The following is a 56117-nucleotide window of genomic DNA, read 5'->3' on the forward strand; positions in this document are numbered from 1 at the left end:
TGGACATTACCGATCTCGATCATGCTCGCCGTCCCTTATGGGATCATGGGGGCGTATGCCATCGTATGGTTGATTCCGTGGCTAAATAACAACGTTTTCTTCCAAATCGGTCTACTCACCCTTATCGCCCTCTCGGCTAAAAATGCTATCTTGGTGGTAGAGTTTGCCGAAGAGCAGCGTCAAATGGGTAAAAGCGTCTATGATTCGGCGATGGAAGCGGCACGGTTGCGTTATCGCCCTATGATGATGACCTCGTTTGCTTTCCTAGCAGGGATGCTACCACTTATCTTCAGTTCAGGGGCAGGAGCGGCAGGACGTTTCTCGATCGGGGTAGCGATGTTCGGTGGGATGCTTGCGGCAACCTTTATCGAGCGTTACTTTATACCGTATCTATATTATTGGGTTGCTACCGCCCAAGAAAAATTCTCACCTGCCAAAGGAGCCGATCATGAATAACACCCCGCTCTCTCTGACTATTCTAAGCGCTCTTCTTTTAGGAGGGTGTGCTATCGGACCCGATTACGTTCGCCCCGATGTTACCGTCCCTGAAAACTTTCTCCAAAAAGATGTTAACCAAACAGCTCAACAACGTCTCAATACTCAATGGTGGAAAAGTTTCCAAGACGAACCGCTTAACCGTGCTATTGAAGAGGCTTTGAAAACCAACTTCGACATACAATCATCCCAAGCTTCCGTTGATGCACTTTTAGGAAAATTTGATCAGGCTAAATCGTACCTCTATCCGCAAATCAATGCTTCCAGCTCACTCAATCGCAAGAGTGTCGATAATGCTTCTAACGGAGGTTTTCAGCTGCGAGAGGGAATTACCTCTACCTACGCAGGATCGTTATCATTAGCGAGTTATGAGATCGATCTCTTTGGAAAAGTGCGCCGTGCCAACGAATCAGCCCGCGCGGCACTCCTCTCAAGTGAGTATGCTTCCCAAACACTCAAACTCTCCATTGCATCGAGTGTCGCGGCTTCTTATATCAAACTCTCATCCCTGCAAGGGCAGATTAATTTGGCAAAAGAGAACCTCACGCTAACCGATGAAATCGTCAAATTTAACGAACTCAAATACAAACACGGCGTTATAGCTGAGAGTGTTTTACTGCAATCGTTATCCGAACACGAAAGTGCTAAAGCAACCCTCTCTTCGCTGGAAGCCTCTAAAATTGCCGAGGAAGCAACCTATAACCTCATCTTGGGACGTAATCCAAAAACGGTCAGCACGTCACCGTTAGATTCTATACATACTCCAAAGATACCCTCAGAGCTAAGTTCAGATCTTTTAAACAAACGTCCTGATATCGCATCAGCAGAACAAAACTTGATAGCGGCGAATGCCATGATCGGTGTCGCTCGTGCCGCCTACTTTCCGAGTATCAAACTAACAGGGATGTTAGGGGTCCAAAGTTTAGAACTAAGCAGTTTTGTCTCTAATCCGGCTCGAATATGGGAAATAGCTCCCTCGATCAGTGTACCGATCTTTTCAGCTGGACGAATTGCGGGTGAGATCAAAACCGCCGAAGCGGATCGAAACCAACGTTTAGCTGCCTATAAAAAGAGTATCGTAAGTGCGTTTAACGACACCGACAATGCACTAGGACAAACCGCCAAAGCAAAAGAACAACTCACCTATCAAACTGCACGTTCACAATCGATTCAAAAAGCCCTTATGCAAAGCAAGCTACGTTACCAGGTAGGAACGATAAACTACAGCGATATGCTCCTCGTACAGCAGCAGTGGTTACAAGCATCTCAACAACTATTGATAGCAAAACAAAATCTCCTCATCTCTACCGTTTCACTTTATAAAGCATTAGGGGGAGGATGGAGTGAAGAACAAACTCCACCTTTACCTGATCTGCTTCCGGCAGGCAGATAAAATAATCACCCTTTTGCACACAAGAAAGAGAAAAAAAGCTCTCTTTCTCCCTCTTTAAATGCCCCTAAATAGACAATCAAAAGTAAACAGATACAAAAAAAGCGAAAAAATTGAAAAAAAAATCCATCTCTAATACCCAATTTTACTAGATTTTAGAAAATTTGAAAAAAAATAAATCTCTAGTAAACCCCTATAATAGGCGTTTTAAAAAAATATTTCAAAATTATTCAAAAAATACTTGACAAGTATGGGGGAACTAGTGGTATACTTCCGCCATATTTTTTTAAGGAGCCTTACCATGATGAAAATCATTTCTGCGTTGCTTTTGGCTGCAATGTTTATCGGATGCAGCGAGACTGCAACAACTGAAGCACCTGCTGCTACTGAAGAAGCTGCACCAGTAGCTGAAGAAGCTGCTGCACCTGTTGCTGAAGAAGCTGCTGTTACTACTGAAGAAGCTGCACCTGCTGCTGATGCTGCTGTTGAAGCTGCTCCTGCTGCTGAAGCTGCTACTACTGAAGCTAAATAAGTTTAACTTAGTTAGTTCATTTCACACCTCGGTGTGAAATACTTTTTCCTTTCTTCTCTTCTTTAATCTTAAACCATCAAAACTTTGTTAAAATATCCTAAATTACTTAGGAGAATTCTCTATGAAATCATTTATCAGTGTCGTTTGTGCCCTTTTACTCTTAGGATGCAGTAATGACTCCACTCCAACCGAAACATCAATCCCTACCCCTGAAGTCACATCTGCAGCTGTATCCACAGAAGCACCTATAGCTACTACCACCCCAGCTCCTGAACAAGAACCCGCTACGGTTGCCACACCTGTAATTGAAGCACCTAAGACTCCCGTAGTTGCCAGTATCGACGGTGGAGCTCTCTATGGCCAAAAGTGTGCTTCATGTCATGGAGCAAAAGGTGAAAAAGCAGCATTGAATAAATCACAGATCATTGCCCAGTTTAGTGAAACTCAGGTAAAAGAGGCGCTCAAAGGGTATCAAGCAGGTACCTATGGTAAAGAGATGAAAGCACTTATGCAAGGGCAAGCTAAAGCACTTGACGACGCGCAAATCAACGCACTCGCCAAACATATATCGGCACTATAATTTTGAACGATCAAGGAATAAAATCCCTTGATCTACGCTAGCCGCTATGGCACTAAAGTTTGACTCTTCGAGTCAGAATTTAATCTTCTGATTTTGGTAGCGCAAACTTTTGCGTTACCAATTCCCCCTCTTCATTAAAAAACAAATAGTAAAGTTTATCTTTTTTCACACTAAGCCCCGCAAGATAGCGTAATGCTAAATTAGCTTGTAGTGAAGCAATATGCATAACGATAGGCGCTGCTATCCCTGCTGGAGTCTTTTGAGTAATTTTAAACAGTTCTGTAAAAGAAGCCTCTTCAAAGAAGCATACTTGTCCGTTAAATGCTTCAACAGATCCATATACCCAAGGTAAAGCCTTACTTTTAGCATAGCTATTAATAGCTCCACGTGAGGGGAGATTATCAGTCGCATCGATAATGAGGTCTACATCGATACTCATCTGTGCAAACTCTTCAAAACTGCAAACATGCGCCTGAACTTTGACATAGGGGCAACGTGCTTCGATCAACTCAGCGCACACTCTGGATTTATATTTCCCCTCATCACCGCTCTTAAAAGCGATTTGACGATGGATGTTATGGAGACTTACCGTATCAAAGTCTACCATATGAATCTCGCCAATCCCAGATGCACCCAAAGCAAACGCTAATGATGATCCAAGCCCTCCACTCCCGATAACTGCGATCTTCTTTGATTGCAGTGAACGTTGCGTCTCTTCTCCCCACAACTGCACTTGACGGTGGAAATAATGCATCATATTCTCTCTCCTGTGGATGTTTCAGTTAGCATATCATCGTTTTGGTAAAATTGATCTCTATTCAGACTTACTCACTAAGGTTTTTGGATTCTCGCCTGGCAAAAGGATAATAAAACGGGCCCCACCATTAATATTTTCCACCCATATTTTCCCCCCGAAACTCTCTTCGATGATAAATTTAGACATGTGTAACCCAAGTCCGGTTCCATATTCCGGATCTTTCGTTGTAAAATAAATATCAAATACTTTTTCTAACACACTCGGAGCAATCCCCCCAGCATTATCCTCAACACAAACCATGATTCCGGTATCGTTATCTTCAACACTAACAATGATTTTACCATCACAGATGCGTTGTTCTATAATTGCGTCATGTGCATTTTTGATTAAATTCATTAATACTTGAATCATCTCATTTTTAGCAATATTCACTTTTCGTGTTGTCGAAACCTCAAGATAGGTCTTTATCTTGGCATATTTTAAGAATACATCACTGAGTCTCAGTGCATCTGCAGCTAATTCTCCAACATCTTCTAGCGAAATTGACTTATCGGTTTTATAAAAATTCCTAAAATCGTCAATGGTTTTAGAAAGGTATTGGAGATGTTCATCAATCCGTTCATGACTTTGATCAAAATACTCTTCATCACAGGTTCCGAGTTTTTGCTTGACATACATATCTTGATTGATTAATGCAAGTGTATGGAGTGGTTGTCGCCATTGATGAGCAATCTGCTCTATCATCTCTCCCATGGCTGCAAGTCTCGATTGCTGTACAAATAACCGGTCTTTCATGCGTGCTTCATCCAGCGCTATTTTTACTTTATCACTCAAAGAATCATTCAAATGGTTCAGCTTTCCAATATACTCACGTTGTAGTAGATAAACTCTGTGGGCAAGTGCCAGCGAGAGAAAAATCATCTCAACCGCTGATCCAATTTGTTGAACATGATTGACACCGTAAAAACTTGGTATCAAATCAAATTTATTGAAAGCAAATATAATCGTTGCAATCAACAACGAACTCCACCCGGCTACATAAAATCGAGCTGCCCTATATTCATGCCGCATCACCAATAAACCTGCACTCAACAATACGATTGGCATAATCGATGCTAAAAGCGCATTGATCGGAATGACCCTGCCATAGGGTAGAATCGATGATACAATCACCATAACGATGCTAAAAATCATCATCCCAACAATAATTTTATCCATACGTGGAGTAAAGCGTGGTGTATTGAGAAAATGGCGGCTAAAATAAAGGGCACAAAAAGAGGTGAAAGCTATTAGAGCACTCGATCCATGTTCAATCAACCAACGTGCGTCTCCCCATACGTATTTGATCCCTAAACCGTCAAATGAAAGCTGCCACAAAATAAAAGAGATTAAAAAGAGGATGTAGCGCAGATAGTTTAGATCACTTGTATAGATGAAAAGGACAATATTATAAAGTAAGATAATAATAAAAAGACCGTAATAAATCCCAACAAAAAAATTATTCTGCTCCATATCCGCCAACAGCGCTTCAGATGAGAGGATTGAGAGGGGAAGTTGCATAGAGCTTTGCGTTTCTACCCGTAGCAACAACGTCGAATCTGCAATATTTTTAAGGGGAAGCTCGGAGATAAAATGGTGCGATGCCACCTCTCTTGTATGAAAAGGTTGAGAGGTCCCCATCCGTTGATATTTGAGTACTTCTCCACCATTTTTTATCAAGTATAGGTCGATAGATTCCAATAACGGATAATCTATTTTAACCCACCACTTTTTATTTTGGTTCGGACTAAAATTATTCAGATCTATTTTAAACCAATAGACCGATTGTGTAAAACCAAAATTTACACTTCGTTCTTTCGTATAGGGAGCAAACGTACTTTTTTGTATCTCTTTAAGAGAAATATTTCCATCGTGATCTTCTAAGTACTCGATTGATGTTTCGATGGAAGATGAAGAATCATGATGGAGTTGTAAAACAGCCGCTTGAAGCGAAAAAAAGAGGGTAAAAAAAAGAAAAAAGAGTTTTATCACTTTATTTACGTTTTCGTAACGCCTCTTTAAATCCCCACCCTTTTCGTGATTCACTAAGGCTTTTTCGGTCCAGATCAACAATCAAAAGCTCTTCAGTATTCCCAAGATCTGCTTCGATCTCACCATCAGGAGATACCACCATAGAATCACCGTAAAACTTCCAGGCATGTTTTTCATCACAATACTCTCCGACACGATTAGCGCGCAAAATATAGCAATTATGGGTAAAAGCTCGCGTTTTCAAAAGTTCACGCCAACGGTTATGCGATTCAAATGTCGAAGCACTCGGGACTAAAACCGCATCCACTACTTTCGAACTCACTGCTTCCCACAACGGATCAAAATGGGTCTCAAAACCTCCCATTACGGCAAATTTAAACCCTTCGCACGCAAAAATCATGGGAGATTTAACCGGTTCTATAGGATTATTAAAAAATTTCTCTTCATTCCAATGGGGGTAATTAATCAAAAACTGTTGAGGGTAATAGGTGACACTACGGGCGTTTACCTTGGCAATCATCTTAGTACACTCTTTTTTCTTTACGGTAACGATAGTAGCAACGAAAGTAAGATCATATTTCAGAGCCAATGCTTTAAGTGTCTCGATTTGATGCGTACTTTGTTCAGCAATCATACTCACCGGAGTTTGAATTAACTCTTTAAAAAATGGGTTCAAGAGATATTCTCCCATCAAAACGAGTTTTACCCCTTTTTGATTGGCTATACGAGCATAACTTTCAAGCTTGTTACTCCCCATACCGATGGAGGGGAGTTGGAGTATCGCAACACGCATTATTGCTCCTGATTTTTAATAATTTGAATCTGTAGCTGAGCATTTTGAAGCATCGTTTCGGCGGCTTTAAGCTCTTTCATCCCCTCTTCATACGCTTTCACGCTCTCATTCATCGCCAATGCAGGATCCATTAGCTTTTCTAAAATTACTTTGGCATTTGTTATCTTCGTTTCAAAACTCTCTTCGTTACTCATAGTGCCTCCCGAACGTAATTCTCTATTTTATCAATTTCTACTAAAAAAGCATCATGTCCGTAATCACTTGGTACTTCAAGATAATCACTGTTTGTTTTCCCTAATGCCCTCATCGCGGTATGAATACTCTCCATCTCGCTTGGGAGGAAAAGGATGTCTTTTTCAAATCCGACCAGATAGAGTTCCGCATTGATTTTACCTAAAGCCTCTTCAAGTGAATCAAAACCTCGTGAGAGATCGTAAATATTAATTGCTTTGGTGATATACAAATACGATAGTGGATCAAACCACTTCGTAAAATTATAGCCGTTGTACTCCAAATACGATTCAACTTGAAATTTACCGAAGAGTTCAAACAATCCATCTGTCCGTTTGTATTCACGCCCAAACTTCTTGGTCATCGATTGATGCGATAAAAAGCTGATATGCCCTGCCATACGGCCGATTGCCATACCGCTGAGTCCATTTTCACGGATTGCTTCGGAGTCATAATAGCCGTTTTTAAACTCAGGATCTTTTAGAATCGCTTCCTGAGCTACTTTGTTAAACGCGATAGCCCACGGTTGTGTTGCCGCTGTTGTTGCCATAGCTATGATTTTTTTAGCAAAATTAGGGAAAAATACACCAAAGGCTAACGCTTGCATCCCCCCCATTGATCCGCCGATGATGGCATGGACTTGATGAATACCCAAACGATCAAACAATATCCGCTGTGCTTTCACCATATCGAGGATCGTAATGACGGGAAATTTATAACGGTAGGGTTCCTGATAGGGATAGCGCATCGACATCGGTCCGGTCGAACCGAAACAGCTCCCCAAAACGTTTGTACAGATCACGAAAAATCGGTCGGTATCAACCGCTTTTCCCTGCCCTATAAGTCCATCCCACCATCCACTCTTGTTATCCCCATCATACGTCCCTGCCGCATGATGAGAACCCGTGAGGGCATGACAAATCACGATTACATTATCTTTTGCTTCGTTTAGCTCCCCATACGTTTCATAGACAATATCGTACGGTTCTAAGATACGCCCACTCTCCAAATAGAGAGGGTTAGTAAAATGCTCGCTCTTGATTTGCAGATTTAACATAATGCCCTTTACGCGTCAAGCGCCGCTTTCAAATCAGCAATCAAATCATCACCATCTTCCAATCCGACACTTAAACGGATCAAACCTGCACTCACGCCCGCTTTTTTCAATTCCTCTGGGCTAAGTTGTTGATGCGTTGTCGAAGCGGAGTGGTTTATGATCGATTTACTATCTCCGATATTAGCCACGATTGAGAATATCTCAACATTATCCAATACTTTTTTTGCCGTTTCAAAATCTTCTACCTCGAAACTGAGCAATCCGCTCGCACCCTTAGTGAGATATTTTTGTGCATTGGAATAGCTTTTATCATTCTCTAGCAATGGATAGTTTACTTTTTTAACACGAGGATGATTTTCTAGCCACTGTGCAATTTGCAATGCACTTTGAGAGTGTTGTTTCATCCGCAGTGATAACGTTTCAACCCCTTGAATAAACAACCACGCGTTAAATGGACTTAATACCGCTCCCGTATCACGCATAAGAATCATTCGAGTTCTAAAGGTAAATAAAATACCACTGACGACCGAATCGGCAAACACCAATCCGTGATAACTCACTTCAGGGGTATTAAAATCGGGATAACGGAGGTTTCCTTTGATTTTCTCGGCTAAATTTTTTCGCTCAACGATTAATCCGCCGATTGCAAGCCCTTGACCCGTAGTATATTTACTCGCACTGTGAACGACAACATCCACCCCTAGCAACAACGGCTGACATAACATAGGGGTAGCAACCGTATTATCAACAATCGTGAGTATATTGTGTTTATTTGCAATAGCGATCAGTGCATCAAAATTAGGAACATCGATACTCGGGTTGGTGATACTCTCAAAAAATAGACATCGGGTATGCTCATCCACTAAAGCTTCAATAGCATCAGGTGAGTGAATATCAAAAAACCTTGCTTCAATTCCCAATCGTTTGAGTGTTTGAGAAAAAAGAGTCACCGTTCCGCCGTAGAGTTGATTGGCAACGATAATATTATCTCCCGCTTGCGCAACATTAAGGATGCTGTAAAATATAGCACTCATCCCACTGCTTACCGCCAATGCACCGCTACCACCTTCTAGAACAGCAAATCGTTTTTCCAAAACAGCTGTTGTAGGATTACCTACTCGGGTATAGACATTATCTGTCCCTTGCTGTAGATTAAAACTGCTTGCCGCAAAATCGGTACTCCCAAAATCAAAAGCGGTACTCATATACATTGGTACTGCCATCGTCCGTTGGGTATCTTTATCGTATCCTGCGTGTAGTGCTTCAGTTTGAAGTTGCATGTTCATCCTTTGTAATTGTTTGGTGCAATTGTATCGCCATCCCACAGTATTTCCCAAGTTTCCTTAATGGAATAATGTCCATTAGTTTAATAAGGATTATTTATACGTGGTAGTTCGGTGCCTCTTGGGTGATAATAACATCATGAACATGCGACTCTTTAAGCCCTGCACTGGTGATCTCTACGAATTCCGCTTTATCCCAGAACGCTTCGATACTCTCAGATCCGCAATATCCCATAGAAGAGCGTAGACCGCCCATCATTTGATGCACTACCGCCGCGATGCTTCCACGAAACGGTACACGTCCTTCGATCCCTTCAGGAACGAGTTTATCCGCTGCAGTCCCCTCTTGGAAATAACGATCGGTTGAGCCTTTGGTCATCGCTCCGATAGAGCCCATACCGCGGTATGATTTGTATTGACGCCCTTGATACATGATGGTATCACCTGGGGATTCTTCGGTTCCCGCGAGGAGTGATCCCGCCATAATAACGCTTGCACCCACAGCTAACGCTTTCGCGATGTCACCAGAATAACGGATACCGCCATCAGCAATGATCGGCACTCCGTGTTTGCGTCCTACTGCCGCACACTCATCTATAGCCGAAATTTGAGGAACACCCACACCTGCCACAATACGAGTTGTACAGATCGATCCCGGTCCAATACCGACTTTTACCCCATCGGCACCCGCTTCGATGAGTGCCAACGTCGCTTCACCCGTCGCAACATTTCCTGCGATGATGTCAACGACCAACTCTTTTTTGATCGCTTTTACGGTGTCTAAAATTCCTTTTGAATGACCATGAGCTGAGTCCAAAACCAAGACATCAACACCCGCATCCACAAGAGCGCGTGCACGATCCATCTGACCCACACCGATAGCCGCACCGACACGGAGACGACCGAAATCATCTTTATTCGCATGAGGGTACTCGATCCGTTTTTTAATATCTTTGATCGTAACCAACCCTTTGAGTAAACCGTTATCATCGATGATCGGAAGTTTTTCGATCTTGTTAACGTGCATCATTTGCTCTGCATCCGCCAACGTGATCCCTGCTTTTGCGGTGATAAGCGGCATAGGGGTCATTGCATCGATTGCCAATTTAGACAAATCTTTTTCAAAACGCATATCACGATTGGTCAAAATACCGAGCAGTTTATTATGCTCATCGACAACAGGGACACCAGAGATTTTGAACTCATTCATCAAGGCTTCAGCATCTTCGAGCGTCGCGTCAGGATGAACAAAGATCGGATCGATGATGATACCACTCTCGGATTTTTTAACTTTTTTGATTTGTTTGACTTGGGTTTCAATATCCATGTTTTTATGGATAATCCCAATCCCGCCCAAATGAGCCATAGCAATCGCCGCACGGTATTCAGTAACCGTATCCATCGCTGCTGAAACCATCGGAATATTGAGGGGGATATTGCGGGTCAACATCGTTTTTAAACTCACCTCTTTCGGAAGAACCTCAGAGTATTTAGGGATGAGCAATACATCTTCAAAAGTGAGGGCGCGTTTACGAATATTCATGAGTTTATCCTTGTAGTTGAGTTTCGAGGCTAAGCGCCCCGTTAAAGAGTGTTTGCTCCGCATACGGAGCGGCAATGAGTTGAAGACCGACAGGCATACCGTTTGTCGCGTTATCAACGGGAATCGAAATCGCCGGAAGACCTGCGAGATTGACCGAAATAGTGTAAATATCGCTCAAATACATCTCAAGCGGATCACTCAAGGCACCGAATTCATACGCGGTACGAGGAGCGACAGGCGTTAAAATAAGATCAACTTCTTCGAAAATCTTATTATACTCCTCTTGGATCAATGAGCGTACTTTTTGGGCTTTGACATAATAGGCATCATAGTAACCCGATGATAGAACGAAGTTTCCGAGCATAATACGGCGTTGTACTTCGGCTCCGAAACCTTGCGAGCGAGTTTGAAGGAATGTATCTTTGAGATTTTCCCCTTCGACTCGGTTACCGTAGCGGATACCGTCATAACGGGCAAGGTTCGTCGTCGCTTCCGCCGTCGCCGTAATGTAATACGCTGAGATATCGTATTTCGGATCCATCAGACTTTTTTCGACGATGGTGTGTCCCCCGTTTTTCAGCGCTTCGACCGCTTTGTCATACGCTTTGCGAACATCTTCGGAGGCATCTTTGACATAATCGGGAACAATTGCAATTTTTAATTTAACGTTTGCGTCAAGTTTATCACTTACGGTGCCGTCATGTCGATCCGCAGAGGTCGAATCTTTTGGGTCATACCCTTGGATAATGTCGTACAAAATCGCCGCATCTTCGACGTTTTGGGTCATCGGTCCGATCTGATCGAGGGAACTCGCATACGCACCCAATCCGTAACGGCTGACACGACCATACGTCGGTTTCATCCCTACGATTCCGCAAAATGCTGCCGGTTGACGGATCGATCCGCCGGTATCACTTCCAAGTGCCGCAACCGCTAACCCTGCCGCCACTGCCGCTGCCGAACCGCCAGAACTTCCTCCCGGAACGCAGTTATGGTTGAGCGGGTTCAATGTTTTACCGTAACAACTACTCTCCGTCGTTGAACCCATCGCAAATTCATCCATATTGGTGCGACCAAACGGTGACATATTCGCCACTAAAAGTTTTTCGATTACGGTCGCATTGTAGGGAGCAATGTACCCTTTTAGGATATTCGACCCCGAAGTCACCGACCATCCGGTGACTTGAATGTTATCTTTGATCGCGATGGGAATCCCCTCACCGACGTTGAGAACATCGATATAGGCATTGAGCTCACTATTGGCAGCAATCTTGGCTTTCAATTCCTCTTTGAGTGAGCTGAGTTCTTCTTTTGAGAGCTTTAACGCCTCTTTGAGTGTGATCATACACTTTCCTTTCTACGTTTTGCATTTTTCACCATCATAATCCCCAAAGCTATTACGATGAAAATAACCCCGACCGTTTCGGCGACGAAGCTCAGAGGGACGGGTTGTGTGACATCGATCATTAAGCGACTACCTGCGCACAACGAGGGCAAAGTGTCTCTTCGTCTTCACTGTGGTATTTCCAACAACGCGGACATTTGGCTTTGGAAGCGAGGGCAATATTAAATTTCCATCCATCAAGTTCGAATGTTCCTAAAATATCTTTGAGTTCACATGCGCACCATTTGGAAATGACGAGATACTCTTCGATATCTTTTTTGTCGAACGTATGTGGCATATTTGTTGAAATAACAAGTTCGAGCGTATTTTTGATCACTTTCTCTTTTTTCAATCCATCAACAATTTCGTTAAATGCTAAACGAATCGCTTTAGCACGTTCTTCAGCCCAAAGACTCTCTACTGGTGCGATCGAAGCATAGGTTACATCGAAAATATCGTTAGCCTCTCCCTTTAAAATAGAGGGGGCATTCTCGAAAATCTCATCGGCGGTATAGGTTAAAATCGGAGCGATCAATCCAAGCATCGATTTAGCGATGATTGCCATTGCGCTTTGCGTCGAACGACGTTCTGCAGAATTAGCGCCGTCACAGTACATACGGTCTTTGGTAATATCGATATAAACTCCGCTGAGTTCATTAACGATGAAATAGTTCAGTCCGCTCATCCCGTGAACGAAATTGTACTCTCCGAACAAACGATGGGTTTCATCAAACACCTCTTTGGCTTTGGCGACAATCCATTTATCGATCTCACCCATTTCACTGTAGGGAACGATAGCGTCCAATCCATCGAGATTAGCGAGCATAATACGGAAGGTATTACGCAATTTTCGGTATTGATCCGCTGTTTGTTTGAGAATATTGCCGGAGATTTTCAGATCCCCTTGATAGTCGCTCATCGCTACCCACAGACGCAAGATTTCACTTCCGTACTCTTTGAGAACTGTTTCAGGAGCGACGACGTTCCCCTTGGATTTAGACATTTTCTCACCCTTCTCATCAACGGTGAAACCGTGAGTCAAAAGAGCTTTGTACGGAGCGATATGTTCCACTGCCGTACTTAAAAAGAGTGAACTTTGGAACCATCCACGATGCTGATCACTTCCTTCGATGTACAAATCGGCAGGATACTCTCCCGCATCGTAGTTACGTGATTTAAGAACCGCATTCCACGTCGAACCGCTATCGAACCATACGTCGAGAATATCGGAAACTTTTTCGAGTTCGTCCGCTTTATACGGGCATCCCGGATAAAGGAGTTCTTCGATGCTCATTGAGTACCACGCATCGGTGCTGTGCATCTCGAAAATCATCGCGATAAAGTTGAGGACTTTCTCATCGAGGATGACTTCGCCCGTTGCCTTAACGCGGAAAAATGCGATTGGAACTCCCCAGTCGCGCTGACGTGAGATACACCAGTCAGGGCGGTTTTCAACCATAGAACCCAAACGGTTACGTCCACTCTCAGGATAAAACGCCGTTTTGGCTACTTCAGCCTGTGCAATTTCACGAAGCGTTTTTGTCTCACCCTCAGGGATTCCATCGACGCTGATAAACCACTGCTTCGTCGCACGGTAAATAAGCGGTGTATGACTTCTCCAGCAGTGTGGGTAGGAGTGGCGAAACTTCGATACTTTAAGTGCTTTATCCCCTAACAATTCGATGATCGGTTCATTGCATTTAAAGATATGTTTACCGACGAACTCTTCAGGATTCGGAAGAAGTTTTTCACGGACGACGGTGTTATCATAACATCCCGTCTCATCAACCGGCATCACCACTTCGAGGTTATAGCGAAGTCCGATACGGTAGTCATCTTCCCCGTGTCCCGGAGCGGTATGAACACATCCCGAACCGTTCTCCATCAAAACGTGCTCACCCAACACCAAGTGTGAACCGCGACCGTTTAAAGGATTGATTGCATAAAGATTTTCGAACTTTTTCGCTTCGATCTTTTGAACGACCGTCCCGCTGAAAACACCCTCTTCGATCATCGATTCATACCGTTTTTCAGCAACGATGTAACCATCGGATGTTCGAACATAAACCTCATCAGGGTTGAGAGAGATCCCCGTATTGGCAGGCAATGTCCACGGTGTCGTTGTCCAAATCACGATGGCGGCGTTCCCCTCGATCCCTGCACGTACTTTTGCCTCATCACTGAGTTCAAACGCGACATAGATCGAGTAGTCCTCTTTGTCTTCGTATTCGACTTCGGCTTCGGCAAGCGCAGTGCGCTCCGCCCAACTCCAATAGACCGGTTTTGAACGCTCAATCAATAACCCTTTTTTCGCCACGGCGCAAAGGGTACGATAGATATTCGCTTCAAATTTGGAATCCATTGTCAAATACGGATTATCCCAATCAGCGATAACACCCAGTTTTTTAAATTCTTCGCGTTGGATGTCGACAAACTCACTCGCATGATCACGACACATTTGGCGCACTTCTGCGGTACTAAGAAGCTCTTTCTTCTGTTTTCCGCCCAGTTTTTTCTCAACCTGTTGCTCGATAGGTAGCCCATGACAATCCCATCCCGGAGTGAAACGAACCGATTTACCGTTGAAATAGTGATATTTGACAATAATATCTTTAAGCACTTTATTGAGGGCGTGACCGATATGGGTGTGACCATTGGCATACGGAGGTCCATCATGCAGCGTAAAGCTTTCGGCACCTTTACGATTGGCTTTCATACGGCCGTAAACGTCATTAGCAATCCACGCACTATAGCGTGTAGGCTCATTTTGAACCAAATTTCCGCGCATCGGAAACTCGGTCTGAGGTAGAAGGAGGGTCTCTTTATAATCCATCTGTTACCTTATAGAAAAAGTGGTGCATTATATCTCTTAGGTGATTAAAATTTGCTGTCACTGTGCTATACTATCCCAATTTTATACTCAGGAAAACCATGAAACGTGATGTTATTTTCGTAGGGAATCGGCTGATTTTAAATGAAGCGTATGAGCGTTATATCCTTCGAAGTATTAAAATTCATCTTGCTTCCATTGATTCAATCAATTATTTTGAAGAATCCGACAAAGGGTTATTTCTCCATCTTGAAGGGCTTTTGAAAAACGAATCTAAGCTCATCATCATCACTACTAAAAACACTTTTACCATCGTCGGTAAACTACTCAGTACCGTCACCGCTGACAATCAAGTGTTAAAAGAGCAAATGCTTATCCCATCACGTGCCAGTATCTTAGAAAACGGTAGCTATTTGCTGAGTCATAACAACTCTGAGATCAACGTTATTTTAGCAACAGAGGGAAAAATGCTTCCTCCGATTCTTATTGATGATGAGTCACGATTTGCAACCATACACCTCTTTAACGAAGAACTTCTCAGCGCCCAAACCCTTCTTGAACCGCTAGCTCAAAATTTTGATGTCAAACTCGAATTTAGTGAACTGGTGGAGGGGTGGCTGAAAATTCGTATCCATACTCGCCGACATGGTAATCTCTCACAATTTATCGCTTCAGCACGTGGTTTAATGCATCATAAAGTGATTGCTGCAAGTAATATTGCGGCATTCATTATTGAACGGCTTACCCATCAGCATAAAAAACTCTCCTTTGCCGAAAGTTGTAGCGGAGGATCATTAGCCCACTTCTTTACGTCTCAAAGTGGTGCTTCAACTATTTATGAGGGTTCTTTAATCACCTATTCCAATACCCTTAAAGCCAATTGGTTGGCCGTTGATGATACGGCTCTCGAACACCACGGTGCCGTCAGTGCCGAAGTTGTTTTAGAGATGTCCGAAGGGGCTATGAATGTCAGTTTTGCTGATTTTGCCTTAGCGATTAGCGGTGTTGCAGGACCTACTGGTGGTAGTGAAGCAAAACCAGTTGGAACTGTCTATATCAGTGCACGTTCCAAAACCTCTGTTCATACAGAACGCTACTATTTCGAAGGTGATCGTAACTACATTCAAGAACAAAGCGTTCTAATGGCTGTAAAAATGCTCCTAAATATAGACCGAGAGCTATTTTTTACCGCTTAAACAAAATTAGCTTGACAAAACAACATCTTTCCCCTATAATTTCGCCCTCACAATCGTCCTTCTTTCGATGGTTGAAGAGGTCCCGTTAGCTCAGCTGGTAGAGCATTTCACTTTTAATGAAGGGGTCGATGGTTCGAATCCATCACGGGACACCATATTGTTGATTTCAGTGACCCTTTCGTCTAGTGGCCAAGGACACTATCACTTCATGGTAGGAACAGAGGTTCAAATCCTTTAGGGGTCGCCACTTGTTTCAAAATGTTATTTGATTTACAAATGAGATGATTTTTCATCTTAATTTGGGAGTTTAGCTCAGTTGGTAGAGCGCTACCCTTACAAGGTAGATGTCACAAGTTCGAGTCTTGTAATTCCCACCATTATTTGGCGCTGCAGCGGTAGTTCAGTTGGTTAGAATACCTGCCTGTCACGCAGGGGGTCGCGGGTTCGAGTCCCGTCCGCTGCGCCATATGTTATTTGATTTTCGTTTTAAAACTCTCGGGAGTTTAGCTCAGTTGGTAGAGCGCTACCCTTACAAGGTAGATGTCACAAGTTCGAGTCTTGTAATTCCCACCATTATTTGGCGCTGCAGCGGTAGTTCAGTTGGTTAGAATACCTGCCTGTCACGCAGGGGGTCGCGGGTTCGAGTCCCGTCCGCTGCGCCACTTTTACTTTCTTCATTGACTCATAATCACATTTCATACTTTTAACTCAAATAATATTTATTTTAATGCGTCGCTATCGTTCCTCTTGGATATGATTTAATTTTTGTTTGTTCTTTTTTTTCCTTCAATACTTTTTGCTTTACCCCTTGTTGATTCTGATATTGAAGTGTCTTATCTTTTCCCAAGAATGGTAAGTGCTCTTGTTTTGATCCACTTACCGATTCATTTGCATGGATCAACAAGGCAGCAACTAAAAAAATTAAACCAATCACTTTTTTCATCTTGCTAATTCCACATTGTAAATTTGACCGTTACGTTTAATAATTTTTACACGTTGTCCAACCGTGAAATCTGTCCCTTTTGAAACAACAATAACCTCTTGTTTTGTATCCAATGAAACAGAAAGCTCTTGTGCATTGGATTTACCGATTTCACTTCCGGCATACAAGCCAACCAATCCTCCAGCCAGCATTGTTAATACAGAACCTCTTCCACCGCCCATTGTAGAACCTATAACTGCCCCGCTAATGCCTCCAATTGCTCCACCGCCACCAGAGTCTTTCAGGACAACAGCTTTAACATCAGTAATTAATCCAGATTCCGCTGTCAGTACATATTTTGAAGCATCTGCTTCCAAAACCGGAACACCTGATGTCGCACATCCACCCAATATCAACATTGCCCCAACAGAAATGATTGCTAAATAGTTTTTCATAAGAACTCCTTTTAGACTATTTTATCACTCTTTTTACAAAATTAGATACAATAATTGTATTTAAAACCAAGAGGATCAATCAATGCAAATCTTTCTCATAATTCTAGGAGTTGTAGCCCTCATCGCTATCTTGATCTACAACTCCTTGATCGGTAAAAAAAATCAGGTTGAAAACATCTTTGCCGGTGTTGATGCCGTCCTCAAAAAACGCTACGACCTCATCCCCAATCTAGTCGCTTCGGTTTCACAATACATGGAGCATGAAAAATCAACACTAGAAAAAGTGACCGAATACCGTGCACAGGCGATGAAACCGGGAATCAGCAATGATCAAAAAATCGCTCTCGATGCCAAACTCACCTCTGCTTTGGGTGCGATCAACATTGCAATGGAAGCCTATCCCGATCTAAAAGCCAACGAAAATGTTATGCACTTGCAACGCTCACTCAACGAAATCGAAGAGCAAATCTCCGCCGCACGCCGTGCCTACAACCAAGCGGTCACCGATCTTAATAATGCTATCGAAATGTTCCCAACCAACATTGTGGCAGGATGGATGAATCTACAACGTAGAGCTGTATTTGAAATCACCGTTACTGAGCGACAAAACGTTGATGTAAATGCCCTTTTTAATCGATGAAATCGACCTCTGAGCTTACCGATTTTTACTATAAAGAGCTATACCCCTCTATCAATGAGCTAGAAGAGACCCGAAAACAGATCATTTCTCAACTCAAATTCTACGGTGGGATGGGCATTGTTGCTTTTGCACTTGCAGTACTCTGGATGGGGAAAAATTTCGGACTGCTTCACCCTCTGATGATCGGCATTGTCATCGGGTTTATAGCCATCGCATCAATCACCTACCGATTTATGACCAACGGATACGCCAAAGATTTTAAAGCCAAAATCATTACCCCCCTGATCCATGCCATCGATCCCCATCTCCTCTACAATCCTGACTTTATGATTTCACAGCATCTTTTTGAGAGAAGCGATCTTTTTAAACACTCCATTGACCGCTATAGCGGAAACGATTATGTCAAAGGTTCCATTGACGGTGTTCCTTTGGAATTTTCCGATGTCCATGCCGAATATCAGACTAAAAATTCAAAAGGCAATAGTGAATGGCATACCCTCTTCCGAGGACTTTTTCTCGTCGCTGAGTTTAACAAACACTTCAAAGCAAAAACGGTGATCCTCCCTGATCTTGCTGAAAAAACATTTGGCAATCTCATTGGAGGATGGCTTCAGTCCATGAATATGTCGCGTGGTAAAGTAATACAGCTGGATGATCCGTTATTTGAGAAACATTTTGTCGTCTATGGAAATGACCCGATAGAAGCTCGCTATATCCTCTCCCACTCTATGATGAAGCGTATCGTGGATTTTCAGAAAAAAATCTCTCATCCTCTTTTCATCTCATTCGTCCATAACCATATCCACGTCGGAATCGGTACGGGAAAAGATTTGTTTGAACCGGCTGTCTTTACCTCATTACTCGATTATAAACAGGCGATGGAATACGTCAATACATTGCAAAATACAATAGGGTTGGTGGAAGAGTTAAAACTAAATGAGAAGTTGTGGAGTAAAGTGTAATTAGAGTTTTTGAATAGAACGTCCCAAAACGGTGAAAAAAGCTTCACTATTTTCCCCCGTCCCCTCAATCTCAAAAATCGCCCCCTTCTCTCCGAACTCTTTTGAGAGGATTCGAATATTCTTTTGAGTACTTTCATATTCGACCATGGAGACATTCGAGTAGTTACATTCGATTTTTTCGATTATGAGTTTTTCATAGGGCAATAACTCCGCTTGCGCATACGCCGCATTCGCCGCTTCGGCATAGGCACGCACCAATCCTCCGGGTCCCAGCTTTGTCCCGCCGAAATAACGCACCGTGATGATCGCGGCATTGATCAGGTCATGCCCTTGCAACACGCTCAAAGTCGGTTTTCCTGATGTCCCTTTTGGTTCACCATCATCACCGCTGTGTTCGACGATCTGATCGAACTCATTGAGATAGCGATATGCACTCACCCAATGAACCGCTTTGGGATGGAGCGCACGAAGCAATGTCATTTGTTCGTTATACATTGACATCGGCATTAAAAAGGCGATAAATTTCGACCCTTTAATTTCGATTGTATCTGAACTTATTACATTGACCGTTACCATAAAACCCCTTCTTAATAGTGCCATTATATAATATCGCCATGAAACTTACCCCTCAACAATCATTATTGCATTGGTATGAAACCCATGGTCGCCATGATCTTCCTTGGCGCACTACTAACGATCCCTATCACATCTACCTCAGCGAAATTATGCTTCAACAAACGCAAGTCAAAACAGTATTGGAGCGTTTCTATTTCCCCTTCTTAGAACGATTCCCGACACTGCAAGATGTAGCCGATGCCGAGCTTGACGATGTTCTAAAAATGTGGGAAGGACTTGGATACTACACAAGAGCTAAAAATCTCCATAATGCCGCTAAAACGTGCAACGGTACACTTCCTACCAATGCTTATGAGTTGATGCAACTTAGTGGTATAGGACGCTCTACCGCCCATGCTATCGCCGCATTTGCTTTTGACGAATCATTGCCGATTCTCGATGCCAATGTGAAGCGTATATTGCACCGCTATTATGCATTTAAAGCACGTGATGAAAAAAAGCTGTGGGAATATGCCTATACTCTTTTTGACCCTTCTCATCCCTTTAAATTCAATCAAGCAATGATGGATTTAGGGGCGACACTGTGCCTGAGCAAAAAACCGCAATGTAATCTCTGTCCTCTTAATAAAACATGTCAAGGTAAAACCGATCCCCTCACCTACCCCGAACCAAAAATCAAAGCGATCAAACCTATCCGACATCGTGCTATCATCCTTTACACCCAAGACAACCATTACGCTCTCCAACAGCGAAAAGAAAAGTTTCTACATGGGCTATGGGGATTTATGCAAATCGAAGATCATCCAACAAAAGAATCCCATCATCTTGGTACTATTACGCAACACTATTCACACTTTACCCTCTTAGCGGAAGTATATCTTTGCGAGCAACCGTTTCATTCTGAAGAGTATGAGTGGTTTGATATTGAAGAAATTACTAACCTAGCGCTGAGTCGAGCCGACCATAAAGCTATGGCATTATTAGGGTATAATTCCAAAAAATAGGGGGAGACTTAAATGTTACGAAGAATTAAAAACTATTTTTTTAGTGCATTTAGGGAGATATTTGTTTATCATCACTCTTCATTAGAATTTCGTGCTAAAACCTATGCTGTTTTAATCTCAGGATCATCTGAGCCGCTTGCTCATTACCAAAAAACACTCGAAGAGATCGCTGCAGAAATCTATAACGATAGAGATAGAGCAAATGCTTTAGTGATCACGGTTAACGAGTACCTCAACAGAATTAATACCAAAAAGCATTTAGGAGAAGAAGCATTTCTCATCGAGGTTATCAAAGAGCTTCGACTTGTTCCGCGATACGCTCTTAAAATCGAACCGGATCATCTGGAACGATTACGAGAATGCACCCACGATAATGACTCCAAAATTTACCAAGAACGACTAATTAGATTCTTGCAACAAAAGCGTTTCGATTACGAAGAAGTTAAATATTAAATCGTTCAGGGTCAAAAAAAGAGTCATCGCTAATGTGACCGAATGCCGAATTGATCGAAACAAACAGATCTGGATATTTTTGCTCCATTTCTCCTAACATCACTTTCATACTAGCTCGTGCATGAGGCATCTTGACATCAAACCGCATCGATGGGCACGCTTCATCTCCGATGGTTGGCATCTCATTCTCTAGCGCACACGCGGCAAGCTGACGTTCTCGTAGCTGTATAAGGGGACGAATCACGATTAGACCATTTCCGGCTTTATATTTGGGTGTTAACGCTCTTAAATGACCGTTATAGATTAGATTCATAAAAAAACTCTCTGCGGCATCATCGAGGTGATGTCCGAGGGCTACTTTATTGCATCCGAATTTCTCTGCGGCAGAGTACAATGCACCTCTTCGCATACGAGAGAAAAAACTGCAAAACGAAGAGTTTTGACGAATTTTCTCTCCCGCAATCTCATACGTATTCGTCTCATGAATCTCATGAGGAATCCCATGTTCGGCACAATGAGCTATGAGCGCTGAGAGATCTTCCCCCATCCCATACGTCACCGTCACAGCTAATATCTCAAATTTAAACGGAGCCCGACGTTGTTGTTCACGCATCGCGTGAACCATCGTGAGAGAATCTTTACCGCCGCTCAATCCGACGAGGATTTTATCCCCCTCTTCTATAAGTCCGAACGTCCCGTTAGTGCGACCGATCTGGCGCATAATCTTTTTGCTGAGTTTAATCGCCAATGCGTTTTACCATCTCTAAAATAAATTTGGCACTCACTTGTGCAGAGCTTTTGAGGAACGTATCAAAATCCATTCCTGCATCCCCGTCCGCGCTGTCACTGATAGAGCGAAGGACGAAAAACGGAACGCCGAAGTTATGACATACACACGCCACACTCGCCCCCTCCATCTCTAACGCATCCGCATTAAAGGTCTTTTCAATCCACCCTTTGCGCTCAGCGGATGCGACGAACTGATCACCAGTAGCAATAATCCCCTCATAGAGATCAACACCCATATCAATCGCAATTTCCGATGCAAGAGAGCGTAAATCATCATCCGATTCGATCATGACACTGCTCTCAGGGATGAACCCATCAGGATGACCAAATGCAGTAATATCAACATCATGCTGACACAATGCACTCGCCATAATCAAATCACCGATTTTGAGCTCTTTACTGATTCCTCCCGCAACACCGCTAAAGAGAAGTGCTTTCGCGTCGTAACGCTCTAACATCACCGAAGCAGTAATTGCTGAGAACACTTTCCCGATTTTTGAATAAGCGATAACCAAGTCATGCCCTGCATAATGTGCCGAATAAAAGATATTTCCGGCATGCTCTTCACTCTTATATTCGCCCAAAGCACTCAAAATCGGATCAATTTCTTCACGCATCGCACCCATAATGGCTATTTTCATTTTTTTCCTTATTGCTGTTTAACTAAATATCGACCCAATTTTTTTAAACGTCCATCGAGTGAACATACTTTTTCTTCACATTCAAAAAGTCCGAGTAAATATTCTGTGTTTCCCATCGGAGTAATGACCCGACTTCCTCCCCAAAACCCAAGACCGTCTTCAAACCCTACTCGATTAACAAAAACAACATAATTGTGACTCAACAATGCCGTTGCTTTTAAAAGGGCATCCCATTGCGATTCAATCTCCAAGGAATCCTCTTCGAATCCCCGTGCAGGTGAAGCGGAGAGAACATAGACAATTTCAGCATCACTTGCTGCAATCGCACTTATCGTTTCGGCACGCCATAAATCCTCACAAATAACCATAATGGCATTTCCATAGGGGGTTGCAAACGATTCTATCGATTCTCCGGCAACAAAATAACGCCCCTCTTCAAACATACCGTACGTAGGAAGGTGATTTTTGTGATGAATATGGTGTAATTTTCCTTGAGAAAAATACAACGCACTGTTATACACCTTTCCCTCATCCCACAATGCAGCACCAATAGCGATATCGCACGTGACACTTGCCTCGGCAAGAGGAAATAACTCCTCAATCTTCCAAGCATCTTCATAAAGTTTATCTTGAAGAAGATACCCGCTGAGTGCCAGTTCAGGGAAAATGACAACATCAGCGTGAGCATTCGCCTCAACTAAAGCCAATACGTCACCCAAATTAGAGCGGTTAAGCTTCGGCGAGGATTGGATCAGAGCAACCTTCATGAGAGAGCTTCACATACCTTAGCAAGTGATTCCATATCTGATATCCCTAAGGTTTCAACATCAGGGGCATTACGTTTATTCAACCCTTTGAGAACCGCACCGTTTCCAAATTCAATCATCATATCGATCTCGCTTCGGATCGCTTCAATCGATTGTTTGTATTTAACCGGCTGAATCAACTGCACTTTTAACCATTTAATCGCTTCTTCTTTAGTAGCATACCGCTGTAATGAAGCGTTGGATACGATAGGTGCATTAAAACTACCACTTACCACCGCTTCCATCGCTTCACCCAATGGGTCCATCGCTGTGCTCAGGAGTGGGCAGTGACTTGCAATCGACATATTTAAAAGCAATGCCCGCTTTGCACCTGCTTCTTTAAATACACTCTCCATCTCTTGAAGGTCTTCTTTGATTCCAGCAACTACCAACTGACCTGCTTGGTTATAGTTAGCCGGCCAAACACGTTTTCCCTCCGTATTCGCCTTAGTACAAAGATCTTCAACAACCGAATCATCTAATCCTAAAATCGCCATCATTCCCGCATTAATGCTCTCACACGCCTCGCTCATAAGTTTCCCGCGTTTATGAACGAGTTCAACTGCATCCACATAATCAATAGCACCCGATGCACACAAAGCGCTGAATTCACCTAACGAATGCCCCAAGAACATCACAGCCGTTGTCGGACAAGCCTCTTGAAAGAGCTTATACGCAATCATCGATATCAATAAAATGGCCGGTTGTGTATATTCAGTTTTATCAAGTTGATCATTTTCTTCAAACAAAAGTTTTGTAAAATCAACCCCAATACGTTCCCCTGCTTTCTCAAACATCTCACGTGCCAAAGGAGAATTATCATAAAATGATTTCCCCATACCGATAGTTTGTGATCCTTGCCCTGGGAAAATCATTGCAATTTTTTTGGACATTAAGACTCCTTGATTTCTAAATTGTATTCTGCATGATCTGCTATTTTTTTACGTAAAGTATTACGGTTTAACCCCAAGCGCTCTGAGAGTTGTAACTGTGATTTAAAACGTTTCATACCTGCTCGAATAAGGGGTACTTCATACAGATGCAAAAAGACTCTGTAATCATTATTACTACCCATTTTATTTTCCAGATAATGTTCCATAATTTCCATCAAATCATGCTCATTGATACTGTCTAAGAGATAATGTAAATAAACCTGACGACGCAATGAAATAGCATTTTCACTTAAATCAGGGACAAACCCGTTCAAATCAAATGGCTCAGATTTCCCTAAAGTATGACTCGCTTCTTTGACAAAAGCATCAACAAGTACCGCAACGTCCTCATGACGTTCATTCAATGAGGGTAATGCAAGACGAATGGTAAAAATCTCATCCAATTGATCTGGTGAATAACGAAAACCGCCTGTCGCAATTACACGTGTGCGTGTTTTTTGAATAGTCTCAATAAGACGCTTAAGATTGGCTACATTATCGAGTCTGTGAATAATAACTTCATTATGAGATTCAAGCGCATCTAAAAGTTCATCGAAATGACTAGCATCAATGATAGGTGCGTGAGGAAGGATATAGCGAGCGAGGGTAAGTTTACCTGTTCCACGCTCCCCAAATATAATAGCATTTACCCCTAAACCTTTGAGTAAATTAGCGGTTTTAAACGCTTCAACCGAAGAGGATGAAGCTGTTAAAAAATTAGTGACATCCACAGCCGTGATTACCGCCACTTCCACAACATCCACTATCATCCACTTTATTCTCAGCAGCAATTCCAGTCATCGCTTCCTCAGCAGATGCATCACGTACATTACTAATAGTAACCGTAAACATCAAATCTTTTCCAGCAAGTGGATGATTAAAATCAATAATTACCAAATCGTCTTGAATCTCTTTGACCATAACTTGAACGGTTCCGCCATCTTCACCTTGGCCATACAATGTCATACCGACATTCAAATCAATTCCAGCAAATTGTTCACGTGGAAGTTCTTGCTGAGCGCCTTCATTGTAATCACCATACGCATCCGCCGCTTTTACAAGAACGTCCCCTTTATCTCCCATATTCATGTGAGCAATCCCTGCTTCAAGACCAGGAATAATTTGACCTTTTCCAAACATAAACGTTAACGGATGTCCGCCTACATTGCTATCTACGACGTTTCCGCCATCACGTACTTCGTATTCAATGGATACGATTTGATTGTTTTCGATTGCCATTTTTAGTGCCTTAACTTTAGATGGTGCGATTTTAGCACATTTACCTATAGTGATGCTGAAAACGCTCACTTAGAACAACACTTCTTATTTTAACTTAGCTAATTGTTCTTGTGCTTCTTTGGCAGCTCCGCTACCTAAGAATTTAGAAATAGTTGCTTGGTAAAAAGATTTTGCAGTAGCAACATCACCTATTTTTTCCATTGATATACCTGAATGGAGTAAAAGAGTAGGCATGTATCCACCTTTTTCATTACGTGAAGCGCTGTCTTTATAATAAGCAACAGCCTCTTTATAACTTTTACGTTCAAAGTGTGTCTCACCGATCATAAATAGTGCTTCAGATACTTTAAACTTTTTTTGGACCATTTTTTGGAAAAAGTTCTCCGCATCACTGTATTTTTTTTGTGAAAACAGTTTATTAGCCTCTTTTTCAATAGCTGTATTATCCATTTTTTCAGTAGATACAGGTTTCTCGTTGTTTGGGAGACTTATTTTAAGCTGTTTAACTAGTGCTGCGAACTGCTCTTTCGTTACGTAATTACTGTTGATACCATCAACAACGAAAGAGAGCTCTTCTAGAAGAGTTTTAAACTGCGCAATGTTTTCAGTATTAGCATTCACTTGCTTACTTAAATCATCTAAAACAGAAGTATTATTAGAATCATTATTCATAGTTTCTTGAAGTTTTTGAAGCACTAACGTTTGTTCATTTGATCGCTGACCCAATCCCTCAATAATCCCTTGCATACCATCTAAACGTTCTGTCACGCTTTCAACTTTAGCATTTTGGACATTGTTTTTATGAATAACACTCTGGAGCTCTTTTTTATTCTCTAAAATAAGTTTCTCTTCATGAGTAAGACCGTAAGGGTTAGGACTGTTCAAATCACCCGCACCGAAGACCGAAGGCTCCGAGGCTGAGGCAATAAATGAAAGTAAGAAGGAGAGGGTTACTAACGAACGCATTTATGGAAGTTTAAAGTCTACGCGACGGTTTTTAGCCCAGCACTCTTGTGTTTTTTCTAAACAAACAGGATTGCTTTCACCTAAACTGACCATAGCGATCGAGTCTGCATTTGCACCATTATTTACCAAAGTAGATTTAACGGCATTCGCACGTTTCAATCCAAGGGCGAAATTGTACTCATCACTACCGAATTCGTCACAATTTCCCTCGAGTTTGATCATTTTTCCTTTAACTAAAAGGGCATTTTTAGTCATTGAATCTTGCATGTCTTCACGAATATCGAATTTGTCATAATCAAATAAAATACTAACCAATTGGGCATCAGATCCATTTACACCGGTAGAAGCTCCTGAGGATGCATCATTCGCACTTGCATTTGTAATGGGAGCGATTACTGCATTAGAATCGGTACCTGTTGATGACATGGCATTGTTATTTGTACTTGTACCTACTGAACTTCCACTATTTGACGCTGTTGCATCGATTGCCGGTTCTTTTGTACTACATCCGCTCAAAATGAGCATCGCTACTGTTGCGCTTAAAAAAGCTATATTTTTCATCATTGTCGTCACCTCATGATTTTGATACCGTAATGTTACCGCAAAAACCATTAACATTACCAATCGATTGATTGAATTCTCCCTATTTTGAGAGGAAAAGCAAAGCTTTTATTGATACTAAAACGGATCAAACCGATAGAACTGCGTGAGCCTTCTTGCTTAATGTACAAAATTGCTTCTCCATCTGGTGAAAATCGTGGATAATCATTCTCACCACTTGCCGTTAATCTCTTGACATTTCCTGAGTTTAAAGAGAGTAAATGTAAATTAAAAGCATTTCCACCATATCCCGCAGTGCTTTCACGTGCTTTGTACACCAAAAAATTCTTATACGAACTGAGTGTAGAATTATTTTTACCTTGATACACAAGTTGTGAAACGGCATTACTCCCTATTCTAGTCGAAAAAACATTGGGGTAGCCGAATCGATTTGAAACAAACGCAATTGATCCATCACCCATAAACTGACCATTAACATCAATCCCTGAATAATCTGTGACACGTGTTTTTGTCTTAGAACTCAAGTCGTATTGATAGATATCAGGCTGTCCATTTGGAGCTAACGTTAACAAAAGACGTTTAGTGTCTTCACTGACATCAGAACACACAGCCATCCCGTCTGAACTGATGACTTTCTCTTTTGCTCCAGTAGCTAAACTCATTTTATAAATCGTTGGTTTAAAATCAGTGAGAGAGGTATAATACAGATCACTCTGCTCACGGTTAGCCCATTTTGCAAATCCATACATTCCCCCTTTTAAAATGACGCGTTGATACGAAAGAGTATAGTCAGAGGCGACAATTTCAGAGTGTCTTGGACTTGTTAAACGGACAAATAAAACTTTTCGCTTAATCCAATCTATCGGAGAGCCTCCAAGTTTTGCATTAATATCGTACGCAATAGAGTGAGATAGAAAAACTAACATTTCCTTTTGCTTTAATACATAGCTTTTCAAAAAAAGTGAATTACCGTCTTGGAGAAGTTTGACATCAGCTTTTACGCCACCCATGCCATCGTCAATCAAACGATAACGTAAAAGATAACGTGCATCTTTGTGTATGTGTACCGGAGATGGTGCATCGAATCCAGATACAGCATAGCTATCATCAACATTAAAAAGAGAAACGACATTCATATCTGCCGCTAACATTTGTGAGAATTTTTGAGACATATCTGTACTTTGCGGCGATGAATCTTCAATAGCTAAAGGTGATAATCCAGCGACCCCTTTAACCACCTCTATGGTTGCATCTGCACCCCACAAAATATGAATCAAACTCAACCAAAAAACAAAGATTTTCAAATGACTACTCCTTAGCCGTTAAAATAAATTCTAATAACGCATCTTTTCCATCAGGATGTTCTGGAAAACGGATTGAACTAAGTCTATCTTTTAACCAATCCACTTCATTATTAAAAGAACCGTTTCCTGAATAACTGATTACCCGATAAGCAATAAGTTTACCAGAAGCACTAATACTCATTCGAACACGAGCAATTTCACCTGCGCTTCCTGATGGAGGGCGAAAATAGGTGTGAACAAGAGCTTGAATCTTAGCATGATATTCGTTAACGAGCGGGCCCGTTGATCCCCCTTGCGAAACCATTTTAACAGCGGGTTTTACTAGGGCGAGTTTATTCACTTTATCTGAAAAGCGAGGAGTATCACGACGTTCTAATACCTCTTTTTCCAAGGCATTCAGCTCATCACGTTGCGCTGTATCTTCTATCTTTTTTTTTGGGATTTTATCCTGTTTTACTTGTGCAAAAAGATCCGATATTTCAGTGAGAGGCTCAGGTTTTTCAACCTCCTTTGGTTTTTCTTCCACTACCGGCTCAGCAGGTGAAGTTAGCGATTCTGGTTCATTTTGTTCGGTTGATTTTGCATCCGTGAGTGCTATAGAGACATTTATGACATCACTTTGGATCATAGAAAATTGTTCAATCTTTGGGGTAAGAACAATAGAATATCCCACTAAAACTACTAAAGTGATAAAAAGGGTAAAAGAGATTAACCCGCTTAAAAAAAAGTAGCGTTCTTGATTCGAACCCATTTACAAAGTCCTCATACTAAAAACTTTGAAAATAGCTTGTTTATTGTGCAGTGACAAGAGAAACATTTTGAAAGCCGGATTTTTTAACGACGGCTAAAACATTCATAACTTCACTGTAATTCAAACGTCCATCAGCACTAATGCGTACCGTAGAATCAGCTGGATAAGAAGGAGCCAAACGGATAAAGTTATCGGCAAAAGCTTCAAGTTGAAATTGATCTTGACCAACTTTGATTTTTCGCTCTTCTGAAATAGAAATTTCTATCTCTTTTTTTTCTGTAATCTCTTTTTGAGCTGAACCTTTGGGGAGACGAATGAGTTCTTCGTAAACAATATTGGGAGAAATAACCATTAAAATGGCCAGTAAAACTAACATAACATCCACGAGGGGTGTAATATTAAGCTCCGGTTTTTCATCCCAATCAAACATCTTAGACATCTTTAGAGAGGAGAGCATCACCTTGCATACGGATCAAACCAGATAATTCAAAGGCTTTACGCTTAAGAATTTGATGGTACGTATAGGCAAAAATAGCAACAAAAATACCCGAAGCTGTTGCTACCAACGCATCTGATACACCTGCCGCAATCACGTTCATTGTTCCGCTAGATTGCCCAATATGCTCAAAAGTGTCTAATATTGATACAACAGTACCGAACAAACCAATAAAAGGGGTAGTTGAAGCAACCACTGAAAGAAACATTAGCCCCTTAGTAGCCTCTTTTGTCGCAGCATACGATGCCATATCAAACAGTGCGGTCGAAAGACGAGATGAAGATTTTGTGAAATGGCTTAAATAAGCATACTCAGGAATTTTTTGTGAGCCCAAGAGTAATGATTCAAGAGATCCATTTTCGGTAGAAATCCATTGATTAAGAGAAAATAAGCGGTAAAAAAAAATCCAGTTAATGGCTATAAAATAAAGAGAAAGAACCAATAACACAATAAGTGTTACTGGATGGCTTTTATCGTAAAAATCAGCAAATGTTTGGAACATTGACTTAAACTAAACCGTGCGCTGCAGACTCGATACGTGCCGATACAGAGGCGATCATTGTATTAGAATCGGCAATACTACTGATCAAAGATTTCGCTTCATCTAGTGCTTTAGCGATATCTCCTTCGTTCTCTCCACGGATAGCAACTGCCCCATCAACCAAAACAACAACTTTGTTTTGAGTAATTTGGACAACGCCCCAATTTACAACGATTGATTCTGTTTTTCCGTTCTCTAGTTGAATATCCACTACTCCTGCTTGAAGCAAAGTAGTCAAAGAGACGTGTTCTGGGAGAACACCAAATTCTCCCTCTTCACCTGGAAGGGTGACGCTTTTAGCTAGTCCATTATATATCAGACCGCTTGGGGTGAGCACTTCTAATTGGAGTGTTTCCATCGTGTTTCCTTATAAGGCGAGAAGCAATTACTTGCTTTTCATTTTAGCAGCTTTTTCAATCGCCTCATTCATATCACCGACCATATAGAACGCGCCTTCTGGCAAATGGTCGAATTCACCCTCAAGAATTCCTTTGAATCCTTTGATGGTGTTTTCAAGTGAAACGTATTTTCCTGGAGAACCGGTGAATACTTCCGCAACGAAGAACGGTTGAGAAAGGAATTTCTCGATTTTACGTGCACGCTCAACAGTCGATTTATCATCTTCTGAAAGCTCATCCATACCAAGAATCGCAATAATATCTTGCAAATCTTTATATTTTTGAAGTGTTTTTTGAACACCGCGAGCAACACCGTAATGCTCTTCACCGATGATTTGTGGATCAAGCAAACGTGATGTTGAATCCAATGGGTCAACCGCAGGATAGATCCCTTTTTCAGCGATTTTACGGTTAAGAACCGTTGTCGCATCAAGGTGAGCAAATACTGAAGCCGGAGCCGGGTCAGTCAAGTCATCCGCAGGTACGTATACCGCTTGAACCGAAGTGATCGAACCTTTTTTGGTTGACGTAATACGGTCTTGGAGAGCACCCATTTCACGAGCCAAAGTCGGTTGGTAACCAACGGCTGATGGGATACGTCCAAGTAGAGCTGACATCTCAGAACCTGATTGTGCAAAACGGAAGATGTTATCGATAAACATCAATACGTCAAGCCCTTTCTCATCACGGAAATATTCCGCCATAGTAAGACCGGTAAGAGCGATACGGTTACGTGCTCCCGGTGGTTCAGACATTTGACCATAGCACAGTGCTACTTTGTCCAAAACGCTTGATTCTTTCATCTCATGGTAAAGGTCATTCCCCTCACGAGTACGCTCACCGACACCGGCGAAAACAGAAAGACCGTCATGTCCGTGTGCAACGTTGTGAATCAATTCCATGATGATAACGGTTTTACCGACACCGGCACCACCGAATAGACCAACTTTACCACCTTTAGCGTATGGAGCCAAAAGGTCAACAACTTTGATACCTGTTTCAAACATCTCAGTTTTTGTACTTTGGTCAACCAACGGTGGAGGATCACGGTGAATAGACCATGTATCACAATCAGTTACTTGATCTCCGCCATCAATCGTTTCACCGATTACATTGAAAATACGCCCAAGAACTTTTTCCCCAACAGGTACTTTGATCGGAGCGCCGGTTGCGCGAGCAGCCATTCCACGAACAAGACCTTCAGACATATCCATAGCGATCGTACGTACACGACCGTTTCCAAGGTGAGATGCTACTTCAAGAATAAGACGAGTCGTATTCCCTTCTACACTTACATTTACTTCGATCGCGTCATTGATAGCAGGTAAATACCCTTCAAAATCAACGTCAACAACCGGACCAATTACTTGAGCAATTTTACCAATCATTCTTTCCTCCATAATTATTTCATCGACTCGACGCCGCTGATAATTTCGATAAGTTCAGTGGTAATCGCTTCTTGTCTTGCTTTGTTAAACTTGACTTTCAACGAGTTAACCATCTCTTTAGCATTGTTGGTTGCAGCATCCATTGCCTGCATACGAGCACTATGTTCTGCCGCAACAGAATCAATTAGTGCATAGTACATGTTGTATTCAGCATATTTTGTGACCAATGAATCGAGCATTTTCTCTTCATCTTGTGCTTCAAGTTCTAACATAGAATTTTTAGCTTCTTCACAATCATACGTGTCTACATTTACAGGCAACACTCGGTTAACATGCAACTCTTGGGTAATAACGTTTTTATAACCATTATAAACGATATAAACAGCATCAATTTTACCCTCTTTGAAATCATTGATCGATCGTGTCATAAACTCGGATGAGCGTTGCATATCAGGCGCAGAACTCAAATTTTTTACTACATCAAGCATCTCTACTTCATTGTAAGTAAAAAATTCGATCCCTTTTTTCCCGATGCCACGAAGACGAATTTTGACTTTTTTATTTTTATACTCACTCATAAGGCGCTTAACGGCTTTAATGGTTTGCATGTTGAAACCACCGCAGAGACCTTTATCTGCAGTAACAAAAATAATATCGATCATTTCAGGAGCATCATTTTCGATAAAGCAGCGATTTTCAATCCCGCCTACTTTATTGCATTTGATGCGCCCTGCGATTTCAGCTATCACTTGATTCGTTTTTTGTGCAAACAGACGTGAACGTTTCGCTAACTCTTCCGCACGGCGAAGTTTTGCCGTAGAGACAAGCTTCATAGCACGTGTAGTTTTTTGCGTGTTCGAAACACTTTTGATCTGTCTTTGAATCTCTTTCAAGTTAGCCATAAAGATCCTTATTCAGCAACGAAAGTAGATTTAAACTCTTCGAGTGCTTTTTTCATCATTCCCATCGTTTCATCATCAATTTTAGATGAGCTACGGATGTTTTCAAGAATTTGAGGATACGATGCTTCTACGAACGGATATAAATCTGATTCGAATTTCACAACAGAATCTGCAGAAATATCATCAAGATACCCTTCGTTACCCGCGAAAATAATCAATGCTTGTTTTTCAGCACCAAGTGGAGAATATGGAGGTTGCTTTAACACTTCAACCATACGTTGTCCACGCTCAAGTTGATTACGGCTTACTTCGTCCAAATCAGAAGCAAACTGTGCAAACGCTTGAAGCTCACGGTATTGTGCCAAATCAAGACGCAATGTTCCCGCAACTTGTTTCGTAGCTTTGATTTGTGCCGCACCACCGACACGTGATACAGAAAGACCGACATTGATCGCAGGACGAATACCTGAGTTGAACAAATCAGTTTCCAAGAAAATTTGACCGTCAGTAATCGAAATAACGTTGGTAGGAATATACGCCGCAACGTCACCCGCTTGAGTTTCGATAATTGGAAGTGCCGTCAATGAACCTGCACCCAATTCATCATTCAATTTCGCTGCACGCTCCAAAAGACGTGAGTGTAGATAGAAAACGTCACCCGGATATGCTTCACGACCCGGAGGACGGCGAAGAATCAATGACATTTCACGGTATGCTACCGCATGTTTAGAGAGATCATCATAAACGATCAAACCATGACGTGCATTATCACGGAAATATTCACCCATCGTTACACCGGTATAGGGAGCAAGGAATTGGAGAGCTGCCGCTTCAGAAGCAGGAGCAGAAACGATAATAGTGTATTCTAAGGCACCGTGTTCTTCAAGACGACGGATAACTTGTGCTACAGTTGATTCTTTTTGACCAATCGCAACGTAAACACAAACAACACCGTTACCTTTTTGGTTGATGATCGTATCTAAAGCAACGGTAGTTTTACCGGTTTGGCGGTCACCGATGATAAGTTCACGTTGTCCGCGCCCGATTGGAACAAGGGCATCTATCGCTTTAATACCGGTTGCCATAGGTTCATGAACCGATTTACGTGCCATAATTCCAGGAGCTTTTTCTTCTACGAAACGAATTTCTGTAGTTTCGATAGGACCTTTTCCGTCGATCGGCTCTCCAAGAGCATTCACAACACGTCCAAGAAGTGCATCACCTACAGGAACACGTAAAAGACGTCCAAGACGCTTTACTGACATTCCTTCACGAAGCTCTTTACCTTTGCCAAGAATAACAACACCGACGCTGCTCTCCTCAAGGTTCATAACCAGACCGCGTGAGCCGTCTTCAAATTCTACCATCTCTCCGGCCATAACGTTGTTCAAGCCATAAACTTGAGCGATTCCATCTCCGTATGAGACGATTTTTCCGGTTTCATTAATATCTACATTAAGTTCGAAATTCTCAATTCGCTCTTTAATGATTGAACTGATTTCGTCTGCTTGTACTTTTGCTACCACTATTTCTCCTTTCCCGAGGGTTAAATTGCTTTTAAAATGTGCTCAACCATTTGAGCATTGAGGCGGTTTTTTGAAAAATTGATTTCAACATTTAGATCATCAACTTCAACACGGACTCCATCAAAATCAGAAGCAACGTAACTTAATGCTATTGTTGCTCCCATTTTTGTACCCAAATCACGTGCAATCGTCTCAACCGAAGCTTGGTCGACAACACTGTTGCTGTAGATACGTCCGCTAAAGGTCCGTTTTGAACGGCCAATTTCACGTGTTAGTTGATCAGCAATTGCAGGTATCAATGAAAGACGTCCATTTTCTGCTAACAGCTTAATAAGATTGTTAACTATTGTACTTCCCACAGAGGAAACTATATCAAGTACCAATTGACATTTTTCAGCACTGCTGACTTCATTAGAATGCATTATAAGATTAAACTTTTCACTCTCGTAAGCTTTAGCTAAACTTGTAAGAAGTACCGCTAAATTATCAAGTGATGTTTGATCACAGCTTTGCATCAAAGGTTTAATGTAGCGTTTTGCTATGAGTTCATATTGCATTTATGCTACCTTCTTTTTCAAGATATCGGTCATTGCTTCTTTACCCAATGCATCGTTACTTTTATCCATAACGTCATTCATCACCTTAGAAACCACATCACGAACCATTTTTCGCTTATCAAGTTCCATTAATGCACTATTTTGCTTTGAAATAATCTCTAAGTCTTGTTCACATTGAAGTAAAATTTTGTCAGACAAAATTTTATTCTCCTTCTTACTCGACTCTGCTAATTCACTTGCAAAACGGAGCGCTTCATCAATTTTTTGCTCAGCCAACTCTTTTAAACGTTTTGATTCACTAAGACGCTCTTGAACTTTTTCAAGTTCTTCTGCAATCCCGGCGCTTCTTCCGCTAAAATAGTTTTTAACCGGTTCTGCCAAAATGTAGAACAAAATTCCGGCAAAAATCAGGAAGTTAATCGTTCTTTGAACGATATCTGTAGAGCCTTCTGCATTAGCATCTGATCCAAAGAGATAAGCACTGAGCAGTAATACTGTAACGATTATTTTACCCATTGCGTACCTCATATTTGACTTAATTTTGCTGATACAGCCGTTTGGAATGCAGGCACTTCATTTTGAAGTGCAGCAATCAACCGTGTTTGTTCTGCAGACAGTTCGCCTTCGAACGTTGCGTACTCAAGTGCTAATTCAGCACGTTTTGTCTCTATTTTGCTATTTGCCAGCGCTTTGGCCTCAGCAATAACTTTTTCTCTTAATGCCGCTGCTTCCAGTTTAGCATCACTCATAATCTTCTCAGCTTTGGCGTGAAATGCAGCGATTTCGGAATCGTTGTTACCAACTTGTTCCAAATCTTTTTTAATATCTGCATCCCGTTTTTCCATATAACTGAAAAGAGGTTTGTAAAGCAAACTGTTTAGTAGGGCAATAAGGACAAGGAAGACAATCAGTGTGCTGCCAAGCAGCATCGGACTTATATCTAACATACCACCTCCTAAAAGTTGCGTGATTATACAACTTATAAATTGAAGGGACAGTTAAACGTGGTGAGATATTAAGAAAGTAGGCCTAAAAATGATTCAATTTGATCATTGTCTTCAAATTCTATCGTTAGCTTGTCACCTTTTGTGCCACATTTATAACCATTCATGCTCAAATATTTTTTCAATGCAGAAAAATCTAATGTTTCAATTTCTGAAGACACCGTTGCAGATGTAGCAGGTACTTTAATTTTTTTAATCATCGTTTCTAGATCACGAACACTGAGTTTTTGGCCAATAATTGAGTCGATCATCATAGTTTGTTCTCGTGGATCAAGTCCTAAAATAACTTTAGCATGCCCTGCACTAATTTTCCCATCAACAAGTGCTTTACGTCCTTTATCGCTCAATTGTAATAATCGTAATGTATTGGTGATCTGTGTACGGCTTTTGTGAACGGTTTGAGAAAGTTGTTCGTGTGTTAGTTCATGAATATCAATCAACTCTTGATACGCTTGTGCTAGATCGATGACATTAAGCTCATCCCGCTGAATGTTTTCAATCAATGCTTGTTCCCTCATCTGCTCATCACTGACAGAAACAACAATAGCTTTGATTGTTTTATTTTTAGCTAATTTACTTGCACGGAGTCGACGCTCGCCAGCAATAAGGATATAACCATCAAGATCTTCTTTGACAACTATAGGCTGGAGCAATCCGTGTGCTTTAATCGACTCAGAAAGTTCTAGCAAACTTTCCTGATCAAAATGTTTACGGGGTTGATAGGGGTTTGGTCGAATTTTAGAGACCGCTACTTCCTCAACACCACCTTTTTTTGGCAGTTCATTATCGTACGCCTCTTCTATTTCGCTTAACAGTGCGCCAAGTCCTCTGCCCAATGCGGATGCTTTCGCCATTTTTTTCCTTTAGGCGATAATAGCGTGTGCCAAATCTTGGTACGCCATAGAGCCGCTTGATTTTACATCATACAAAATAGCAGGTTTTCCGAAACTCGGAGATTCTGCTAATTTTACATTACGTGGAATAACGATATAATCATCACTTCCACCGGATTTAAAAAGTTTCGCCTGAAAATGTTGACGTAAATCGGCAAATACTTGACGTGAAAGATTATTTTGTGCACTGTACATCGTTGGTAAAAACCCTTTTATAGTTAACTTTGGATTAATTGTTTTTCGTACCAACTTTACTGTATTTAGAAGTTGCGCCAAGCCCTCAAGCGCAAAAAACTCACATTGGATTGGGATAATAACCGAATTTGAGGCTGAAAGGGCATTGATCGTCATTGGCCCAAGTGCCGGAGGTGAATCAATAATCACATAATCATATTCGTCTTTTACTTGTGCAATAGCACGCTTTAAAATAAGCTCACGCCCTTTAGCATTATCTGCATCGTAGTACTCTTTTTCAACTCCGACAAGACCAATATTCGATGGTGCCAAAAAAAGTTTTGGTAATGATGTTTTTAAAATAATTTCACGGAGTTTTTTTGCACCAATTAATACATGATAAATATTAAACTCATAGTTGTTGCGATGGTACCCTAAAGAGGTCGTTGCGTTTGCCTGCGGATCAGCATCGATCAGCAATACTTTTTTTTCTGCAACGGCTAGGGATGCGGCTAAGTTGACGGCGGTTGTGGTTTTACCCACTCCCCCTTTTTGATTGGCGATAACAATAACTTCACTCATCGTAAACTAAATATCCTTTGGCCGTCACACATTAGCGATCCGTCTTCAAGTAAAACGGCCTTCTGAAGTGCAACTTTTTCATTATTGTTGTGGGTAAAAAATTCTCTACTGTTTTCAAATTCTATCTGGTAGTTGCTAAAAATCTGCTTCCACGTTGGTAAATGTGCAAACAACTCTCCATAAGCTTTTGTTAAATCGTATGGATTAATTTTAATATCAAGTTTTTCGAAACCTATCGGCGCATTCATCAAATTTATTCCGATTCCGCAAACAAGACTATTGCCAATTAAATTAGTGACAGCACCGCCAATTTTTTTATCGTAAAGATAAAAATCATTCGGCCATTTAAGCCAAATTTTAGAATCCATTGAAGCTAATAATTCTTTCATTAAAAAAGCAAAATAGATCGATGAAGATTCAAGTTTTAAATCCTCAGGTAACATTGAACGCTCTATTGCAAGTGAAATAAAGAGATTACCCTCTTCTCCTATCCAACTATTGCCTCTCGAACCTTTACCATTCGTCTGAGACAGGGTTCCGATACATACAGGTGCGTTTAAGCGTGAGGTTTTAAGTTCTTCAATAATATAGCTTTGGGTTGACCCCAGCGACTCAAACCAATGAATGTCCACACCCTATCCGTTTTCCGTTGAGATAATCAACGACTGAAGTCTCTTGTTTGGAGGGAGCTTGAACCCTTGTGATACGAAGGGAACCACGAGAGCATTGAACAACAATACCCTCTTTATCCATATGAATAATTTTCCCTGCTTCACCGAGACTCGCCTCTTCTTCGAGGTTCAGCTCTTTGATCTTTAGTCCTGATTCGCTAAATAATCCGGGCCATGGCGTATAAGCACGATAGCGGTTATAGATTTCTCGTGCATCAGTGAAATCAATCAAGCCGTCTGATTTAATGATTTTTTTACAGTTCGTGGCTTGCTCATCATTTTGACTCACCGCACTTTTGCGATCCCAGTTACGGATAACATCGAGGGTCAAATCTACCGCTGCATCAGTAAGACGCGAATACAACGACTCCACCATCTCATCTTTACCGATAGTGAGCGTTTCAATTTTGATAATCGAGCCTGTATCAAGCCCCTCATCCATCCACATGGCCGTAACACCGCTTTGGGTATCATTATTCAACAAACTTTGCTGAATCGGACTCGCACCACGGTAGTGAGGGAGAATAGAGGCGTGAAGATTGATACACGGTGCATGATCTAAAATCGCTTTTGGAAGTATCTGCCCGTATGCCGCGACAATGATCATATCGCACGATGTTGCCAAAAGTTCATTCACTACGGCTTCATCTCGAAGTCTGTTAGGCTGTATCACGGGGATATTTGCATTTTGAGCTACCGTTTTAACAATCGGAGCGCTCATAATAGCTTTTCGTCCTACCGGCTTATCGGGTTGAGTGTAAACACTTACCACTTCAACATCATTCGCTTCGATCAGTGCTTCTAAAATCGATGCCGCATAATCGGGTGTCCCCATAAAAATAACACGGGTCATTAAAGCTCCTCAGTGGCTTTAAACAGACTGCCTCCGCGATGTTGCCCCTCAATCAAAAAGCTTTTAGCATCGCTCAGATCAAATCCACTTGCCAAAAACATCGCTCCGCCACGTTTAAGAAGAAAATCGGCCGCTTTGAGTTTCGTCACAATCCCACCCGTCGCAAAGTTATGATTCGGTGTTACTTCCAAAGAGAGTTCTTCTGGAGTAATAGATTCAATACGTGAACGTACTTTTGCATCCTCATGACTTCGTGGATCTTTATCATAATACGCATCAATATCGGAGAGGATAACGAGTAACTCAGCACCGAAATGGTGAGCCGCATAAGCCGAGAGCTGGTCATTATCTCCCAAAATCAACTCTTCCGTCGCCGTCGCATCATTTTCGTTAATGATCGGAACAACATTATGTTTAAGGAGAGTTTCAATCGTATCTTTCGCTTTTTGGGACTCTTCGGCGGTATTGAAGTTAGCCGCTGTTACCAATACTTGGGAGGATAGAATAGAATAGTGTTCGAACATCTTGCGGTATTTATTCATCAAAATCGGCTGACCGATGGATGCGAGGGCTTGTTTGTTCGCCAAAATCTTTTTATCGAGTTTAAGTTCGGTATACCCTGCCGCAACCGCCCCCGAAGAGACGAGGATCACTTCATAACTTTTTTTGAGCTCAGCGATAAAATCGACGAGGTTTTGCATACGGTCTTTTGCGATACGCTCATGGTCGCTTAAAACCGCACTTCCGACTTTGACAACGATCCGCTTCATGCGCGCTCCGTTACGACCATTTGATAGAGTGCATACGTTAATGGTTTGATATTGAGATTGATTGCCGAAGAGATCGGTGCAATAAATGCCGGTTTGGAGCGCTCATAAAACGCTTTGTCAAAATCGGCTTGTTCATACACCGGATACTCGTCGCTGAAAGCAAATCGGCTTTTTTTAACAGGATCAAGATTAACAAGTTTCAAAAACGCATTCGTTTTTTCGATTGCTTCTTCGGGGCTCATCGCATCGGCGCGTGTAAGGGCAATGGCATAGTTACGTTCCGCTAAAAGAGGTGAGAATTTTTCAAGCTCTTGTTTGAGAGTTTCATATTGGTACTCAAGCTCATGGTACGATGCCAAATCAATCATAAACAAAAGGGTTTTTGTCCGCTCAATATGACGAAGGAATTTAAGTCCAAGACCTTTTCCCTCAGATGCTCCGCCAATAATCCCCGGAATATCCGCCATAATATACGAATCAAACTCACCGATATTAATCTGTCCGAGTTTCGGAGTCAGTGTCGTAAACTCATAGTTGGCTACTTCAGGACGAGCGTTAGAGACTGTAGAGATCAAGGTCGATTTACCGACATTAGGGAATCCTACTAATCCGACATCCGCGATCAATTTAAGATCAAGTCGAAGAACACGCGTAATCGCAGGTTCACCCGGTTGAGCGTACATCGGTTTTTGGTTGGTAGAAGATTTAAAGTGAACGTTTCCAAGACCACCGCGTCCCCCTTCTAAAAAGAGAACCTCTTTACCGTCTTCGAGTAGATCCAATAAAATATCGCCTGTTTCAACATCCACGACTTGCGTTCCCGGAGGAACAACCACCACGAGACGTTTACCGGCTTTACCCGCCATGTTGGAGCCTGCACCCGGTTGACCTTTATCGGCTTTGAGGTTTTTGTTCCCTTGGAAGTGTGCAAGGGTATGGGTGTTGTTGTCTACTTTGAAATAAACATCACCACCGCGACCGCCGTCACCACCGTTTGGACCACCTTGAAGGACATATTTCTCCCGTCTAAAAGCAACACACCCTGCTCCCCCTTTTCCAGAGGAGACGGTAATTTCTACACTATCACTAAACATGGATGTCCTTAAAGTTGTTTTGAACATTTGCCTCTAATGAGACAACTATTATTTGCTTAACACTGTACTTCGATTCTCAAGTACACGATTAAAAAGATAATTTAGGAAATGGATTCAAAATCGGGCGATAGCCCGATGTAAGTGAAAATTATGCGGCAGGGATGATAGAGACTTGTTTGCGTTTTTTGTCTTTACGTTCAAATGCAACGATACCGTCAACCAACGCATACAATGTGTGGTCTTTACCCATACCCATGTTTTTACCCGGGTGAACTTTTGTTCCGCGTTGACGGATAATAATATTACCCGCGCGTACCATTTCACCACCGTATTTTTTGACACCGAGTCTACGTCCCGCTGAGTCGCGGTTATTCTGTGTACTACCCTGACCTTTCTTATGAGCCATGCTGTCCTCCTACTTTTAAATAATTACGCAGCGATTTTAACGATGCGAACGCGTGTGTGATCTCTTCTGAAACCACGCTTCAATTTACTGTCTTTACGACGACGTTTTTTGTAGATCACGACTTTACGGTCACGACCTTCATTGATAACCTCAGCAGTAACAACAGCACCCTCAACAAATGGAGTACCAGTTTTAAGTTCACCGTTATTAACGGCAAGAACTTCTTTGATTTCGACGGTGGTTTTAGGATCAAGTCCCATTTTATCGAACAAAAGGATATCACCCTCTTGAACTTTATACTGTTTTCCGCCGTTTTTGATAATTGCGTACATTAGCGTTCCTTACTTACAAGTCTACAAAAAGTGGCGAATTATAGCCAACGTTTATTTAAGCTTAAATTAAAGCGATTGCATCGATCTCAACAAGTGCATTTTTTGGCAATGTTTTCACAGCTACGGTGGAGCGCGCTGGCTTATGATCACCAAATGCATCTCCGTAAATAGCGTTAACAACTGCAAAGTCATCCATATCTGCCAAAAAGATCGTTGTTTTAATTACTTTATTAAATGAACTCCCCGATGCATCCAAAACCGCTTTAAGATTGGAAATCACTTGAACACATTGTTCGCTAACTGTACCATTTATCATCTCACCTGAAGGCTTTAGTGCAATCTGCCCTGATGTAAATACCATTCCATTGGCAACAATTGCTTGTGAGTACGGTCCTATTGCAGCAGGTGCATTATGAGTTTGAATGTATTCCATATTATTTTCCTTTATTGTATCGGTTAATAGCATCATCAAGAATCGATTGGTAATCTTCGACAGGCCAATATCCCGGCATTGAGTAAATCACTTTTCCATTGGCATCTAAAAAATAGTTCATTGGAACCATTTTTGCCGTTAAGTTTTTCGGATAAATACTTTTGTCACGTGTGACGTGAACCATTACAAACTTTGAATTTAATTTTGAAATGACATCCTGATCTTGAAGCGTTGTTTGTTCAAGCTTACGGCACCATCGACATTGCTCACTCGTGATAAGTACCAATAAAGGTTTTGACTCTTTTTTAGCTTTAGCCGATGCAGCAGCAAATGTATCCTGCCATACGATGTCAGTTCCAAAGAGGCTTGTCATTAATAGCACCAATAAAACTACTTTTTTCATTATTTACCCTTTTCGTGTAAAACGGAATTTTAGCGAAAATTATCAATCAACTTTGTAAAAACAGTGTAAAGATTTCTCACTTCGTCTATCGATGTACGCTCATTAGGAGCATGAATTGTGTCGTTAATAACTCCAAATTCGATGACATCAATTCCATACCATGCCACGAAACGTGCATCTGATGTCCCTCCTGCAGTCGATTTTTTCGGCATAACTCCACATGTCTCATATATAGATTTCATGAGTGTTTGTACAATTAGCGTATTTGCATCGGTCACAAACGGGTGGGCTGATTGATCAAGACTTAGCGTGTAATCTAACCCTTTGAGATGTGAGGCGATAAAAAATGCTATTTTTTCTTTATCGGTGCAAGTAGAATTTCTGACATTAAACATCATTTTCAGTTTTCCGGGTGAAACATTCGTTGTCTCAATTCCTGCACGAATATCGGTGATCACAATCTGACTTGGGGCGAAATACTCATCCCCTTCATCCAAAAAAGCACCTGCAATCTTAGAAAGAACTGGTGCAATTTGATGGACGGGGTTGATCGCTTTTTCAGGATAAGCAGCATGTCCCTGTTTTCCCGTAATTTCAATCACTCCATTAATAGAGCCGCGACGGCCAACTTTGATTGCATCACCAAATTTTTCTTCACACGTCGGTTCGGCTACAACAACAGCATCCGGTAGAAGATTCTGTTCTTTAAGATATGTTAATACCTCAACTGTCCCGTATTTTGCAGGTCCCTCTTCATCGGATGTCAATAGAATTGAAAGAGTGCCGTTAAAATCGTGTGCTTCTTTAAGTGCTTGGGTAAAAGCCGCCACACCACTTTTCATATCCTGTGCACCACGTGCATAAATATACCCCTCAATCTCGGTTGCTACAAACGGATCACTATTCCACCCCTCCCCTGAGGGGACAACATCGACATGTCCGGCGAAGCAGAGGTGTTTTCCTTCTCCGAAACGACGGTAAGCAAAAAGATTTTTCACCCCTTCTTTATCGATTCGGATTATCTCAAAATCATGCAGATACTCTGACAAAAATTCAAAAATTCCACCATCTTCGGGAGTGACACTCGGTGATTCCAAAAGATGCTTAAATAGCTCTATAACGTTCAATGTCCATCCTCTTTTAATTGCGTCTCATATTCTAGACGTAAACCATTCGGTGTCATTATAAAACCTTGCAGTTTGATTTTGCCTTGCGAAATTTGACGAGAATGGGTTTCACATATAGGGATAAGATGATGATGCTCTTTTAAAGCGGGATTTTTTTGCAGATTTCGAACCAACGCTCCGCAGATGACGCATTCAGATGCCACCACTTCACGATAGCGTTTAATATACTCTTTTTGATTACCCAATTCGAGGACATCGTATTCTTTGGCTAAGCTCTCTCGTAGCCGCGCAGCATTTTGTAAAAAATGGGGGTTCATATGGAGAGATTCGGCAAATTCTAATCCATACACACTGCTTCCCCGCCCAGATTTTAGAATACGATCATAGACCAACCGATCACTTCCTTCATCATACCGTACACTCAAATGTAAATGCACTACTTCACGTAAACGGCTGAGCTCACTGACCATAGAGAGCTGATGTAAATGTGTTGTCATTAAAAACAGGCACCCTTTTTTATTCAATTCTATTATTGTACTCGCGACGATGGCTACTGCCGAGAGTGTTTCAGTACCATGACTTATTTCATCACCCAAGACAAGAGAGCGAGATGTTGCACGCGTGAAAATTGTGTTAAGTTCTAACATCTCCACCCCAAAGGTTGAGAGTGATTTTGCTACATTATCACGTGATTGAATACGCGTATAAATCCCATCAAACAGCGAAAATTTCATTCCCTTCGCCGGAACAAAAAATCCAGCTTGAGCCAAAGTCACGGCGATACCGATACTTTTCATTAGAGAAGATTTCCCGCTGGAGTTAATTCCATACAGCAATACACCTCGGATATTGGCTCCATCATGTACTTTAGAATCCAACATTACCGTATCAGGATAGGGTAAATCAACATGATCACGATTCCCCATCACAATATCATTCGCGACATAAGATATTCCCTGAGATTCAATCAATAAATGACGTAAACCGCTTATTTGCAAAAAGTTTTCATCACATGAATCCACAAGAGATGGACGTGTAAGTGCGTATTTTTGAGCATTAATCGCCGAAGAAACAGCTACATCCACCTGCGCGATCCAGTCAATGGTAGTGTGGACGAACTGAGTTTGACTTAGCAGCCACTGACGATTATAATAATTATTTTTAAGCTCTATCTCCCATCCTTCCAATAGTGTCTCTGATGGAAGAATAAAATTTAATTTATGTCTGACACAATACGCTTGTATTTCAATCATAAAAATACATGCATTGTAAAAATCGTTAAATCGATCTTTTTGACGTTCTTGCAACCTTTGCCATAAAAGCTCTAAATCACCGATATGAAGCAATTTTTCTTGAAGCCATAGTGAGTGCGGATTCACTATTTCAATCCAATCGAACCGTTTTTGAATTTCTTGAGACTCTCTAATAGGCAAAAAAAGTCGAAAACGACCTAATCTTTTTCCCATAGGAGTAGACATGGTTAAAAAAAGGGTAGAAATGGTTGAAATGCGCAAATCAGCACTGGTCATTTCAAGCTGTTCTAAAGCATTATTACCGAGTTCCATTAATTGTGGTGTTTCTAAAATCTTGGGAAGTGTATAGGGAACAAAATTCTTGTGCTTAGTTTGATAGTATGCCATCAAAGCTAGAGCTTGGGAACATAGCGGCCGAATTTCTAAATTTAAATGTTCAATCGGGCTTAATAGAGATTGGAGATTGAACATCGCTTGAAATAGCGTGTTTTGTTCGTCTAACTCAAATATTTGCTCATCATAGGTGATTACAAAAGTCGTAAAACTACTCGCTACATCATCAAAAAGTTTCCTTGATGATGCACCAATAATCAAGTGCGTACAGTTTGTCACAAATAATAAATGCAATAAACGATCAATAGCACTGTAAGGGTGAGACGGTTCAGCCTCAATTTCACACATCCACCCTTTTAGCCCGCTGGGCTCAAACATAGCCAAACCAATCGAATACCCAAAGCTATCATAGTTGATAAAGATGGAAGCTTGAGCCTCTAAAATCATGACTGCACCACGTTTATTAAATTAAGGAACTATTTTATCAAATAAGATGCAAAAATAAAAAAATTTACTTTTATTTAAGTAAGAATCGAGTTATAATCGCACTTTTATATTCTAATCTAAGTTTAGGAGATGCCAAATGAAACGACCTAACCCCATAAACGAAGAAGTATTATTTGATGGACGAAGTTTGATTTCCGAAACTGATACTAAAGGTATTATAACCTATGTCAACCGTAAATTTACAGAAATGACACTCTACTCAGCCGTCGAAGCCGTCGGACAACCACATAGTATCTTGCGTCATCCGGATATGCCTAAAGCAGGATTTGAAGGGATGTGGAAAGTTATTCAGAGTGGGAAAATTTGGGAAGGGTATGTTAAGAACCTTCGTAAAGACGGTAAATTTTACTGGGTTGTTGTCCATATTGTCCCAAAACTTGATGAAACGGGAGAAATTATCGGTTATATTGCATCACGTAAAATGCCCGATCGAAACCGTCTTAAAATAGTCGAAGAACAATACAAAGAGTTACTCGCACAAGAACATTAATTTAGATTATTTTTTTACCTGCATTGCAATCTCTCGCATAACACAAAAAAGTTCCTCTTTAGTATCAAAACGGAGTTCTACTCGATTGAGCGGAACCTCTCCCACTGGATCAAAATCGCAAACCAATACATAGGCTTCAAGCGTTATTTGATTCGCTTTTAACTCAGCCCATTCTAATGATACCGATGCACTTTCACCACCTGCGTGGATCAAAGCAGCCGGATAGAGGCGAGTAATTTTTCCTAAATCAATCTCTTGGTCGTTGGATACAAATATCATCTTATTTTTCATCCGATCTCCTCTAAAGTGTATGTACGTCGTATCCATCTGTAATAAAAGGCAGCCAAAGCAAAGACAGATCCCAAAAACAAGGTAATCATCCCTAAAGAGAGCCCTAAAACGGCTAAATATCCTATTAGCAAAGAGACAAATGCCCCTACTCCTAAAAAAATCATATCATTATATGCGATAACACGACCATAAAAATTACTATCTGTATGATGTTGCAATAGTGTATATGTATACGACCACAAGGTTGTTGTTACAAATCCGACACCCACAGAAGCAACCAGTGAGAGATAAAAATCATCAATGACTAAAGCCCAAAACATTATAGATGCTGCTTCAGCGAGCAATAATAGACCTAATCGTGAATTATTAATCCAATTCCCTAACACCATCGGACCGATGACAAGCCCAAATGCCCTTGCTGCATTAAGCAAACCAATTCCTAAAGAGACCGCAATAATTTGAGCATAAAAATGTTTTGCTGCTAATGCTACCAAAGCATCAAATGCCGTAAATCCAATAATGGCATGAAGAATCATCAAATGCAAAACAATAGGATGATTACGTATGTAACTAAAAGCCTCTCTCATCATAAAACCTAATTTTGCACTATTTTTCGAAAATTCAATCTCTATATTAAGGGATGATAGTAAAAAAAGGACGATAACAAATAATCCGGCATCCAGTAAAAAAGCGGTAGTAACACCTACCCAATAAACAACCAAACCACTTAAAGCCATACCGAATGTATACGATAGAGACCAGATAATCGAGTGAATTTCATTAGCAGTCTGAAGTGATTTACCTTCTAAAATTCGAGGAAGCAACGACATCTCTACCGTAAAATGAAAACTTGATGCCCCCATACGAATAAAAACCAATACATATAACAGCCATAACATTCCAACATTATCAACCGTGATGAGAGTAAGGGTAGAAAAAATTTCTATAATGGTCAAAATTATCATAAGTCGTTTTGGATGAATACGATCAAGTATAACACCACTCAATGGTGCTTGAAAAACTCCGGGAAGAAAGTGAAGGGCAGCAACCAAGGCGATTGTTGAAGCATCCGCTCCCATTTGGATTAAGAGTGTATAAATCGCGACATTACTAAACCATGCACCAAAATAAGCAAGCAGTTGAATAAAAGAGAGGCGACGAAGCAGCGGTTCACGCCGTAAAAGGGAAAAATAACGTTTCATAAATGCAAGAATATCATGTGAAGGTTAAAGTTTTTATTGAGCTGGTCGATTTAGGGAGTAGAAATGTTTTAGGTATCTCAAGGAGAAGTATCATGGAAATATTGCAAACTACTGCCAAAATGCAGCAAAGTCAAGCAACTGCCCAAAAACCTGCTGCCACAGAATTGCAAAATACGCAAAGTGTTCAAGAAATTCAAAAGGCTCAGATTAATCAAGACAAAGTCAGTCAAACTGACAATGAGCAAAAAACAACTAAGATTGATTCACAAAAAGATATGGATAAATTGATCGATCAACTCAATCGTTCTCTTGATCCGTTCAACACGTCACTAAAATTCGGTTTTGACAACACTTCAGAGGATTTTTACGTCTCTGTAATTGAAACTAAAAGTAATCGTTTACTTAGACGTTTTCCATTAGAACAGGCGGAGCAATTATTGCCAAAAATGCAAGAAGTCAATGGGCTATTATTCGATCAAAAAGGGTAATGAACCCACTCAAAGTTATACTTTAAATTATTTTTCGATGACATTAAAGGGATATTTATGTACACTAATTTAGCTTACAATGCTTACACACAAAATAATATCGGTGTTGAATCACCTGAAAAACTTATTCAAATGATGTATGAGGGGATTTTACGCTTCAACATGCAGGCCAAACGCTCTATTGGTGACAATGATATTGAAAGACGTACTTATTGGATCAACCGTTCCAATGCAGTTTTAACTGAATTAATCAATATTTTGGATTACAACCAAGGTGAAATTTCGCATTATCTTGCAGGCCTTTACAGCTATCAACTTCGACTTCTCAGTGAAGCAAATCTTTATAATAATAGCACTAAACTAGATGAAGTAACCCAAGTATTCAAAGGACTTCTAGAAGCGTGGAAAGAGAGTACTAATGTGGCTAACCAAGCTTAAAACTGCTCTGGTTCTCGAAGAAATTGATCGGATCTCCGTATTAATTAACGAAATGCCTAAATTTGAGACACTTAAACAAATGGAAGAAGCAGCTTACCTTCTCCAACAAAGTAAAATTCTCTTAGAACAAAAGAAAATCCAAACAGCACAAACGCTACAACAACTCAAGAATAGCTTGGATTTTCTCAAATCTACTGAAGCCCAGCAAACACATTCATTAAATCTAAAATTTTAACCCTTTTCTCACCATTTTTTTGATAAAATCGCGCTATTCACTCCACACTGTATAAATGGAGTATGGGTATCAATGATAAGGATGCATGTATGAAAAAAGAGGTTAAAAAAGTTGTTCTCGCCTATTCCGGCGGATTGGATACGAGTGTTATTTTAAAATGGCTCCAAGATGAGTATAAATGCGAAGTTGTCACTTTTACGGCCGATATCGGGCAAGGTGAAGAGGTAGAACCGGCTCGCGCCAAAGCGATCAGCCTCGGGATTAAACCTGAAAATATTTACATCGAAGACCTTCGTGAAGAGTTCGTACGCGATTACGTTTTCCCGATGTTTCGTGCCAATGCGATTTATGAGGGTGAATATTTGCTCGGAACATCGATTGCACGTCCTTTGATCGCAAAACGCCAAGCTGAAATTGCCCGCATCACGGGTGCCGATGCGGTCAGTCACGGTGCTACCGGAAAAGGAAATGACCAAGTTCGTTTTGAAATGGGTTACCTCGGACAAAATAGTGCGCTCACTATCATCGCACCTTGGCGTGAATGGGATTTGAACTCGAGAGAAAAGCTACTCGCGTATGCGGCAGAGCATGGAATCAAAATCGAAATGAGCGGTAAAAAATCTCCATATTCTATGGACGCCAACCTCCTTCACATTTCGTATGAGGGTGGAATTTTGGAAGATCCTGCTGCAGAACCTGAAGAGAGTATGTGGCGTTGGACGGTATCCCCTCAGGATGCACCTGATGAAGCAGAGTACATTGAAATTGGCTACGAAAAAGGAGATCCTATCAGCCTAAACGGCAAAGCACTCTCCCCTGCTGTTATGTTGGAACAACTCAACATTATTGGAGGACGCCATGGGATAGGACGTGCCGATATCGTTGAAAACCGCTTTGTTGGAATGAAAAGTCGCGGTTGTTACGAAACTCCGGGGGGAACTATCATGATTAAAGCTCACCGTGCCATCGAATCATTGACACTAGATCGCGAAGAAGCTCACCTAAAAGACGAGTTGATGCCACGTTATGCTAAACTCATTTATAATGGTTTCTGGTTTGCACCAGAACGGGAAATGCTCCAAGCGGCTATCGATAAGACCCAACAAAATGTACGTGGAAGCGTTCGATTGAAACTTTATAAAGGGAATATTATGGTTGTTGGACGCAGTTCGGATCTTTCACTCTTCAACCCTGAATACTGTACATTCGAAGAAGATTCTGTTTACGATCAAAAAGATGCAGGCGGATTTATCAAACTTAATGCACTCCGTTTTATCATTGCCGGTAAAGCACGAAAAAATAAATAAGGAATTTACGTATGAGCATCATCAAAATAGATATGAATTCGGATGAGTTCCAAGCGGAACTCGAAAAAACGATCAAATTTACCGATAAAGTGGTCAGCCAATTTAATTGGGCATACAATCCACAAGAAGAGATCAACGAGGGTGTTCAACTCGGACTTGCTCGAAATAAGATGATGTATGGCAAACGTTTTTGCCCTTGTTATATGGTTGAAGAGGTAGAAGGCAAATATCAAAGTACTGATAATCGCCTCTGTCCTTGTACAACCGCCATTGAAAAAGAGCTTCCAGAGGAAGGTGTCTGCCACTGTCAAATCTTCTGTACGCCAGAATTTGCAGCAGCTAAGCGCATGGAGATGGGAGTTGAAGAAGTCACCCATCAACACTCACGTGGATTAACTAAAGAAGAATGTGAAATGCTCTTGCACAAAAGTGATCTGGATAGTGACGAGTTAACATCTCTTTTTGAAGCACGTGAACTCGGTATGGTTAAATTTAAAGTAGTCGATGTTCGTGAATGGATGGAGTGGAAAATGGGACGTATTTCCGGAGCTGACGTATTGATACCGACGAGCAGCTTCTTCCAAACCCTTACTGAATCGAAATTAGAGAAAGACGAAAACATTATCGTTTATTGTCATGTCGGAAGCCGAAGTGCCCATTGTCAACGTATCTTGTCAGATATGGGATACACTAAAGTTTCCAATCTCGCGCACGGCATCGTCTCTTATGGCGGCGTAATCGTTCGCGGTTAATCAAGGATTAAAATGAAAGTATTATTGACAAAAGATGTTAAAGGAGTCGGAAAATCCGGCGAGATCAAAGAGGTAGCAGATGGCTACGGTAAAAATTTTTTAATCGGAAAAGGGTTAGCATTTGCTGCAACCCATGAAGTTTTAAAAAAATATGAGTCAGAACAAAAGAAGAAAGCTGCCCACGAGGCAGCAGAAATTGAACGTCTTAATGCTACTAAAACGCAGCTTGCTGATATTAAAGTAGTGATTTCAAAAAAACTGGGTAATACCGGCCATTTATTTGGTGCTGTTACTAAAGAAGAAATTACAGATGCGTTAAAAATTCAACATAATATTGAAATCGATAAAAAAGAACTTGATGCAAAACACGGCATTAAAACAACCGGTTTGCACGACTTGGACCTCAAGCTCGGTCACGGCATTCACGCGATACTTCATCTAGAGATCAAAGGTGAATAAAGCAGGATTTGTTGCCCTCGTCGGGCGACCCAATGCAGGAAAAAGTACCCTAATGAACTGGATTTTGGGTGAAAAAATCGCTCTTGTCAGCCATAAAGCGAATGCAACCCGTAAACGTTCTAACGCTATCGTTATGCACAATGATGATCAGATTATTTTCGTTGATACGCCTGGGCTCCATCAGGCTGAAAAACTGCTCAATCAATACATGCTCGAAGAAGCACTCAAAGCAATTGGAGATTGTGATGTTGTCGTTTATTTGGCACCTGCATCTGATAAAACAATTCATTATGAAAAGTTTTTGGAAATCAATTCTGACAAACGTAAGCATATTATCGTTTTGAGTAAAATTGATCAAATTTCACAGGCTGAACTCCTCAAAAAAATCGGTGAATACAACCGCTTTAGCGACCATTTTCTGGCTCTAATTCCAATGTCTGTCACTAAAAATGTCGGAAAAAAAGACCTACTCGACACCCTTGTTAAACATCTCGATGAATCTCCTTATCTCTACGACCCTGAAAACATTACAACAGAAATGATACGTACCATTTACAAAGAATTTATCCGTGAAGCAATTTTCGATAATATCAGCGATGAAATTCCTTACGAATCCGATGTCATCATCGATAAAATTGATGAGGATACGCCAGTAGAACATATTCGTGCGACTATAATTGTTGAAAAGGATTCCCAAAAAGGTATTATTATCGGCAAAGGTGGGGCGGCCATCAAGCGAATTGGACAAAACGCCCGAGAAAAAATTGAGCGATTAGCCTCAAAACCAGTATACCTTGAACTTTTCGTTTCAGTTAAAAAAGGGTGGACTAGTGATAAAAAATTCTTAAGTGATCTAGGATACGAATGGTAAAGGCGTTTCTTATTTCGATAGCGTCCTTGACACTATTGCTTTCGGAAGACTCATTTATGCTCTATAAAAGCGGTGGAAAAAAACTGCTCGAGCAAGAGATGAGTAATCCTTCCTATTGGTCAGGCTCACTATTGAAGAAAGATCTTCGTTTTGGTTATTTTGAACGTGCATTATCCCTGCTTACTGTCAATAAAGACAAAGGCTTACTTGAACTCTATACTCCGGATTCTCAAAAACGATTTTCACTGAAAAAAAAGTACAGTGCATTAACCGGTAAAAATGCTGGTGATAAAAAAAGAGAAGGTGATTTAAAAACACCTATTGGTATTTACACCTTTACTGAAAAGAAAAAAACCGTTGACCAATTTTATGGTCCCATGGCATTCGTCACCTCATATCCTAATTTATATGACAAAATTCGTGGTAAAAGCGGTGATGGTATCTGGGTGCACGGAGTCCCTCTGAATGGTTCGCGTGATCCCTTCACACGTGGATGCGTTGCCATCAATAATGATGACTTACTCCAATTAGATAAAAATATTAATCTTTCCAATACCCTTTTAATCATCGATTCTTCTCTCAAACAAGGGGTAAGTTCAAATGTATATTCAATTATTTTAGCAGGACTTTACCAATGGAAATCTTCATGGATCAACAACGATATTGATACCTATTTATCATTTTATGACCCCACTTTTAAACGTTCCGATGACATGAGTTTCAACCAATTTAAATCTTACAAAGAACGCATTTTTGCTAAAAACGAAAACAAAACTATCTCTTTCAATGAAATCAACATTATTCCTTACCCTGGTGAAGCACGTAACCTTTTTTTAGTTACGTTTTATCAAATATATTCAAGCGATAGCTATCAATCTAAAGGGGATAAAGCATTACTTATCCGAATCAATAAAGACCAAGCCATTTCTATCATAACTGAAGACTAACGGATGAAACTGCCGTTCTTCATTGTTCTATTAATAAGTCATACCTTAAGTGCAGATCCATTTAGACTTATTAAAAAAGAGAGCCTTACTGAGTCATCTCCAACGCTCCTTGTAATTGGAGGAATTCATGGAAATGAACCAGGAAGTTATTTTGCCACTGCATTACTCGCACAGTACTACCAAATTGAAAGAGGAAATGTTTGGATTGTACCGAATTTAAACCAACCCAGTATTCAGAACGACAATCGTGGTATCTACGGTGACATGAATCGTAAATTTGCTGAAATCAATCCTAATGATCCCGATTACGATGCTGTTGATCAAATTAAGAAGATTATTCTTTCTCCTGAAGTCGGTCTTATTTTAAACCTTCATGATGGTCACGGTTTCTATCGTAAAGAGTATCAAAATACTATTTTCAATCCAAATTCATGGGGGCAAACCTGCGTTATCGATCAAGGAATATTAGAGGGGCCTCATCCCTTTGGAAACTTAAATGATATAGCATCCAAAGTAAGCCAATTACTCAACGAAAACTTAATTGAAAATCACCATTATTTTGATGTACGTAATACCAATACCCGTTTTGATGACGAAGCAATGAAACATTCTTTAACCTATTTTGCAGTGATAAATAATAAACCTGCATTTGCTATCGAAACAAGTAAAAATCTTCCAACACTTCATCACAAGGTGTTTTATCAACTCCGTGCAATAGAAAGTTATATGCAGATAATGGGTATTCAGTTTAAAACGTCTCTGATACTTAGCCCAGAAGAAATCGAAAAAATACTCAAAAACGATGGAAACTTAACAATTAACAATGATTTTTATTTAAATTTAAAAGATTTAAAAAACACTTTAAGTTTCATTCCGCTACAATCGAAGAATAACGATTTTAAGTTTTCACATCCACTCGGGAGTTTTCGAAAAAATCATTCTGGGTATGATCTTTTTATTGGTAACAAAAAGATAAGTACTCTTATCCCAAGTTACCATTTGAAAGAGAACTGTTCTACGTACATTTCGCTCTTCATTGACGGAAAACATGAACATATCCCTTTTGCTTCAGATTTTTTTGTAAATGCCGATTTTGAGATTATCAATAACGATCCTAACATACGTGTTAACATCATCGGTTATACTAACTCAAAAGTAAAAGATGAGAGTAACATACGGATCAAGTTAAGCGATATAGACACTAAATATGCTATTGATAGCCATAAAAAAAGCTATAGGATTGAATTTTATCGGCAAAACTGTTTCTGCGGAATGGTTCTTGTACATTTTAAATAGGAAAGAGGATGAATAAACACCAACAACAAACCTATTCAACCATCGTATCAGCGGATCCTTATAAAGGCGACTTCTACGTCGGTACATTTAATACTATTTCTAGTATTGCATCTCCTTCTTTTTCAAAAGACCAATATAGTGTATCTTTTTTAAACACAAAAGGATTTATTTCAGCCCTCATAGGAATTAGTAAAAATATTCCTGATGATGATATCTATGATGCTCTTGAGAATAAAGTATATGAAGAACTTGCGTTGGATATGGCCGTTGAATACCATATTCGTTATGTTGAAGCGCTACATCGAAGTACCGAGGGAGATCGATTTTTTCATGTTTTTGTAGTAGATCCACTTACATTAGAACAAGAATACGTAAAAATTGTCGATTCCATCAAATACATTGATCAACTTATTCCTGTACCGTTATTATTAAAATCACTCTACGTAAAAGAAATCATTGACTCCTCTGATGTACATTGTTTTATTTATTTTCAAGAAAACGATTCTTTTTTCTGTATCTATAACGAGCAAGAATTTATTTACACCAAATCTTTAAAATTTTCTCTTTTGCACATGCACGAACGATTTTGTGAACTGATTGGTGAACAAATTGATTTTAACAGCTTTCAAATCATGCTTTCGACAGAAGGTCTTAATACTTCAAACTCTGATTATCAAAAAAATCTCATCAAACTTTTTGGTGAGATTTTTCTCCATATTAGCGATATCATGGCATACGCAAAAAGAGCTTATGATATTAAAAGATTTGATGAAATTTTCATTGGAACAAGCGTTGGAAGCGTCCTCGGCTTAGATGAATACGCACAAACCTATCTAGGATTAAAAACAGCCCCTTTTGAATTTGATTACGGTTTTAACACTAATGGCCTAAATGTTGATCAAATTCATCAACTAATGCACCTCTATGGACGACTTCAAGCAGAAGAGCGTTATGAATGTAATTTCACTATATTTCACAGACCTCCCCCTTTTGCGAAGCGTGAAAGTGGCAAGCTTATTTTAATTGCAGCTGCTTCTTTAGCTGGAGCACTACTTTATCCAGGAGTTTATTGGGGATTGTCTTACGTAGAAGAATTTCACCATGCAGTTTTGAGTAAAGAATACGCACAGGTTCATATCGAAAAAACAGAACGTGAGGCAATAATAAATCTTAAAAATGCTAATAAAAATGCAGCACAAGTACTTTTAGATGAAGAAAAAACTGCTTACAAACAAAAACAAGACACTTTGGTTCAAGTACACGAGAAAAAAGTCGATTATCCAATGAAAGCTAAAATCATTTCTGATTTTACCCGTAGCTTTAATCAATACAGAGTTCAACTTAAAACAGTGGCTTATATTGAAAACAATGTAAGTAAAACCTTTATTTTTGGATTAACATCCACAAAAACGCAAGACATAACTGCTCTTTTGAAAAATTTAACGGATAGTAAACGTGATAAATACACTTTTAACCTTGAACTTATCTCTTACGATGAAGAAGAGAAATCCTATTTAAGTGAACTCAAGGCGGTAATCAAATGAAACTTCAAATCGAAGACTACCTTTATTCTTTAGATCAATCACTTTCGCAAA

At 40.8% G+C, this 56117-nt stretch carries 67 protein-coding genes and 6 tRNA genes (1 of these 73 running past the window's edge); 27 read left to right on the plus strand and 46 right to left on the minus strand.

What is annotated here, in order from left to right:
- From PHR02_RS00885 to PHR02_RS00900, 4 genes are all read left to right on the plus strand, one after another.
- A partial coding sequence (locus tag PHR02_RS00885) for an efflux RND transporter permease subunit (protein ID WP_299987616.1) occupies positions 1-456 on the plus strand: 456 nt, incomplete at its 5' end.
- Positions 449-1888, plus strand: a complete 1440-nt coding sequence (locus PHR02_RS00890) for an efflux transporter outer membrane subunit (protein ID WP_299987618.1) — start codon at positions 449-451, stop codon at positions 1886-1888. The genes PHR02_RS00885 and PHR02_RS00890, both read left to right, overlap by 8 nt.
- A gap of 298 nt (positions 1889-2186) precedes the next feature.
- On the plus strand, positions 2187-2417 hold the full coding sequence (locus tag PHR02_RS00895; RefSeq protein WP_299987620.1) for a hypothetical protein: 231 nt from the start codon (positions 2187-2189) through the stop codon (positions 2415-2417).
- A 121-nt stretch (positions 2418-2538) separates the two neighbouring features.
- Positions 2539-2997, plus strand: a complete 459-nt coding sequence (locus PHR02_RS00900) for a c-type cytochrome (RefSeq protein WP_299987622.1) — start codon at positions 2539-2541, stop codon at positions 2995-2997.
- 79 nt (positions 2998-3076) lie between these two features.
- Here PHR02_RS00900 and PHR02_RS00905 read toward each other — a convergent pair whose 3' ends face one another.
- The 10 genes from PHR02_RS00905 to ileS form a co-directional block, all read right to left on the minus strand.
- Positions 3077-3754 (minus strand): ThiF family adenylyltransferase, encoded by a 678-nt coding sequence (locus PHR02_RS00905; RefSeq protein WP_299987624.1) that lies wholly within the window; start codon positions 3752-3754, stop codon positions 3077-3079.
- A 57-nt stretch (positions 3755-3811) separates the two neighbouring features.
- Positions 3812-5785: a sensor histidine kinase gene (locus tag PHR02_RS00910; RefSeq protein WP_299987626.1), complete on the minus strand. Its 1974-nt coding sequence runs from the start codon at positions 5783-5785 to the stop codon at positions 3812-3814.
- Position 5786: 1 nt separating this feature from the next.
- Positions 5787-6578 (minus strand): carbon-nitrogen hydrolase family protein, encoded by a 792-nt coding sequence (locus PHR02_RS00915; RefSeq protein ID WP_299987628.1) that lies wholly within the window; start codon positions 6576-6578, stop codon positions 5787-5789.
- Positions 6578-6772 carry an exodeoxyribonuclease VII small subunit gene (gene xseB / locus PHR02_RS00920; RefSeq protein ID WP_299987630.1) on the minus strand — a complete coding sequence of 65 codons (195 nt, stop codon included), beginning with the start codon at positions 6770-6772 and terminating at the stop codon, positions 6578-6580. Before xseB ends, PHR02_RS00915 begins: the two co-directional genes overlap by 1 nt.
- On the minus strand, positions 6769-7866 hold the full coding sequence (locus PHR02_RS00925) for a homoserine O-acetyltransferase (RefSeq protein WP_299987632.1): 1098 nt from the start codon (positions 7864-7866) through the stop codon (positions 6769-6771). The genes xseB and PHR02_RS00925 overlap by 4 nt, the downstream gene beginning before the upstream one ends.
- 8 nt (positions 7867-7874) lie before the next feature.
- Entirely contained in the window at positions 7875-9146 is a 1272-nt protein-coding gene (locus PHR02_RS00930; protein WP_299987633.1) for an O-acetylhomoserine aminocarboxypropyltransferase/cysteine synthase family protein, read from the minus strand.
- 100 nt (positions 9147-9246) lie between these two features.
- A complete protein-coding gene (guaB, locus tag PHR02_RS00935) occupies positions 9247-10692 on the minus strand; it encodes an IMP dehydrogenase (protein WP_299987635.1) in 1446 nt (481 codons plus the stop codon).
- 4 nt (positions 10693-10696) lie between these two features.
- The gene (gatA, locus tag PHR02_RS00940; RefSeq protein ID WP_299987637.1) at positions 10697-12037 is read right to left on the minus strand and encodes an Asp-tRNA(Asn)/Glu-tRNA(Gln) amidotransferase subunit GatA; all 1341 of its coding nucleotides are present in this window, start codon (positions 12035-12037) and stop codon (positions 10697-10699) included.
- Positions 12034-12159, minus strand: coding sequence for a hypothetical protein (locus PHR02_RS00945; protein WP_299987639.1), 126 nt, complete (start codon positions 12157-12159; stop codon positions 12034-12036). The genes gatA and PHR02_RS00945 overlap by 4 nt, the downstream gene beginning before the upstream one ends.
- The gene (gene ileS, locus PHR02_RS00950) at positions 12159-14909 is read right to left on the minus strand and encodes an isoleucine--tRNA ligase (protein WP_299987641.1); all 2751 of its coding nucleotides are present in this window, start codon (positions 14907-14909) and stop codon (positions 12159-12161) included. Before ileS ends, PHR02_RS00945 begins: the two co-directional genes overlap by 1 nt.
- A 98-nt stretch (positions 14910-15007) precedes the next feature.
- Here ileS and PHR02_RS00955 point away from each other — a divergent pair, with 98 nt between their 5' ends.
- From PHR02_RS00955 to PHR02_RS00985, 7 genes are all read left to right on the plus strand, one after another.
- The gene (locus PHR02_RS00955; protein WP_299987643.1) at positions 15008-16102 is read left to right on the plus strand and encodes a CinA family protein; all 1095 of its coding nucleotides are present in this window, start codon (positions 15008-15010) and stop codon (positions 16100-16102) included.
- Between the two features lie 79 nt (positions 16103-16181).
- Positions 16182-16257 (plus strand) — tRNA-Lys (locus PHR02_RS00960).
- Positions 16258-16273: 16 nt separating this feature from the next.
- Positions 16274-16349 (plus strand) — tRNA-Glu (locus PHR02_RS00965).
- A 54-nt stretch (positions 16350-16403) separates the two neighbouring features.
- Positions 16404-16479 (plus strand) — tRNA-Val (locus PHR02_RS00970).
- A 12-nt stretch (positions 16480-16491) separates the two neighbouring features.
- Positions 16492-16568 (plus strand) — tRNA-Asp (locus PHR02_RS00975).
- A 31-nt stretch (positions 16569-16599) separates the two neighbouring features.
- Positions 16600-16675: transfer RNA gene (locus PHR02_RS00980), tRNA-Val, on the plus strand.
- Between the two features lie 12 nt (positions 16676-16687).
- Positions 16688-16764 (plus strand) — tRNA-Asp (locus tag PHR02_RS00985).
- Between the two features lie 62 nt (positions 16765-16826).
- Here the strand turns inward: PHR02_RS00985 and PHR02_RS00990 are convergent.
- Both PHR02_RS00990 and PHR02_RS00995 read right to left on the minus strand, forming a co-directional pair.
- Positions 16827-17045: a hypothetical protein gene (locus PHR02_RS00990; protein ID WP_299987645.1), complete on the minus strand. Its 219-nt coding sequence runs from the start codon at positions 17043-17045 to the stop codon at positions 16827-16829.
- Complete coding sequence (locus PHR02_RS00995) at positions 17042-17479, minus strand: glycine zipper 2TM domain-containing protein (protein WP_299987647.1); 438 nt, start codon at positions 17477-17479, stop codon at positions 17042-17044. The genes PHR02_RS00990 and PHR02_RS00995 overlap by 4 nt, the downstream gene beginning before the upstream one ends.
- Positions 17480-17561: 82 nt before the next feature.
- Here PHR02_RS00995 and PHR02_RS01000 point away from each other — a divergent pair, with 82 nt between their 5' ends.
- Positions 17562-18119: a LemA family protein gene (locus PHR02_RS01000; protein WP_299987650.1), complete on the plus strand. Its 558-nt coding sequence runs from the start codon at positions 17562-17564 to the stop codon at positions 18117-18119.
- On the plus strand, positions 18116-19081 hold the full coding sequence (locus PHR02_RS01005; protein WP_299987653.1) for a DUF3137 domain-containing protein: 966 nt from the start codon (positions 18116-18118) through the stop codon (positions 19079-19081). Before PHR02_RS01000 ends, PHR02_RS01005 begins: the two co-directional genes overlap by 4 nt.
- On the opposite strand, the gene PHR02_RS01010 is transcribed toward PHR02_RS01005, so the two are convergent.
- Positions 19082-19657 (minus strand): YigZ family protein, encoded by a 576-nt coding sequence (locus tag PHR02_RS01010; RefSeq protein WP_299987656.1) that lies wholly within the window; start codon positions 19655-19657, stop codon positions 19082-19084. It lies immediately after the preceding gene.
- A gap of 38 nt (positions 19658-19695) precedes the next feature.
- Between PHR02_RS01010 and mutY the strand changes: the two genes are divergently transcribed.
- Complete coding sequence (gene mutY, locus PHR02_RS01015; RefSeq protein ID WP_299987659.1) at positions 19696-20661, plus strand: A/G-specific adenine glycosylase; 966 nt, start codon at positions 19696-19698, stop codon at positions 20659-20661.
- Between the two features lie 12 nt (positions 20662-20673).
- Positions 20674-21114 (plus strand): hypothetical protein, encoded by a 441-nt coding sequence (locus PHR02_RS01020; protein ID WP_299987662.1) that lies wholly within the window; start codon positions 20674-20676, stop codon positions 21112-21114.
- Here the strand turns inward: PHR02_RS01020 and PHR02_RS01025 are convergent.
- The 31 genes from PHR02_RS01025 to PHR02_RS01175 all read right to left on the minus strand — a co-directional run bounded on the left by PHR02_RS01025 (position 21104) and on the right by PHR02_RS01175 (position 45686).
- Positions 21104-21835, minus strand: coding sequence for an ATP-binding protein (locus PHR02_RS01025; protein ID WP_299987665.1), 732 nt, complete (start codon positions 21833-21835; stop codon positions 21104-21106). The two genes, PHR02_RS01020 and PHR02_RS01025, sit on opposite strands and share 11 nt — an antisense overlap.
- A 16-nt stretch (positions 21836-21851) precedes the next feature.
- A complete protein-coding gene (locus PHR02_RS01030) occupies positions 21852-22544 on the minus strand; it encodes a 5'-methylthioadenosine/adenosylhomocysteine nucleosidase (RefSeq protein WP_299987668.1) in 693 nt (230 codons plus the stop codon).
- An 8-nt stretch (positions 22545-22552) separates the two neighbouring features.
- On the minus strand, positions 22553-23311 hold the full coding sequence (locus PHR02_RS01035; RefSeq protein WP_299987671.1) for a nitrilase-related carbon-nitrogen hydrolase: 759 nt from the start codon (positions 23309-23311) through the stop codon (positions 22553-22555).
- Complete coding sequence (gene fabD / locus PHR02_RS01040) at positions 23308-24243, minus strand: ACP S-malonyltransferase (RefSeq protein WP_299987674.1); 936 nt, start codon at positions 24241-24243, stop codon at positions 23308-23310. The genes PHR02_RS01035 and fabD overlap by 4 nt, the downstream gene beginning before the upstream one ends.
- Complete coding sequence (locus PHR02_RS01045) at positions 24243-25052, minus strand: Fis family transcriptional regulator (RefSeq protein ID WP_299987677.1); 810 nt, start codon at positions 25050-25052, stop codon at positions 24243-24245. The genes fabD and PHR02_RS01045 overlap by 1 nt, the downstream gene beginning before the upstream one ends.
- Positions 25000-25521 (minus strand): peptidylprolyl isomerase, encoded by a 522-nt coding sequence (locus PHR02_RS01050; RefSeq protein ID WP_299987680.1) that lies wholly within the window; start codon positions 25519-25521, stop codon positions 25000-25002. The genes PHR02_RS01045 and PHR02_RS01050 overlap by 53 nt, the downstream gene beginning before the upstream one ends.
- 84 nt (positions 25522-25605) lie before the next feature.
- Positions 25606-26487 (minus strand): tetratricopeptide repeat protein, encoded by an 882-nt coding sequence (locus PHR02_RS01055; protein WP_299987683.1) that lies wholly within the window; start codon positions 26485-26487, stop codon positions 25606-25608.
- Entirely contained in the window at positions 26488-27048 is a 561-nt protein-coding gene (locus tag PHR02_RS01060; RefSeq protein WP_299987901.1) for an OmpA family protein, read from the minus strand.
- A 56-nt stretch (positions 27049-27104) separates the two neighbouring features.
- Positions 27105-28352 (minus strand): Tol-Pal system protein TolB, encoded by a 1248-nt coding sequence (gene tolB / locus PHR02_RS01065; protein WP_299987686.1) that lies wholly within the window; start codon positions 28350-28352, stop codon positions 27105-27107.
- A gap of 4 nt (positions 28353-28356) precedes the next feature.
- On the minus strand, positions 28357-29103 hold the full coding sequence (locus tag PHR02_RS01070) for a TonB C-terminal domain-containing protein (RefSeq protein ID WP_299987688.1): 747 nt from the start codon (positions 29101-29103) through the stop codon (positions 28357-28359).
- Between the two features lie 40 nt (positions 29104-29143).
- Complete coding sequence (locus tag PHR02_RS01075) at positions 29144-29542, minus strand: biopolymer transporter ExbD (protein ID WP_366141158.1); 399 nt, start codon at positions 29540-29542, stop codon at positions 29144-29146.
- A complete protein-coding gene (locus PHR02_RS01080; protein WP_299987689.1) occupies positions 29535-30101 on the minus strand; it encodes a MotA/TolQ/ExbB proton channel family protein in 567 nt (188 codons plus the stop codon). Before PHR02_RS01080 ends, PHR02_RS01075 begins: the two co-directional genes overlap by 8 nt.
- 4 nt (positions 30102-30105) lie before the next feature.
- Positions 30106-30498 carry an ATP synthase F1 subunit epsilon gene (gene atpC / locus PHR02_RS01085; protein WP_299987692.1) on the minus strand — a complete coding sequence of 131 codons (393 nt, stop codon included), beginning with the start codon at positions 30496-30498 and terminating at the stop codon, positions 30106-30108.
- 27 nt (positions 30499-30525) lie between these two features.
- On the minus strand, positions 30526-31926 hold the full coding sequence (gene atpD / locus PHR02_RS01090) for a F0F1 ATP synthase subunit beta (RefSeq protein WP_299987695.1): 1401 nt from the start codon (positions 31924-31926) through the stop codon (positions 30526-30528).
- Between the two features lie 14 nt (positions 31927-31940).
- A complete protein-coding gene (gene atpG, locus PHR02_RS01095) occupies positions 31941-32828 on the minus strand; it encodes an ATP synthase F1 subunit gamma (RefSeq protein WP_299987698.1) in 888 nt (295 codons plus the stop codon).
- Positions 32829-32836: 8 nt separating this feature from the next.
- Positions 32837-34354 (minus strand): F0F1 ATP synthase subunit alpha, encoded by a 1518-nt coding sequence (gene atpA / locus PHR02_RS01100; protein ID WP_299987701.1) that lies wholly within the window; start codon positions 34352-34354, stop codon positions 32837-32839.
- A 20-nt stretch (positions 34355-34374) separates the two neighbouring features.
- Entirely contained in the window at positions 34375-34911 is a 537-nt protein-coding gene (locus PHR02_RS01105) for a F0F1 ATP synthase subunit delta (protein WP_299987704.1), read from the minus strand.
- Complete coding sequence (locus tag PHR02_RS01110) at positions 34912-35427, minus strand: F0F1 ATP synthase subunit B (protein ID WP_299987706.1); 516 nt, start codon at positions 35425-35427, stop codon at positions 34912-34914.
- Positions 35428-35435: 8 nt separating this feature from the next.
- Positions 35436-35858: a F0F1 ATP synthase subunit B' gene (locus tag PHR02_RS01115; RefSeq protein WP_299987708.1), complete on the minus strand. Its 423-nt coding sequence runs from the start codon at positions 35856-35858 to the stop codon at positions 35436-35438.
- A 68-nt stretch (positions 35859-35926) separates the two neighbouring features.
- A complete protein-coding gene (locus PHR02_RS01120) occupies positions 35927-36769 on the minus strand; it encodes a ParB/RepB/Spo0J family partition protein (protein ID WP_299987711.1) in 843 nt (280 codons plus the stop codon).
- Positions 36770-36778: 9 nt separating this feature from the next.
- A complete protein-coding gene (locus PHR02_RS01125; protein ID WP_299932118.1) occupies positions 36779-37564 on the minus strand; it encodes an AAA family ATPase in 786 nt (261 codons plus the stop codon).
- The gene (locus PHR02_RS01130; RefSeq protein WP_299987714.1) at positions 37561-38196 is read right to left on the minus strand and encodes a biotin--[acetyl-CoA-carboxylase] ligase; all 636 of its coding nucleotides are present in this window, start codon (positions 38194-38196) and stop codon (positions 37561-37563) included. The genes PHR02_RS01125 and PHR02_RS01130 overlap by 4 nt, the downstream gene beginning before the upstream one ends.
- Positions 38177-39088, minus strand: coding sequence for a methionyl-tRNA formyltransferase (fmt, locus tag PHR02_RS01135; RefSeq protein ID WP_299987716.1), 912 nt, complete (start codon positions 39086-39088; stop codon positions 38177-38179). Before fmt ends, PHR02_RS01130 begins: the two co-directional genes overlap by 20 nt.
- Entirely contained in the window at positions 39088-39858 is a 771-nt protein-coding gene (gene proB, locus PHR02_RS01140) for a glutamate 5-kinase (protein WP_299987719.1), read from the minus strand. Before proB ends, fmt begins: the two co-directional genes overlap by 1 nt.
- Positions 39855-40952, minus strand: a complete 1098-nt coding sequence (gene obgE / locus PHR02_RS01145) for a GTPase ObgE (protein ID WP_295014024.1) — start codon at positions 40950-40952, stop codon at positions 39855-39857. The genes proB and obgE overlap by 4 nt, the downstream gene beginning before the upstream one ends.
- Positions 40953-41100: 148 nt before the next feature.
- On the minus strand, positions 41101-41358 hold the full coding sequence (gene rpmA, locus PHR02_RS01150) for a 50S ribosomal protein L27 (protein ID WP_299987723.1): 258 nt from the start codon (positions 41356-41358) through the stop codon (positions 41101-41103).
- 23 nt (positions 41359-41381) lie between these two features.
- Complete coding sequence (rplU, locus tag PHR02_RS01155) at positions 41382-41690, minus strand: 50S ribosomal protein L21 (RefSeq protein ID WP_015654104.1); 309 nt, start codon at positions 41688-41690, stop codon at positions 41382-41384.
- Positions 41691-41751: 61 nt separating this feature from the next.
- Positions 41752-42123, minus strand: coding sequence for a RidA family protein (locus PHR02_RS01160; protein ID WP_299987727.1), 372 nt, complete (start codon positions 42121-42123; stop codon positions 41752-41754).
- A 1-nt stretch (position 42124) separates the two neighbouring features.
- Positions 42125-42526, minus strand: coding sequence for a DUF255 domain-containing protein (locus PHR02_RS01165; protein ID WP_299987729.1), 402 nt, complete (start codon positions 42524-42526; stop codon positions 42125-42127).
- A 29-nt stretch (positions 42527-42555) separates the two neighbouring features.
- Complete coding sequence (gene dapE, locus PHR02_RS01170; RefSeq protein WP_299987732.1) at positions 42556-43653, minus strand: succinyl-diaminopimelate desuccinylase; 1098 nt, start codon at positions 43651-43653, stop codon at positions 42556-42558.
- The gene (locus PHR02_RS01175; protein WP_299987735.1) at positions 43650-45686 is read right to left on the minus strand and encodes a hypothetical protein; all 2037 of its coding nucleotides are present in this window, start codon (positions 45684-45686) and stop codon (positions 43650-43652) included. The genes dapE and PHR02_RS01175 overlap by 4 nt, the downstream gene beginning before the upstream one ends.
- Before the next feature lie 136 nt (positions 45687-45822).
- On the opposite strand from PHR02_RS01175, the gene PHR02_RS01180 reads away from it, so the two are divergent.
- A complete protein-coding gene (locus tag PHR02_RS01180) occupies positions 45823-46236 on the plus strand; it encodes a PAS domain-containing protein (RefSeq protein ID WP_299987739.1) in 414 nt (137 codons plus the stop codon).
- A gap of 6 nt (positions 46237-46242) precedes the next feature.
- On the opposite strand, the gene PHR02_RS01185 is transcribed toward PHR02_RS01180, so the two are convergent.
- A complete protein-coding gene (locus tag PHR02_RS01185) occupies positions 46243-46527 on the minus strand; it encodes a hypothetical protein (RefSeq protein ID WP_299987741.1) in 285 nt (94 codons plus the stop codon).
- Complete coding sequence (locus tag PHR02_RS01190) at positions 46524-47729, minus strand: MFS transporter (protein ID WP_299987744.1); 1206 nt, start codon at positions 47727-47729, stop codon at positions 46524-46526. The genes PHR02_RS01185 and PHR02_RS01190 overlap by 4 nt, the downstream gene beginning before the upstream one ends.
- A gap of 92 nt (positions 47730-47821) precedes the next feature.
- Here PHR02_RS01190 and PHR02_RS01195 point away from each other — a divergent pair, with 92 nt between their 5' ends.
- The 11 genes from PHR02_RS01195 to PHR02_RS01245 form a co-directional block, all read left to right on the plus strand.
- Entirely contained in the window at positions 47822-48217 is a 396-nt protein-coding gene (locus tag PHR02_RS01195) for a flagellar protein FlaG (RefSeq protein ID WP_299987747.1), read from the plus strand.
- Positions 48218-48274: 57 nt separating this feature from the next.
- Complete coding sequence (gene fliS, locus PHR02_RS01200) at positions 48275-48655, plus strand: flagellar export chaperone FliS (protein WP_299987750.1); 381 nt, start codon at positions 48275-48277, stop codon at positions 48653-48655.
- Positions 48636-48890, plus strand: coding sequence for a hypothetical protein (locus tag PHR02_RS01205; RefSeq protein WP_299987753.1), 255 nt, complete (start codon positions 48636-48638; stop codon positions 48888-48890). The genes fliS and PHR02_RS01205 overlap by 20 nt, the downstream gene beginning before the upstream one ends.
- Positions 48891-48979: 89 nt before the next feature.
- The gene (locus PHR02_RS01210) at positions 48980-50197 is read left to right on the plus strand and encodes an argininosuccinate synthase (protein WP_299987756.1); all 1218 of its coding nucleotides are present in this window, start codon (positions 48980-48982) and stop codon (positions 50195-50197) included.
- Between the two features lie 11 nt (positions 50198-50208).
- Positions 50209-50949 carry a ferredoxin-thioredoxin reductase catalytic domain-containing protein gene (locus tag PHR02_RS01215; RefSeq protein ID WP_299987758.1) on the plus strand — a complete coding sequence of 247 codons (741 nt, stop codon included), beginning with the start codon at positions 50209-50211 and terminating at the stop codon, positions 50947-50949.
- A 12-nt stretch (positions 50950-50961) separates the two neighbouring features.
- On the plus strand, positions 50962-51408 hold the full coding sequence (gene rplI / locus PHR02_RS01220; protein ID WP_299987760.1) for a 50S ribosomal protein L9: 447 nt from the start codon (positions 50962-50964) through the stop codon (positions 51406-51408).
- Positions 51401-52279 carry a GTPase Era gene (gene era / locus PHR02_RS01225; RefSeq protein WP_299987762.1) on the plus strand — a complete coding sequence of 293 codons (879 nt, stop codon included), beginning with the start codon at positions 51401-51403 and terminating at the stop codon, positions 52277-52279. Before rplI ends, era begins: the two co-directional genes overlap by 8 nt.
- A 56-nt stretch (positions 52280-52335) precedes the next feature.
- Positions 52336-53226: a L,D-transpeptidase family protein gene (locus PHR02_RS01230; RefSeq protein ID WP_299987763.1), complete on the plus strand. Its 891-nt coding sequence runs from the start codon at positions 52336-52338 to the stop codon at positions 53224-53226.
- 3 nt (positions 53227-53229) lie between these two features.
- The gene (locus PHR02_RS01235; RefSeq protein ID WP_299987765.1) at positions 53230-54522 is read left to right on the plus strand and encodes a M99 family carboxypeptidase catalytic domain-containing protein; all 1293 of its coding nucleotides are present in this window, start codon (positions 53230-53232) and stop codon (positions 54520-54522) included.
- A gap of 8 nt (positions 54523-54530) precedes the next feature.
- Positions 54531-56066, plus strand: a complete 1536-nt coding sequence (locus PHR02_RS01240; RefSeq protein WP_299987768.1) for a hypothetical protein — start codon at positions 54531-54533, stop codon at positions 56064-56066.
- Positions 56063-56117, plus strand: partial view of a hypothetical protein gene (locus PHR02_RS01245; protein WP_299987770.1) — the beginning only. It continues 581 nt past the right edge of the window; only the first 55 of its 636 coding nucleotides appear in the window; the start codon lies at positions 56063-56065; its stop codon lies off the right edge, out of view. The genes PHR02_RS01240 and PHR02_RS01245 overlap by 4 nt, the downstream gene beginning before the upstream one ends.

Origin of the sequence: Sulfuricurvum sp. (assembly GCF_028688295.1) — a bacterium.
GTDB lineage: Bacteria > Campylobacterota > Campylobacteria > Campylobacterales > Sulfurimonadaceae > Sulfuricurvum.

Excerpts from the sequence above, each read along its gene's own strand:
- PHR02_RS00890 (WP_299987618.1), top strand. The coding sequence starts at position 449 with ATGAATAACACCCCGCTCTCTCTGACTATTCTAAGCGCTCTTCTTTTA.
- PHR02_RS00895 (WP_299987620.1), top strand. The coding sequence starts at position 2,187 with ATGATGAAAATCATTTCTGCGTTGCTTTTGGCTGCAATGTTTATCGGA.
- PHR02_RS00900 (WP_299987622.1), top strand. The coding sequence starts at position 2,539 with ATGAAATCATTTATCAGTGTCGTTTGTGCCCTTTTACTCTTAGGATGC.
- PHR02_RS00905 (WP_299987624.1), bottom strand. The coding sequence starts at position 3,754 with ATGATGCATTATTTCCACCGTCAAGTGCAGTTGTGGGGAGAAGAGACG.
- PHR02_RS00915 (WP_299987628.1), bottom strand. The coding sequence starts at position 6,578 with ATGCGTGTTGCGATACTCCAACTCCCCTCCATCGGTATGGGGAGTAAC.
- xseB (WP_299987630.1), bottom strand. The coding sequence starts at position 6,772 with ATGAGTAACGAAGAGAGTTTTGAAACGAAGATAACAAATGCCAAAGTA.
- PHR02_RS00925 (WP_299987632.1), bottom strand. The coding sequence starts at position 7,866 with ATGTTAAATCTGCAAATCAAGAGCGAGCATTTTACTAACCCTCTCTAT.
- PHR02_RS00930 (WP_299987633.1), bottom strand. The coding sequence starts at position 9,146 with ATGCAACTTCAAACTGAAGCACTACACGCAGGATACGATAAAGATACC.
- guaB (WP_299987635.1), bottom strand. The coding sequence starts at position 10,692 with ATGAATATTCGTAAACGCGCCCTCACTTTTGAAGATGTATTGCTCATC.
- gatA (WP_299987637.1), bottom strand. The coding sequence starts at position 12,037 with ATGATCACACTCAAAGAGGCGTTAAAGCTCTCAAAAGAAGAACTCAGC.
- PHR02_RS00945 (WP_299987639.1), bottom strand. The coding sequence starts at position 12,159 with ATGATCGATGTCACACAACCCGTCCCTCTGAGCTTCGTCGCCGAAACG.
- ileS (WP_299987641.1), bottom strand. The coding sequence starts at position 14,909 with ATGGATTATAAAGAGACCCTCCTTCTACCTCAGACCGAGTTTCCGATG.
- PHR02_RS00955 (WP_299987643.1), top strand. The coding sequence starts at position 15,008 with ATGAAACGTGATGTTATTTTCGTAGGGAATCGGCTGATTTTAAATGAA.
- PHR02_RS00990 (WP_299987645.1), bottom strand. The coding sequence starts at position 17,045 with ATGAAAAAAGTGATTGGTTTAATTTTTTTAGTTGCTGCCTTGTTGATC.
- PHR02_RS00995 (WP_299987647.1), bottom strand. The coding sequence starts at position 17,479 with ATGAAAAACTATTTAGCAATCATTTCTGTTGGGGCAATGTTGATATTG.
- PHR02_RS01000 (WP_299987650.1), top strand. The coding sequence starts at position 17,562 with ATGCAAATCTTTCTCATAATTCTAGGAGTTGTAGCCCTCATCGCTATC.
- PHR02_RS01005 (WP_299987653.1), top strand. The coding sequence starts at position 18,116 with ATGAAATCGACCTCTGAGCTTACCGATTTTTACTATAAAGAGCTATAC.
- PHR02_RS01010 (WP_299987656.1), bottom strand. The coding sequence starts at position 19,657 with ATGGTAACGGTCAATGTAATAAGTTCAGATACAATCGAAATTAAAGGG.
- mutY (WP_299987659.1), top strand. The coding sequence starts at position 19,696 with ATGAAACTTACCCCTCAACAATCATTATTGCATTGGTATGAAACCCAT.
- PHR02_RS01020 (WP_299987662.1), top strand. The coding sequence starts at position 20,674 with ATGTTACGAAGAATTAAAAACTATTTTTTTAGTGCATTTAGGGAGATA.
- PHR02_RS01025 (WP_299987665.1), bottom strand. The coding sequence starts at position 21,835 with ATGCGCCAGATCGGTCGCACTAACGGGACGTTCGGACTTATAGAAGAG.
- PHR02_RS01030 (WP_299987668.1), bottom strand. The coding sequence starts at position 22,544 with ATGAAAATAGCCATTATGGGTGCGATGCGTGAAGAAATTGATCCGATT.
- PHR02_RS01035 (WP_299987671.1), bottom strand. The coding sequence starts at position 23,311 with ATGAAGGTTGCTCTGATCCAATCCTCGCCGAAGCTTAACCGCTCTAAT.
- fabD (WP_299987674.1), bottom strand. The coding sequence starts at position 24,243 with ATGTCCAAAAAAATTGCAATGATTTTCCCAGGGCAAGGATCACAAACT.
- PHR02_RS01045 (WP_299987677.1), bottom strand. The coding sequence starts at position 25,052 with ATGATAGTGGATGTTGTGGAAGTGGCGGTAATCACGGCTGTGGATGTC.
- PHR02_RS01050 (WP_299987680.1), bottom strand. The coding sequence starts at position 25,521 with ATGGCAATCGAAAACAATCAAATCGTATCCATTGAATACGAAGTACGT.
- PHR02_RS01055 (WP_299987683.1), bottom strand. The coding sequence starts at position 26,487 with ATGCGTTCGTTAGTAACCCTCTCCTTCTTACTTTCATTTATTGCCTCA.
- PHR02_RS01060 (WP_299987901.1), bottom strand. The coding sequence starts at position 27,048 with ATGAAAAATATAGCTTTTTTAAGCGCAACAGTAGCGATGCTCATTTTG.
- PHR02_RS01070 (WP_299987688.1), bottom strand. The coding sequence starts at position 29,103 with ATGGGTTCGAATCAAGAACGCTACTTTTTTTTAAGCGGGTTAATCTCT.
- PHR02_RS01075 (WP_366141158.1), bottom strand. The coding sequence starts at position 29,542 with ATGTCTAAGATGTTTGATTGGGATGAAAAACCGGAGCTTAATATTACA.
- PHR02_RS01080 (WP_299987689.1), bottom strand. The coding sequence starts at position 30,101 with ATGTTCCAAACATTTGCTGATTTTTACGATAAAAGCCATCCAGTAACA.
- atpC (WP_299987692.1), bottom strand. The coding sequence starts at position 30,498 with ATGGAAACACTCCAATTAGAAGTGCTCACCCCAAGCGGTCTGATATAT.
- atpD (WP_299987695.1), bottom strand. The coding sequence starts at position 31,926 with ATGATTGGTAAAATTGCTCAAGTAATTGGTCCGGTTGTTGACGTTGAT.
- atpG (WP_299987698.1), bottom strand. The coding sequence starts at position 32,828 with ATGGCTAACTTGAAAGAGATTCAAAGACAGATCAAAAGTGTTTCGAAC.
- PHR02_RS01105 (WP_299987704.1), bottom strand. The coding sequence starts at position 34,911 with ATGCAATATGAACTCATAGCAAAACGCTACATTAAACCTTTGATGCAA.
- PHR02_RS01110 (WP_299987706.1), bottom strand. The coding sequence starts at position 35,427 with ATGGGTAAAATAATCGTTACAGTATTACTGCTCAGTGCTTATCTCTTT.
- PHR02_RS01115 (WP_299987708.1), bottom strand. The coding sequence starts at position 35,858 with ATGTTAGATATAAGTCCGATGCTGCTTGGCAGCACACTGATTGTCTTC.
- PHR02_RS01120 (WP_299987711.1), bottom strand. The coding sequence starts at position 36,769 with ATGGCGAAAGCATCCGCATTGGGCAGAGGACTTGGCGCACTGTTAAGC.
- PHR02_RS01125 (WP_299932118.1), bottom strand. The coding sequence starts at position 37,564 with ATGAGTGAAGTTATTGTTATCGCCAATCAAAAAGGGGGAGTGGGTAAA.
- fmt (WP_299987716.1), bottom strand. The coding sequence starts at position 39,088 with ATGACCCGTGTTATTTTTATGGGGACACCCGATTATGCGGCATCGATT.
- proB (WP_299987719.1), bottom strand. The coding sequence starts at position 39,858 with ATGAAGCGGATCGTTGTCAAAGTCGGAAGTGCGGTTTTAAGCGACCAT.
- obgE (WP_295014024.1), bottom strand. The coding sequence starts at position 40,952 with ATGTTTAGTGATAGTGTAGAAATTACCGTCTCCTCTGGAAAAGGGGGA.
- rpmA (WP_299987723.1), bottom strand. The coding sequence starts at position 41,358 with ATGGCTCATAAGAAAGGTCAGGGTAGTACACAGAATAACCGCGACTCA.
- rplU (WP_015654104.1), bottom strand. The coding sequence starts at position 41,690 with ATGTACGCAATTATCAAAAACGGCGGAAAACAGTATAAAGTTCAAGAG.
- PHR02_RS01160 (WP_299987727.1), bottom strand. The coding sequence starts at position 42,123 with ATGGAATACATTCAAACTCATAATGCACCTGCTGCAATAGGACCGTAC.
- PHR02_RS01165 (WP_299987729.1), bottom strand. The coding sequence starts at position 42,526 with ATGAAAAAAGTAGTTTTATTGGTGCTATTAATGACAAGCCTCTTTGGA.
- PHR02_RS01175 (WP_299987735.1), bottom strand. The coding sequence starts at position 45,686 with ATGATTTTAGAGGCTCAAGCTTCCATCTTTATCAACTATGATAGCTTT.
- PHR02_RS01180 (WP_299987739.1), top strand. The coding sequence starts at position 45,823 with ATGAAACGACCTAACCCCATAAACGAAGAAGTATTATTTGATGGACGA.
- PHR02_RS01185 (WP_299987741.1), bottom strand. The coding sequence starts at position 46,527 with ATGAAAAATAAGATGATATTTGTATCCAACGACCAAGAGATTGATTTA.
- PHR02_RS01190 (WP_299987744.1), bottom strand. The coding sequence starts at position 47,729 with ATGAAACGTTATTTTTCCCTTTTACGGCGTGAACCGCTGCTTCGTCGC.
- PHR02_RS01195 (WP_299987747.1), top strand. The coding sequence starts at position 47,822 with ATGGAAATATTGCAAACTACTGCCAAAATGCAGCAAAGTCAAGCAACT.
- fliS (WP_299987750.1), top strand. The coding sequence starts at position 48,275 with ATGTACACTAATTTAGCTTACAATGCTTACACACAAAATAATATCGGT.
- PHR02_RS01205 (WP_299987753.1), top strand. The coding sequence starts at position 48,636 with ATGTGGCTAACCAAGCTTAAAACTGCTCTGGTTCTCGAAGAAATTGAT.
- PHR02_RS01210 (WP_299987756.1), top strand. The coding sequence starts at position 48,980 with ATGAAAAAAGAGGTTAAAAAAGTTGTTCTCGCCTATTCCGGCGGATTG.
- PHR02_RS01215 (WP_299987758.1), top strand. The coding sequence starts at position 50,209 with ATGAGCATCATCAAAATAGATATGAATTCGGATGAGTTCCAAGCGGAA.
- rplI (WP_299987760.1), top strand. The coding sequence starts at position 50,962 with ATGAAAGTATTATTGACAAAAGATGTTAAAGGAGTCGGAAAATCCGGC.
- PHR02_RS01230 (WP_299987763.1), top strand. The coding sequence starts at position 52,336 with ATGCTCTATAAAAGCGGTGGAAAAAAACTGCTCGAGCAAGAGATGAGT.
- PHR02_RS01235 (WP_299987765.1), top strand. The coding sequence starts at position 53,230 with ATGAAACTGCCGTTCTTCATTGTTCTATTAATAAGTCATACCTTAAGT.
- PHR02_RS01240 (WP_299987768.1), top strand. The coding sequence starts at position 54,531 with ATGAATAAACACCAACAACAAACCTATTCAACCATCGTATCAGCGGAT.